The organism is uncultured Candidatus Thioglobus sp. (genome assembly GCF_963981275.1).
Lineage (GTDB): Bacteria > Pseudomonadota > Gammaproteobacteria > PS1 > Pseudothioglobaceae > Thioglobus_A.
On record NZ_CAXCCZ010000004.1, the window covers coordinates 1 to 57,155 of the forward strand.

Consider the following 57,155-nt stretch of genomic DNA (forward strand, 5'->3'; position numbering starts at 1 on the left):
CACTAATCTAATCACCAATGCCGTTAGATACGGAAACAATAAGCCGGTGAGCATTGTATTAAACTGTAGCAATACACACATAATTGTCAAAGTTAAAGACCGTGGTCCGGGTATACCAAAAGCGTTTAAAGAAAAAATATTCCAGCCTTTTTATAGACTGGAAACATCTAGAAATAGCGCCACTGGGGGTAGTGGACTAGGGCTTGCAATCGTGCAACAATTGGTAGATTCTCACAACTGGAGTGTTTCACTAAACCCAAGAAAAACTGGTGGCACTAGTGCAGTGCTAACCATTGATGTGTAATATGGTGCCGATGGCCAGAGTCGAACTGGCACGAGCGTAGCTCACTACCCCCTCAAGGTAGCGCGTCTACCAATTCCGCCACATCGGCAAAAAATGTTAACGACTTAGTTAGGAATGTCGCTGGTGTCAGACGGTGCTGGTGCAATCATTGGCACATCTGAAGGGGTGATTGAAGCTGCCTGCTCCATAATACTAACAGGTTCACTACTAGCACCATTTTCATTAGTTGCCAAGTAGGCCAATGTTAGGCTGGTTGCAAAAAAACCAAAGGCAACGCTGGCGGTTAACTTGTACATAAATGAATTTGCACCTCGAGCGCCAAATACAGAGCCTGATGCACCTGCACCGAAGGCAGCGCCAGCATCCGCACCCTTACCATGTTGCATCAACACAAGTGCAACTAAACCTAGTGCTAGCATTACATGAACAATTAAAATAATTTGAAATGACATAATTAACCCGCTTTACAAATTTGTAAGAAATCTTCTGATTTTAATGAAGCGCCGCCAATAAGGCCGCCGTCAATATCTTCACAACCAATTAACTCAGCAGCGTTGCCAGGATTCATGCTGCCGCCATATAAGATAGGTGTAGATTGTGCAATATTTGCATCACTCTGCGCTAACATTGAACGAATAAAGGCATGTGCATCCTGAGCTTGTTGAGGTGTCGCTGTAACGCCAGTTCCAATTGCCCAAACCGGCTCATAAGCAATAATAACATCTTTAAAAGCGCCAATACCAACACGATCAATCACCGCTTGGATTTGACGAGAAACAACCGCCTCCATATTGCCAGCTTCTCTTTCTTCTAGTGTTTCACCGATACAAAAAAGTGGCTTTAGATCATTATCAAGTGCAGCCTGCACTTTATCAGCCACAACTTCATCAGTCTCGCCATATAGGCTTCTACGCTCTGAATGGCCAACAATAACGTATTGAGCGCCAAAATCTTTGATCATATCTGCACTCACTTCACCAGTAAAAGCGCCCGATGCATTAACATTTAAGTCTTGAGCACCTAAATGAAGCTGCGAATGTGTGATCAACGCTTCAACCTGAGACATATAAGGAGAGGGTGCGCAAACGATAACCGTTGAATCAACTTCCGCCATGCCGGAAAGAATGCCCATAATTAACGTATTAACCGTTTCTTTCGAGGCGTTCATTTTCCAGTTGCCTGCAACAATAACTTGACGCATAATAACTCTCTTAATAAAAAAGGATTGAATGTTACGCTATTTAACAATAAAAATCAATGGTTAAAGCTTTAGTGTGAAGACTTCGAGCCAAAATAAAGTGCTAGCGATACCATTAAAATTCCAAGTGAAAAATAAACCAAATCCAAGGCACCTACAAATGTCATTGACAAGGACACTTCAAAAAAAGTAACCACCAAAATCATTAAGATTACTTTTGCAAGCTTGGCCTTAAGATCGTCTAGGGAATTAATCACTAACACCTTGGTTGACTGACCACTTTCTTTAGCTTCATCAATATCACTAATAAAAAGCTCGTACAAGCCCAATGCAAAGATTAGTAAAATCGTGGCTAATAAAAACCCATCAATTGATCCAACTGTGTGTGCCACCATTTCAATTTTTAGTGCTTTTTTTGCCTCAGCCGTAGCACCAATATAATCACCCGCATGTGCGATCAAACTGGCCACATCAACTGCAGTAATAATGAACAACATCAAGGAGAGTAATAATGATGAAACCACAGCGGCTAAAACCATTAACCTAGAGCTCCACAACAACTTTTCAAAATACTTTTCTAAACCATTCATCCACTTCTCTCTCAAAACAATATAATGCTTAAGTATATCATTACTTAATTTTAAATACTGCTTATGTCAAAAACTTGGGCTCAATGTTTGGACACACTAAAAGACACGGTACCTTTGTCTGAATATAGTGTTTGGATACAGCCTTTAAAGGCACTTGAAAATCAACACACTTTGTCGTTGCTAGCACCAAATGTCCAGGTTAAAAACTACGTTAGCAAAAACCTAAAGTCTCAAATTAAAAGCGCTGTTGCTCAGCACAACAAAAATCTAAAAATTTTTATTAGCCTAGCAGCGGACACAAACCCAGATAAACCAAGCTATAAAAAACACTCGACACCTTTATTTGAAGACTACACATTTGATAATTTAGTACTAGGAAATGCCAATCAAATGGCTTATGGTGCTACCAAACAAATTGCTGAAAATATTCATGGCTCGCCCTACAACCCTTTTATTATTTATGGTGGATCTGGTTTAGGGAAAACCCACCTTATGCAGGCTGCAGGTCACTTAGCAAAACTAAAAAACCCAAATACTAAAGTTTTGTATGTGCCTTTAATGGATTTTGTTAGAAATATTACCTCCAGTTTAAGGCACAACACCATTGAAAGCATCAAGGCTTTTTATCAGTCTGCAGATTTGTTACTAGTTGACGACATCCACCTGATTGCTGGCAAGGAAAAATCACAAGAAGAGTTTTTTCATATTTTCAATTTTTTATTTAATGGTAAAAAACAAATTATCTTTACTTGTGACCAGCCACCTAAGAGTATTAAATCACTTGAAGAGCGATTAAAAACAAGATTCTCTCAAGGCTTAAACCTACATCTAACGCCGCCAGAGCTTGAAATGCGCGCGGCTATTTTATTGAAAAAAGCGCAAAATGAAAAAATTAATATCAATTTAAATGAAGATTTAGCTCTGTACATTGCTGGCCATATTACCTCCAATGTCAGAGACTTAGAGGGTGCCTTATTAAAATTAAAAGCCTTTGTAGATTTTTCTAAAATTGATCAGCAATTCATTTCAAAAGAAACAGTTGACACCGCTTTAGGTGATTTAATCAAGCCTATCATTACAAATATCGATGTAAATGATGTTCAAAAAGAGGTGGCGAAACATTACGCTTTAACGGTTTCTGACCTCAGTTCAAAATCACGCAAACAGCACACAGTATTAGCTAGGCAAATGGCTATTTACATCTGCCATGAGTTAAGTGCTTTATCACTAAATAAGATTGGAAAACAATTCGGCAATAGGGATCACTCAACAGTTATACATGCTATAAAAAAAATCAAGGAAAAGCTTGAAAGTAGCGATATAAAAAATGATTACGAACTAATTAAACTCAAATTAGCTAACTTATAAACGATGGTTTTACACAGGCAGGTGGATAACAGTAATAACTTTGATGAAAAACAAATTTTATAACCATATGCACATTTTTTTACATAAAATACTAACAAACTATCAACAACTTAAACGATTAATTTTTAAAGAAAAATACTACTTATCAACCAAAAACAAGCCCTCTAATAATAACAATAACTTTTAATTAAAAGGATTTCCCAATGAATACACAACTAACTGTTAAAGAACTACTTGAACCACTGCAAACAGTTATCGGTGTGGTTGAAAAAAAACAAACTTTACCCATTCTTTCACATGTACTTATTCAACTAAAAGATAATCAGTTAACATTAACAACCACAGATATGGAAATTGAGATTAGAGCATCTCACCCTATCCAAACACAAGAAGAAATTTCTTTTACTATTTATGCAAAAGATCTTATTGATATTATTAGAAAGCTTCCTGAAACAACTATTATTGAATTTATTATTGAAGAATCAAAAATCTACATTAAAACCAATAAAAATTCTTTTGAATTAAACACCTTTAATCATCAAGATTTTCCTTCTCTACCAAAAATTGAGAATACAGATATCATTAAGGTTAATTGTCAGCAGCTTAAAGAACTTATTGAAAACACTAGTTTTTCAATGGGAAATCAAGATATCAGAGCTTATTTAAACGGTTTGTTCTTTGAAGTAGATCAAAATAAAATCACAGTTGTTGCTACTGATGGTCATCGATTATCTATAGGTGAAATTAAACAACTAAACAATTTATCTAATAAAAAAACTGTTATCTTGCCAAGAAAAGCAGTCTTAGAGCTGACTAAAATATTAAGTAAAAGTGAGCATAGTGAGGTTGATATTCATTTATCCAATAATTATTTTTATTTAATAAGTAATAATACAACAATTATTAGTCGGCTCATTGATGGTAATTTTCCTAATTATTCGCAGGTTTTACCAACAGATTTTGAAAACACCATTATTATCGATCGACTAGAATTTTTAAATTCATTACAACAAGCTTCTATTTTTGTTGAAGAGCGTACAAAAGGTGTTAAGTTAGTTTTTAAAAATTCACAATTAAACATTTTCTCGCATTCTGAAAGAGGACAAGCCAAAACTCAAATTAGTACTAAAAATTTCAATAAAGAAATTGAGATTGCTTTTAATATTCATTACTTAATTTCTATTTTAGAAAAACTACAAACTAATGAAATAAACATGGTGGTTCCTGGTGGAGAAAATCAATCTTGTATGTTAAGCAGCCCTAATGATGAAACTTATCAATACGTTGTAATGCCAATGCGTATTTAAACATTGTGGCAATTATTCGAAAACTGGCCATCACCCAGTTTCGTAATCTTAATCAACAATACATTGAACCAGGTGAGCGGTTAAATCTTTTTATTGCTAATAATGCACAAGGTAAAACTAGCTTAATTGAGGCAATTTATTATTTAGGTCATAATCGATCTTTTAAAACAAAATCTTTAAAAGAGTTAATTCAACTACAACACCAACAATTTCAATTAGATGCTAAGGTTGACGAATCCCGCATTAAATTAGAAAAATCCAAACAAAAGACTCAAATAAATATTGATCAAATTCGACTAAAAAATAGTAGTGAATTATCTAAAGTTCTACCTATTCAAATTATCACCCCTGATAAAGGATTTATTGTTAATGGCACCCCAAAAAACAAACGATCTTATTTAGATTGGGGAGTGTTTCACGTGGAACCAAGTTTTTTATTAAACTATAAAAACTATAATAAAGCGTTAAAAAATATTAATACTTTATTGTCACAACAAAAAAATCAAGAATTAGATTACTGGTTTTTAGAGATTTCGAAACTTTCGGCTGACATTAGTCAATCAAGAAATAAATATATTGAACAGTTAAAAAATACAAATTCAAATGAATTGATAGAGGGGTTATCAAGTTTATTTAATGCTATAGAGTTTTTTAACTATAAATTTAAATCTGGTTGGCCAAAAGAGGTTAATGAATTTGATCATAATAGTGTGTATCAATATTTGATCAAAAATAAGGATTTTTTATTAAAATCAAAATATTTAAATTACGGTTCCCATAAAGCCAGTCTTAATTTCTTTTTAAACAAAAAAGAGGAATGTTTTCTATCACGAGGAGAACAGAAAACCTTGTCAATTGTTTTTTGGTTAACACAAGTATCGTTGATGGTTAAAAATAACATTTTTCCTATTGTCTTAATTGATGACCTATCATCAGAATTAGATACAACCAAAATAAAAACAATTTTGCATTTTTTAAATCATTTAAAAATTCAAACTTTTATGACTGATATTGGTAAAGATTTGTCTTTTATTAAAGATGAAAATCCAGTTATTTTTATAATAAATAACGGTATTATTAAACGCCAATAAAACTGGTTGTTATTCTCTTGTATATTGCTTTAAAGGCCTTAATAACAATAAAACATAGACAGACAAAGGGGGTTTAAAAAAAGCTGTATGACAGCCTGTATTTCTATTGCTCATGGTATAATAATTTTATTTTTTTCAAGCACTTATGTCTGAAGAACAATCGCAAGAATATCAAGCTTCTAATATTAAAGTTTTAAAAGGTTTGGACGCTGTGAGAAAGCGACCAGGTATGTATATTGGTGATACTGATGATGGTACTGGATTACATCATATGGTATTTGAAGTGGTTGATAATGCTATTGATGAAGCGTTAGCAGGACACTGTTCTAAAATTAATATTATTATTCATGAAGATCAATCTGTCTCTGTTACAGATGATGGTCGTGGTGTTCCTGTTGATATTCACCCTGAAGAAGGGGTTTCTGCTGCTGAAGTTATTATGACCGTACTTCATGCTGGTGGTAAATTTGATGATAACTCTTATAAAGTCTCCGGTGGTTTGCACGGTGTTGGTGTATCTGTTGTTAATGCGCTAAGTGAATGGGTTAAATTAACCGTTTATCGTCATGGAGAAATTCATGAACAAAGCTATACATTGGGTGTGCCAGATGAGCCAATGAAGGTAACTGGAAAAACCGATGCTACTGGCACCAAGATTCATTTTAAACCCTCACACGACGTATTTGCTATTACTGAATTTAAGTATGAAACTTTAGCAAACAGAGTTCGTGAGCTATCTTTTTTAAATTCAGGCGTCCATATTGAAATTGAAGAATCGGCAACTGACAATAAAGATGTTTTTGAATTTGAGGGTGGTATAAGAGCTTTTGTTGAACATTTAAATAAAGCTAAGACACCAATTCATTCTGATATTATTTCAATTTCTGCTGAACGAGATGATATTACTATTGATGTCGCTTTACAGTGGTCAGATGCTTACCAAGAAAGTATTTATTGTTTTACTAATAATATTCCACAACGTGATGGCGGATCTCATTTAGCAGGTTTTAGAGGTGCGTTAACCAGAACACTTAATAATTATATTGATAATTCTGGCATGGCTAAAAAAGAAAAAGTCACTATTACTGGTGAGGACACACGCGAAGGTTTAACTGCGATTGTTTCTGTTAAAGTTCCAGATCCAAAATTCTCTTCCCAAACAAAAGATAAATTAGTTTCCTCAGAAGTTCGTGCACCAGTTGAGTCAGCACTTAATGAAAAGCTGGGAGATTACTTGTTGGAAAACCCCAATGAAGCGAAAATTATTGTTGGAAAAATTTTAGACGCTTCGAGAGCTCGTAATGCAGCGCGAAAAGCTAGAGAAATGACCAGACGTAAGGGTGTGCTTGATATCGCCGGTTTACCGGGAAAATTGAGCGATTGTCAAACTAAAGACCCTGCTGAAAGTGAAATTTTCCTTGTAGAGGGTGATTCTGCTGGTGGATCAGCTAAGCAAGGCCGTGATCGCCGCACCCAGGCTATCCTTCCTTTAAAAGGTAAAATTTTAAATGTTGAGAAAGCTCGTTTTGAAAAAATGCTATCTTCTGCTGAAGTTGGCACTTTAATTACTGCACTTGGGTGTGGTATCGGTAAAGAAGAGTACAACATTGAAAAACTTCGTTACCACAAAATTGTCATCATGACTGATGCTGATGTTGATGGCGCACATATTCGAACATTGTTACTTACCTTTTTTTATCGTTATTTGCCAGAGTTAATTGAAAAGGGATATTTATATATTGCTCAGCCACCACTTTATAAAATTAAAAAAGGCAAACAAGAACGCTACTTAAAAGATGATCAAGAATTAAATGATTATTTATTGCAAGAAGCGGTTAACGATGCTAACTTATTCTTTAGTGCTGAGGCACCAGCAATATCTGGAATTGCACTTGAATTAGCTGTTAAAGACTACTACAAAATAATTACAATTATTGGTAAGTTATCCAAGCATTATCATCCTGATTTGTTAAAAGCGATTGCCAGCTCTACGGCAGTTGAAAATTTATCAGATGAGCAGTCAATGAATAGTTGGTGTGAATTGGTTACCAATAAGTTAAATCAAGATTTGACACCCGCTCAAAAACACAACGTTGTTTATGTTCAGGGCGAAGTTAAACATACTTTGTGTGTTTATGGTGTCGATACAGACCAAACAACACTTGGTCAGGCATTTTTCGATTCAGTAGATTATCAAACAATCAAGGTGTTTTCTAATAAAATTGAAAGCGCTATTGATACACAATCTTATGTAGAAAAGAAAACTAAACAAATCCAAGTTAATAACTTTGGTGAAGTGGTTAATTTTTTAATCGAAGATGCTAAAAAAGGACAAAGCTTCCAACGCTATAAAGGTTTGGGAGAAATGAATCCAGAACAGCTCTGGGAAACCACGATGGATCCAGAGCAAAGAACCCTTCTCAAAGTTAAGATCGAAGATGCGATTGTAGCCGATGAAGTATTCTCTACCCTAATGGGTGATGAGGTTGAGCCTCGTAGAAACTTTATTGAAGACAACGCACTATCGGTAGACAACTTAGATTTTTAATATAAATAAATAAGGAGACAATATGTCTAAAAAACATCCTGTTGTTGTTGTAACTGGATCATCTGGTGCAGGAACAACATTCGTAAAACGTGCATTTGAGCACATCTTTTCACGTGAAAAAATCAACTCATTAATTGTTGAAGGTGATAGCTTTCATATGTATGACCGTGCAGCGATGAAAGAAAATGTTCAAAAACAAGAATCTCTAGGAAATAACTTCTTTTCTCATTTTGGTCCAGATGCTAACTTATTTGACAAAATTGAGGAAACGTTTAAAGATTATGGCGAGACTGGTCAATGTGACCGTCGTTATTATTTGCATTCCAATGAAGAGGCTGCTGAGCACAACGCTCGCTTAAACACCGATTTAAACCCTGGTGAATTTACACCTTGGGAGAAAGTTGGCTCTGATACAGATGTGTTATTTTATGAAGGTCTACATGGTGCTGTTGTAACTGATGATATTGATATGGCCCAATATGCTGATCTAAAAATTGGTGTTGTGCCAAGTGTAAATCTAGAGTGGATTCAAAAAATACACCGTGATAATGCAGAAAGAGGATACTCGGCAGAGGAAACAGTAGATACAATTTTGCGTAGAATGCCAGATTATATTAATTACATCACACCGCAATTTTCACAAACAGATATTAACTTTCAGCGTGTTGCAACGGTTGATACTTCTAACCCTTTTATTGCTCGAGACATTCCAACACCTGATGAGAGTTTTGTGGTTATTCGCTTTAAAGACCTGGACAAAACACCGGTTGATTTTACTTACTTGACTAGTATGATTACCGGTTCGTTCATGTCTAGACGCAACAGTATTGTTGTTCCAGGTGGAAAAATGAGTTTAGCAATGGATATTATTTTATATCCAATTATTAAGCAAATGATTAACAAGTAAAGTTTTTTCTTGATCTTGAAAAACCCTTGCCACTTTATAGTGGTTAGGGTTTTTTAACATTTAGACCTTAGATAATATATATTTTATGAATACAACAAACTCTCCCGCAACACCAACATTTTATCAATTTTTTATTTATTGGTTAAGGTTGGGTTTTGTAAGTTTTGGTGGCCCTGCGGGCCAAATATCAATGATGCATTACGAGTTGGTTGAAAAGCGGCGCTGGATTTCAGAACATCGATTTTTGCATGCGCTTAACTATACAATGGTATTGCCCGGCCCTGAAGCTCAGCAATTGGCAACCTATATTGGTTGGTTAATGTTTGGTGTTAGAGGAGGTGTTGTTGCAGGTGTTTTATTTGTATTACCTTCATTGTTTATCTTAACCGCCTTAACCTGGATTTATTTAACCTATGGATCGGTTAGTGAAGTAGAGGGTGTTTTGTACGGTATTAAACCAGCAGTTACTGCAATTGTATTGTTTGCCGCTTATCGTATTGGCTCAAAAGCATTATCTAATTCTGTTTTAAAGGTTTTAGCTGTTCTTGCGTTTGTTGCAATATTTGCGCTTAATATTCCCTTCCCTTATATTGTTTTAATGGCAGCTGGTATTGGATATGTTGGCGCTAAATTAACACCCGATACTTTTGTTATGGGTGTTCATCATGGTGATAGTGCAACAGCCTATGGACCTGCATTGATCGATGACAACACCCCCATTCCAGAGCATGCAAAGTTTAAATGGTCAAGAGTAGTTGGTTTTGCAGTGATTGGTGTTGTATTGGGTTTTGCAGTAATGAGCCTGTTAGATAACAAAACATTGCAAGACATGGCTGAGTTTTTCACCAAAGCGGCGTTGGTTACATTTGGTGGTGCTTATGCGGTTTTGCCTTATATTTATCAAGGTGGTGTTGATCAATATCAATGGTTAACAGCAACACAGATGATGGACGGTTTGGCATTGGGTGAATCCACACCCGGACCTCTGATTATGGTGGTGGCTTTTGTTGGTTTTGTTGGTGCAACAGTTAAAGAGGTTTTTGGTCCAGACGCTATATTGATGTCAGGTTTTGTTGGTGCTTCAGTGGCTACATTTTTTACTTTCTTACCTTCATTTTTATTTATATTTTTAGGCGGTCCTGGTGTTGAAGCTACTAGAGGCGATCTGAAGTTTAGCGCGCCCCTTTCCGCAGTTACAGCTGCAGTGGTCGGTGTAATTGTTAATCTGGCTGTATTTTTTGCTTTAGCAACTTGGGTTCAAAATAGCCAGATTGATTGGATATCTGTTGCTATTACTATCGCTGCCTTCATAGCACTGTTTCGCTTCAAAATTGGCATCATGAGTGTTATAACTGCTAGTGCAACTGTAGGTCTGGCTTTGTCATTTGTTTAGTATAAATAGACTATTTGACAACGATATTGACTAGTTTATTTGGCACAACGATGACTTTTACCACGTTTTTGTCTGTGGTAAATTTAGCAACATTTTCATCTGCCAAAGCTTGAGTTTCGACAGTTGCTTTGTCTGTGTTAGCAGTAAGCATCAGTTTAGCACGCAATTTACCATTTACTTGAACAATTATTTGCACTTCATCTTGTTCCAGAGCTGATTCATCAACAGTGGGCCAGGGTTCGTTAATAATTGCCTCAGTATTGCCCAATTCCTGCCAAAGGTAATGACAAAGATGGGGTGCAATTGGGCTTAGTGTCTTAAGTAGGATGTTGATGGACTCTTGACGAGCGGCCATCGAGCTTTCACTGATATCTTTAAATTTTGACAGCGTGTTACTAAGTTCCATTAATGCAGCAATAACCGTATTAAACAAATGTCTACGATCCATGTCATCAGTAATCTTGCTCAGAGTTTGATGAGTTTTATAACGCAAATCTTTTTGTTCTTTGTTTAGATTGTCTAATGAGCCAATTGTGTTGTTTTTACAATCCTCAATAAAACTATTAACCAAACGATAAACTTTATTAATAAAACGGTGTGAACCCTCAAGACCAGAATCACTCCACTCTAAGTCCTGAGTAGGCGGTGCGGCAAATAGAATAAATAAGCGTACTGTGTCAGCACCATATTTTTCAATCATTTCAGCAGGGTCAACTGTATTGCCTTTTGACTTACTCATTTTGGCACCATCTTTAAGCACCATGCCTTGAGTTAATAGATTGTTAAATGGCTCATCATTGGTTACTAGACCTTCATCACGTAATAACTTATTGAAAAATCTAGCATAAAGTAAATGCAGGATTGCATGCTCAATGCCGCCAATATATTGGTCTACACCACCTTTTAGCCAGTAGTCTGCACGCTCATCAAGCATAGCGTTATCATTGTCTTTACAAGCGTAGCGTGCAAAATACCATGATGATTCAAAGAAGGTGTCAAAGGTGTCAGTTTCTCGCTCAGCTTTGCCACCACAGGAAGGGCAAGTGGTTTCATAAAATTCTGGCATTTTTTTAATGGGCGACCCTACACCATCAAAGGCTACTTCTTCTGGTAGGGTAACTGGTAAATCTTGCTCTGGTACAGCCACCGAGCCACAACTTTTACAATTAACAATAGGGATTGGACAACCCCAGTAGCGTTGCCTAGACACACCCCAATCACGCAAACGATAGTTTGTTTGTTTTTCGCCTAGATTTGAAGATTGTAATTTCGCTGCAATTGCCTCAAAAGCTTGTTCAAAATTAAGGTCGTTGAATTCTGCTGAATTACATAAAACACCTTTATCAGTAAAAGCATTTTGTGAAATATCGTGCCCACCCTGTGTGGGCTTTATTACCTCTAGCATGGGTATAGAGTATTTTTTTGCAAATTCATAATCACGCTGATCATGAGCAGGAACACTCATTACAGCACCTGTGCCGTAGCCCATTAACACAAAGTTTGCAATCCAGATTTGAACTTCTTTACCGGTAATTGGATGGATGCAGGTTAACCCTGAATCAACCCCTTTTTTCTCCATAGTTTCCATGGCCGCTTCTGAAGTTTCCATGGTTTTGCATTCGTCAATAAAAGCCTGTACTTCGCCGTTATCTTTACCTGCTTCTAAAGCTAGGGGATGTTCACTAGCAATAGCAAGATAAGTGACACCCATTAATGTATCAGGTCTTGTGGTATAGACTTTTAAAGTATCAGCATCTTGCCTATCAAAGTTTATTTCTAAACCGACAGACTTTCCAATCCAGTTTTTTTGCATGGTCTTAACTGCATCTGGCCAGCCTTTAAGCGTGTCTAGGGATTCTAGTAATTCATCAGCATAATCAGTGATACGCATAAACCATTGGGAGATTTCTTTTTTCTCAATAAGTGCATCTGAACGCCAACCGCGTCCATCAATAACTTGCTCATTGGCCAACACTGTTTGATCAACCGGATCCCAATTTACAACAGCATTTTTCTTATAAACCAAACCCTTTTCAAATAATTTAACAAATAGCCATTGCTCCCATTTGTAATATTTTGGATGACAAGTTGCCACTTCACGCGACCAGTCATAACCAAAGCCAAGCTGAGAAAGCTGGTCACGCATGTAGTCGATATTTTCGTAAGTCCATTTGGCGGGTGGAACTTTATTTTTGAGTGCGGCGTTTTCAGCGGGCAAACCAAATGCATCCCAGCCAATTGGCTGCATAACGTTTTTTCCCTGCATTTTTTGAAAGCGAGAAATAACATCACCGATTGAATAATTACGCACATGTCCCATATGTAGTCGTCCTGACGGATAAGGGAACATGCTTAAACAGTAGTATTTTTCCTTTGAAGCATCTTCAACCACCTCAAAAGATTTATGCTTTTTCCAATATTGCTGAGCTTCAAGCTCAATCTCCTGAGCGTTATATTCTGAATTTATCATTTTGTTTTTATTGACTGCCGATGTCACATTGTGAGATGGCTGAATTAAGCTGTAACGTACCAATAAGATCGTTAATGCTGTTGAGGTTATGATCGATTAGATACTGACTAATGCCATCGTTGATTTTGTGGCACACAAGAGGATCGTAAAATAACGCCGTTCCTATGCCAACAGTGGCAGCACCAGCAATAATAAATTCGATCGCATCGTTAGCAGTCATAATACCGCCCTGGCCAATAATTGGAACATTGTGGTGCTTACTAACTTGATACACTTGATGCACTTTTAGTAAGGCCACAGGCTTGATAGCAGGACCCGATAGTCCGCCTTGGTTGTTACCAATAATGGGGCGCCTGGTGCTTGTATCAATTGACATACCCATTAGGGTGTTAATAACCGCTAAGCCGTCTGTACCACCATCAATACAGCGCTGCGCACTAAGAGCAATGTCAGTTTGATTAGGGGATAGTTTGGTGATTAGGGGTTTGGAGGTGTTTTTACGACAAATTTCAACCACTCGGTAGGACATGTCTGGGTCATTACCAAAGGCAACACCACCCTCTTTTACATTAGGGCATGAGATGTTAATTTCGATGGCATCAATATCAGAATCATCGAAACGTTTGGCAATTTCCCCGTATTCTTCAACAGAAGACCCTGAGATATTAATAATAAATCGGGTTTGTGTTTTATCTAGAGTCGGCATAATGTCATTAATCACAACATCAGTGCCCGGATTTTGCAATCCTATGGCGTTAATCATGCCTTCAGGGGTTTCGGTGACACGACTAGGGATGTTGCCAAGACGAGGCTCTAGTGTTGTTCCTTTAAGGCAAATAGCACCAACATCTGCATTGGAAAAGCCTTCGATTCGAGTGTATTCCTCGCCAAAGCCGACACAGCCAGATAGAAGGACAATTGGGGAGTCTAGTTCTAGAGAGCAGAACTGAGTTTTTAAGTTATTATGCATACGCAGTATTATACATTTTTGCTGTTAAAATTAGGGATTATGAAAGGCTTGTTTATTAGTGGTAGTGGGACCGATGTTGGCAAAACGTTTATTGCTCAACGTCTCGTACGTTTATTGGCTAAATCAAAATCAGTTTCTGTTAGAAAGCCTGTTGAAAGTGATTGTCATATTGTTAATGGTGAGTTGGTTACCAAGGATGCACTTAAATTATTAAAGGCGAGCAATGTTGATGATCATATTGACACAGTATGTCCTTTTAAGTTTTATCATTGTAGCAGTGCTGAGAGCGCTAGTAAAGCGGAAAACACCCCGCTATCTCTTGACCATTTAATAGATGCATGCTCAAGTGAAACATTTGTTGTGATTGAAGGTGCGGGTGGTTTGCTATCGCCACTGGCAGAAAATACTTTGAATATTGATTTAGCTAAATCATTAAATTTGCCGCTGGTTATTGTAGTTAAAGACGAACTAGGGGCGGTTAACCAGGCGTTATTAACAATTAAAGTGGCCAGGCAGTACCAGTTGGAGATTGGCTGTCTAATCTTAAATCAAATTGAGGCTAATACGCTTGATAATGCAAACGCTATTAGACATTATGGTGATTGCGAAGTTGTACTTTATAATGGCGTCATGAATGACAAATTTGAGCAACAATTGGAAAAAATATTAGATCTGGTTTAAGCTAATCAAGTAGTGTTAACCCGGGCTTTTGTTTGTCTTCAGACTCTGGATCTTGAGGTTCAAACTGCATGCCTTCACCATTCTCACCAGCATAAATGCTGAGAATGGCATGACTTGGTATATAAACATCCATTGACTGACCTGAGAATCGAGCCTTAAAGCTTATATGATTGTCACCCAAAACAAGAGACTGAGTTGCTGAGCTGGTGATGTTCAAAACAATTTTATCCTGTTGAATAAATTGCTTGGGTACAACAACAGCTGAATGCCTGCAGTCAACTAAAATATGGGCAGTTAAGCCTGAGTCTTCCATCCATTGATAGTAGGCCCTAATTAAATAAGGCGTGACAGGAGTCATGAAAAGGCTTTTAGTTGTACTCTTTTTCGCAATCTGTTAGGCATTCTTTAAAAGAATCTCTTGCAAATAGTCTCTTGGCGTAGTCTGTAACAGCCTTGCCAGGTGCGCCTAAATCGATATCTAGTTTTTTTAGTCGCCATAATAGCGCCGCTAAACAAGCGTCAACAATTGTCATTTCGTCACTTTTAAAGTATGGCTTGTAGGCAAATAAAGGTACCAATTCAATTAAGTTGCTTTTTAGAATTTTGCGCGCTTCGTCTGCTTCTTTTTTGCTACCTGTTTCGATAGTTTCAGCTAGTTCAAACCAACAACCTGCAGAGCGTGTAAACCTAAAGATCATTAATCTTTTTTCTGATTTTTCAATTGGATCAACTGGCAATAATGGTGGGAACGGGAACCTTTCATCTAGGTATTCCATAATAACAGATAGGTCATATAGAACAATGCCACGGTCAAATAGCGTAGGTAGAGACTGACAAGGGTTTAGCTCTAAGATTTCTTCCGGCATTTCGTCAATTTTAAGGTTGAACACATCTCTTTCAATGTTTTTTTCAGCCATAATAAAGCGCACTACATGTGATTCAATCTCTTGCGGAGAAGAGTATAGCGTCGTTGAAGATGGGTTAGGTTTTGTTAACATGGGTTTCTACCTCTTTAAAATCAAAAAAACAGCAGCCCTTATTTTAAGGGATGCTGTTGTATATTATAAGTGCGGACGATTTAGCTAGTCTTTTGCACGCCATTTGCCATACTTAACATCTTTCCAGTATTCTTTTTTCAGTAGGTAAGAAAGAATAAATAAGATGAATAAGAAGCCTAAGACTTTTACACCAATCTCGTATCTAATTAGTTTTACGGGTTCTGATACATAATCCAAGAAGTTAGTAATATCTCTTACTTCTTGATTGAAGTCTTGTTCTGACTTGTCTTGTTTAGATTGCCACAAAACATCAGGCATAGATGCGTTTTCTAATACGTGGTTATTCACACCATATGGGCGTGTATCGTCCGCATAAAATCCTTTTAAGTAGGTATAAATCCAGTCTGTGCCTCTTGCTCTAGCGGTAAGGGATAAGTCAGGTGGTGTCGTACCAAACCATTCTTTCGCACCTTTGTCAGGCATGGATGAAAATATTGTACTACCTGTTTTTTCAGCATTAAACATTAGATTTTTAGCCATATCAGCCTCATCAATGTTAAGGTCTTTAGCAATACGATTGTAGCGCATTAACTCAATTGAATGACAGCCAGAGCAGTAATTCATAAATGATTGTGCGCCACGTTGTAGCGAGGCTTCATCAGTAATATCAGTATTAGCATGATCCAAATGAACACCAGCACCAGAGGCAGCAGCATTGAAAGAGATAACCATTGCTGCCACAGCTGACAGTGTTGTATTAAGTAATGTTTTCATATTAATGCTCCGTCGTTCTTTCGGGTACTGGCTTAGTCTTTCCTACTGAGGTAAACCAAGGCATTAGAATAAAAAATGCAAAGTAAAGCGCTGTAAAGACTTGAGCCATTAAGCTGTATAGCGGTGTTACTGCTTGCATGCCCAACCAACCCAATACGATAAACGTAATTACAAAGATAGTTAATGCAACTTTATAAGGCCATGAACGGTATCTAATTGACTTAACTTTAGAACGATCTAACCACGGTAGAGCAATTAAGATTAATAGCGCTGCAAACATAGCTAGCACACCTGGTAATTGCGACCCAAACATTGGTGGAATGGCTCTCAATACTGAATAGAACGGTGTTAAGTACCATAGTGGCGCAATGTGGTCAGGGGTTTTAAGTGGGTTGGCTTCAACAAAGTTTGGAGCCTCCAAAAAGTAGCCGCCTAACGCAGGTGCAAAAAATACAATTGAAGTAAAAATCATTAAAAAGACAACCACGCCTACAATGTCTTTAACACTATAGTATGGGTGGAACGGGATGCCGTCTTTAGGAATTCCATTTTTATCTTTGTTTTGTTTGATTTCCACACCATCTGGATTGTTAGAGCCAACTGTGTGTAATGCAACAATGTGTAAAAATACCAAAATAACCAGAATAAGTGGAATGGCAATAACATGTAATGAGAAGAAGCGGTTTAATACTGGATCGCCTACAGCGTAGTCACCTAAGATAAACTCTAAGATTAGCTCGCCTACAATTGGGAATGAGCCAAATAGGTTGATAATAACCTTAGCGCCCCAGTAAGACATTTGACCCCATGGTAGTACGTAACCCATGAATGCTTCAGCCATTAGCGCAATGTAGAGCACCATACCAAGAATCCAAATCAGCTCTCGTGGTGCTTTGTATGAGCCGTAAAGTAGTCCTCGATACATGTGCAGGTATATGACCACAAAGAACGCAGAAGCGCCTGTTGAATGGATGTAGCGAATCAGCCAGCCCCAGTCAACATCACGCATGATGTACTCAACTGAGTTAAATGCTAAAGCTGCATCTGGTTTAAAGTGCATGGTTAAAAAGATACCGGTCAGAATTTGAATGACCAAAACCAATATTGCTAAAGAGCCGAAAAAATACCAGAAATTAAAATTTCTAGGGGTGTAGTACTCTGCTAAATGTTCATTCCAAACTTTAGTCAGTGGAAATCTTTGATCGATCCAGTTTTTATTGTTATCCATCCTGTGCTCCTATTATGCTTTTGGGTCAATGCCGATTCTGATTAATGAATCGTTGACAAAATGATATGGCGGAATAACCAAGTTGGTTGGTGCTGGAACGCCTTTAAATACTCTACCAGACAGATCGAACTTAGAGCCATGACAAGGACAGTAGAAGCCACCTTTCCATTCGTCACCACCTAGATCAGCTGCACCCACTTCAGGGCGGTATGTTGGTGAACAGCCTAAGTGGGTACAAATACCAATAATAACAGCAACTTCAGGATTGATTGAACGATGAGCATTTTTAGCATAAACAGGCTGTTGATCTTCTGAATTATCTGGATCAACTAGGACGTCATCTTGAGCTGAAAGGTTGGCCAATGCTGTTTTATCACGTTTGAAAATCCAAACAGGTTTTTTACGCCACAAGACGCGAACAAGCTGACCTTCTTCTAGTTTTGTAATGTCAACATCAACGGGCGCTCCAGCTGCCTTTGCACGTGCTGAAGGCATCCATGATGATAAAAATGGTACCAATACAAAACCAACGCCAACAGCGCCAACAACGCTTGTGGCGCCAGTCAAAAAGCGTCTTTTCTTTAAGTCTATTTCTTGTTCTGACATAAGATTACAGTCCTTTGTTCTTTATTTTAAATGTGTATAGATTAAATCTACACTGAAAAGCTTGATAATTATACTGCAATATTAACATTGCATGATAAACAATTGGCGCGTTATTGACTGTTGGAGACTTTTATGCTGATGCAATCTATTTTCTCCGTTAATGGGATGGACTGTAATAGTAAAATTAATTCGTTAAGTTGTTGTTTTGCCCTAAAGGCAACGGCTGGATTGCTGGTGATCAGGGTTGCTGTGCTTTCTTTAATTAGGCAAAGTTGTAAAGTTTTTAAGGTGTCTGGTAGCATTGGATTAAGTTGCGCATTAATCTCGTTATAAGTTTTGGCCTGATTGAATAGTCGACCAAGCGCCCCGCGGGGAGAGAAGGTTGAAATATTAGTTGTTGGTTTATGCGGACACATTTAATGCAATGGCTGGTTTATCTATGAGAAAATAGGATTTTTTAAAAAATAGTTCTTTATATTCTAATGAGTATTATAAATAAAATCTTATCTAAAATTGTCGGCTCTAGAAATGAGCGACTGGTTAAACAATTAAGAAAGACGGTTGACAGTATTAATGGATTAGAAGGCGATATGCAAGCTTTGAGTGACGATGAGTTGCGTGCAAAAACTCAAGAATTTAAAGATCGTTATACCGCCCAAGAATCGTTAGATGAATTATTAATTGAAGCATTTGCAGTGATGCGCGAAGCTAGTACGCGAGTATTGGGATTAAGACACCACGATGTGCAGCTTATTGGCGGCATGGTGTTAAATGATGGAAATATTGCGGAAATGGGTACAGGTGAGGGTAAGACCTTGGTTGCTACACTACCCGCCTATCTTAATGCGCTAAGTGGAAAAGGTGTTCATGTTGTGACTGTGAATGACTATCTGGCCGAACGCGACGCCCAATGGATGGGAAAAGTACTGGAGTTTTTAGGCTTAAGTGTTGGTATTGTTGCATCCAATAAGCCCCCAGAAGACAAGCAGGCGGCTTATGCATGTGACGTGGTATATGCTACTAACAACGAATTGGGCTTTGACTATTTACGTGACAACATGGCTTTTACCACTGATCAGAAAGTGCAGCGAGAGCTAAATTTTGCCATTGTTGACGAGGTGGATTCAATTTTAATTGATGAGGCTAGAACACCATTGATTATTTCCGGCCCTGCAGCAGACTATGCTGAAGTGTACAAAGCTATTAACCACATGATTCCTAATTTCTCCAAACAGACTGAGAGTGGTGAAGGCAAGGAAATTGTTGTGGAGGTAGCGGGAGACTACACAGTTGACGAGAAACACAAGCAGGTATTTTTAACTGACGATGGCCATTCAAAAGCAGAAAACTTATTGATTGATGCAGGCGCACTTCCCGAAGGTGCAAGCCTTTATGATGCGAGCAACATCTTATTAATGCAGCATATCAACTCTGCCCTTAGGGCGCACATCTTATTTCAAAAAGATGACCATTATATTATTGATGGCGATGAGATCGTTATTGTAGATGAATTTACTGGCAGAACAATGCCAGGTCGTCGCTGGAGTGAGGGCTTGCATCAAGCTATTGAGGCCAAAGAAGGTGTGAGTATTAAGAAGGAGAACCAGACGCTCGCTTCAATCACTTTTCAGAATTATTTTAGACTGTACGGTAAGCTATCTGGCATGACGGGTACGGCAGATACCGAGGCGGTTGAGTTCCAAGATATTTACGGTTTGGAGACGGTGGTAATCCCGCCTAACAAAATTTCAGAAAGAAATGACAAGACAGATCAGATTTACCTAACGCTGGAAGAGAAGTTGGAGGCTATCGCGAATGATGTTAGCAGTTGTCAGCAAACAGGACAGCCTGTATTAGTAGGTACAAGTAGTATTGAAAATTCAGAAGCAATTTCAACTTTACTGACTAATAAAAAAATCAAGCACGAAGTGTTAAATGCAAAACAACACGAGAGAGAGGCGATTATTATTGCTAATGCAGGTGCAATGGGCGCAGTCACTATTGCAACCAATATGGCGGGCCGTGGTACTGATATTGTACTAGGTGGCAAGTTGGTGGAGGATGCAACCGAGCAACAAAGACAAAGCTGGCAGATCGAGCATGATAAGGTGATTTCTGCAGGTGGATTGCATATTGTTGGTACCGAGCGCAACGAATCTCGTCGAGTAGATAATCAGTTGCGTGGTCGATCTGGTCGTCAAGGCGACGTGGGCTCAACACGTTTTTATTTATCACTAGAAGACAACTTGATGCGTATTTTTGCTAGTGAGAAAATGGCAACAATGATGCAAAGGCTGGGTATGGAAAAAGGCGAAGCTATCGAGCATAAGATGGTTAATCGAGCTATTGAAAATGCACAGCGTAAAGTTGAGGGCATGAACTATGATGCACGTAAGAATCTGCTTGAATATGATGATGTAGCCAACGATCAGCGTAAGGTTATCTATACATTGCGTGATGAGTTAATGGATACAAGCAATGTCCAGGATCGCTTTATTGACATCAGGAAGCAGGTGATTAAAGAATTATTTGCAGGCTATATTACAGTAGAACAAGCCGAAGAAGATTGGGATGTTGAGGGTTTGCATAGCGCCTTGAAAGCTGACTATAAAGCAGATTTTCCTTTACAGCAATGGCTGGATGAGGGTGTTGATGTTGACGAGTTGGAGAGCAGGATTGTTGAAGGCTTAGGTGCAATTTGTGACTACAAAGAAGGCATAGTTGGTGCTGAATCTATGCGTGGGTTTGAAAAAGCCGTTATGCTACAGACGTTGGACCATTATTGGAAAGAGCACCTGGCCGCCATGGACTATTTGCGACAAAGTGTTAATTTGCGAGGCTATGCTCAAAAAAATCCAACGCAAGAATATAAGCGCGAGTCTTTCGCTATGTTTACTGAGCTTTTAGAGACAATTGATATTGAAGTGGTTAAGTCCTTGTCAAGTGTTACTATCAACGAAAATACCGATGCTTCTGATGTTGAGCAGCAGGATAACGAGGCGGCTGAACCTCAGCATGAGGAGCTTGGTACAACAGGTGTTGATGATCATGAGGTAGAGGAGGCAGAGCAGCAAACTTATCAACGAGAAGATGAAAAAGTTGGGCGCAACGATCCTTGCCCTTGCGGATCGGGAAAAAAATATAAAAACTGTCATGGCTGACATAAAAACTGCCCAGTATTATATTGGGCTAATGTCTGGCACCAGTCTTGATGGGGTTGATGGCGTTATTGTTGATAGTGAAACTCAGAAAATAGTTAACCAGGCCTATCTGCCCTATCCAAAGCCGCTTAAGGACAGCTTGCACCGGTTAACCCAGAGTGGGCAAACCACCCTGCAAAATTTAGCTGAGATAGATATCCAAATAGCAGAAGTTTTTGCTAACACCGCCTCTAGTTTGATGGCCAGTGCAAAGTTCAATTCTGATCAGATTATTGCTATTGGGTCTCATGGTCAAACAATCTATCACCAGGGTGGTAAATATTCGATGCAAATTGCGCATGGTGCGTTAATTGCAGAAAAAACCAATATTACTACTGTGGCAGATTTTCGCATGCAAGATGTGGCTGCCGGCGGCCAGGGTGCGCCGCTTACCCCGATGTATCACCAGCATTTGCTCAATGGAAAGTCTGGTACCGTGGTTAATTTGGGTGGCATTGCAAACTTAACCCAGCTAACAATTAGCGCAGTAGCCGGCTTTGACACTGGACCGGCAAATACGCTATTGGATAATTGGATTAAACGAAATAAATCGTTAGATTATGACCGAGATGGCCTTTGGGCGAGAAGTGGATTTATTGATCAGAATTTGCTAGAAAAAATGCTGACAGACGCCTATTTTCAAAAAAATACACCTAAAAGCACAGGGCCAGAATATTTTAATCTTGAGTGGCTGGATAAGTACCTGACTGGTAATGAAGCCGCAGAAGATGTTCAAAGAACTTTATTAGAGCTAACAGCGCTGAGTATTTCCCACTATATTGAGGTGGGTGTTGATGTGTATTTGTGTGGAGGTGGGGCGCACAATACGTTTTTGGTTGAGCGCTTAATGTATTTAAACCCAGAGAGTGATATTACAGATACAGGTTTGTTGGGTGTTCACGTGGATTATGTTGAGGCTGCGGCCTTTGCTTTTTTTGCGCAACGCACAATAGCAGGACAGACTTCAAATTTAACCGAAGTAACGGGCGCAAAACAAACGAGAATATTAGGAGCAATTTATGCAATTTAAACTACTTCAGCCAGATGACTGGCATCTGCACGTACGCTCAGGCGAGGCATTAAAATCAGTTATAGGCATGAGCGCAAAACAAATGGCTAGAGCAATCATTATGCCAAATCTAACCCCGCCAGTGACCAGCGCAGAGCAGGCACAAGCCTACCGAAATGAAATCCTTTCAGCATTGCCAGCTGATACTGAGTTTGACCCTTTAATGGTTTTGTATTTAACTAATAACACCAGCGCAAAAGACATTGAGAGTGCGTCAAAAAGCCCTTTTGTTAAAGCGGCCAAGCTCTATCCTGCAGGTGCTACAACCAACTCTGATAGTGGAGTGACTGATATTAAAAATATTTACCCAGCATTGGAAATGATGAGCAAAACAGGTATGTTGCTCCTTGTGCACGGTGAAGTGACGCACGCTAATATTGATATTTTTGATCGTGAGTCAGTATTTATTGATCAAGTCTTAGCTCAAATTGTTAAAGATTTTCCAGAGCTTAAAATTGTTTTTGAGCACATCACCACGAAAGATGCGGTGGACTTTGTTTTGCAAGGTGATAAAAATATAGCGGCCACCATTACTCCTCATCACCTACTGGCAAATCGTAATGATATGCTGGTTGGCGGTATTCGTCCGCATTATTTCTGCTTACCCATTCTTAAACGTGAGAATCCTCATCAACTAGCTTTGCTCGATGCTGCCACTAGTGGAAATCCTAAGTTTTTTTTAGGAACAGATTCAGCGCCTCATGCTAAAGATGCCAAAGAGTCTGCTTGTGGTTGTGCGGGTATTTTAAGTGCGCATTGTGCAATTGAGCTCTATGCAACGGCATTTGAGTCTCAGAACGCATTAGACAAGTTAGAGGGGTTTGCCTCAATGTATGGTCCAGATTTTTATGGACTCCCAAGAAATACACGAACAATCACACTGTCTAAGCAAGACTGGGCGGTGCCAGAAAGCTATGAGTATGCAGACTCAACAATTGTACCGTTTATGGCAGGGCAAACACTAACCTGGAAGTTGATCTAGTCTCTGATTAAAGAAATCTTCAGCTATTTTAACATCGAGTTTGATTTGTTCTTTCAACTGATCAAAAGAGTCAAATTTCTGTTCCTCTCTGATTCTTTGCCTAAAGATGACACTGGCAAATTCTCCATAAACTGTCTGGTTAAAATTAAACAAAAACACTTCCAATAAGGTATTTTCCCCGTTGACGGTAGGCCTTTTTCCAATATTGCAAACGCCGTTAAAGGTTTTACCAGACAGAAGCACCTGTACGGAAAATACACCTAATACTGGGCTAATATTGCGTTTAATGGGGATATTAATAGTTGGAAAATTAATGGTTCTACCCAGCTGCTTGCCACGGGTTATTTTCCCAGAAATAGAGAATTCTCGTCCCAACATAGCTGAGGCCAATTTAAACTGCCCTTGTGATAGAAATTCTCTAATTTTTGAGCTGCTTGCTCGATGGCCATGGCACAGGACGCTTTGAGTGTTCTCAACATTGAATGTATGTTGTTGAGCAAAGGTTTGCAGTAGCTTAAAATCCCCTGTTCGTCCTGCGCCAAATCGAAAGTCATCGCCAATTAAGCAAAATTTCATGCCAAGCTGATCGAGCAAAATTTTTTGTATAAAGTCCGCGCCACTTAATCTAGAAAATTTTTGATCAAAGGCGATAATTAGGTGAGTATCCAGACCCAGTTTTTTTAGCAGTAGCTGCTTTTGTTTAAAGCTGGTCAATGTAGCCTGCTCTCGACCGAAAAAACTTTGTGGTGTTGGCGAGAATGAAATAAGTATAGAAGGCACGTTTAAGGCTTTTGCTTTTTTAACTAAATGTGAAATAATGTGCTGATGACCAACATGAACGCCATCAAAATTACCTATAGTAATCGCACTACTTGAGAGTTTTTTGAGGTTGTGTAGTCCGCGAATAATGTTCATATGGCTATTTTAATCTATTTATTCTCTCAAACTACTATGCGTTAAAGCTGTAATCTGAGAAAGGATCTTAGACACTGGTTTTGGCATGCCTAGCGTAATTTGATTAATAGGGTAAAACTGAGCACTACTAGAAGAGCATTGAACAGCAATAGGGCGTATGTGTAGGTGATAGTGAGTGAACGTATGTTTAAAAACTGGAAGCTGTTTAATAATAATGCCGGTGCGGTCAAACTCAAGCATAGACTGATTGATAGTGTGTGGCGTGTCTTCACACTCTGTCAAACTCCACAGCCCACCCCAAATCCCTTGGCTTGGTCTTTTTTGCAAATAAACCGAGCCTTTGTTGATGAACGCCAGCATAGCAATAGAGCGAGTAGGTTTAGATTTTTTTGGCTTTGGATTGGGGTATTCTCCCTGTGTTTGCTCTATGTTTGATTTACAGAGGTTGTGAAGTGGGCAGTGTTCACAATGGGGCTTTGAGCGTTTACACATTGTAGCGCCCAAGTCCATGATTGCTTGAGTGTAGTGATCAATACGGGCATCTGGTGTGTGATATTCGGCCAAGCTCCATAACTCTTTGAGTGTTGTATGTTGAGCGTAATGACCTTTGACTTGGTGCACTCTTGATAAAACTCGCTTTACATTGCCATCTAAAATAGCATGCTTTTGCTTGAACCCAAGCGCCAATATTGCGCCTGCAGTAGATTTGCCAATACCAGGCAGAGCAAGTGCCTGCTCGAAATTTTGAGGAAACAGCCCTTGATAGTCGTGACTAATAATTTTGGCAGCTTTATGCAGGTTTCTAGCTCTTGCATAATAGCCTAACCCAGCCCATTGGGCTAAAACTGCATCTTCTGATGCATTGGCCAAGCTATTAAGTGTGGGAAAGTGGTGAGTAAAACGGTTGAAATAATCAATGACAGTATTTACCTGGGTTTGCTGAAGCATAACCTCACTAAGCCAGATATGGTAGACATTAACTTGACTTTTTCGCCCTATCTGCCAGGGTAGGTTGGTACGTCCGTGAACATCAAACCAAGTCAGTAGCTGATCAGCAAGTGGTGACAATTTCTAACAGATTGCTTTAAAACAAAACCTGACCGGTTAACACCCATTTATTGGCATAATACAAAATAAAAATTAATACCAAGCCAAAGAAATAAGTGGAGATACACTGTTTAATGGTTTTAAAATCACACTGTTTTTGGCAGTTAGATTGTAGGTTAAATAAAATAAATAACGTCCAGGCTGTTGTTAGGGCGAGCACGAGGTAATTAATAATTGAAAGTGTTTCCATACTTTTATAGGCTGTGTTTGTCTGTAGATAATGAATGAACAAAAATCATACAGAAGGGTTAATTTTTAATGGGTTTTTAGGGTCAATGCCATCCATGAAGGGTTTGTTTACATCCTCATGAGTGGTTTGGTATACGCAACCAATCCAGTTGCTAATAATTTGTCGAGTGGCATCGTGCCAGGTGTTGTCTAAGGTTTGACTAATAAGACGTTCAGGGAAATCATTAATGCCAAATTCATTTGTCAGTAGCTTAGATTTGTACTCATTCAAGATGGCTTTATTTTGTTCGCCTAGGTAGTGTGCGGGAAAAATTGGATAGTCAGCACGAGAGCCTGACAGGTATAACATAATTTCACGCTTATACTCTTTAAGTAGGCTAATAGTGTCATATTCAGGGTGCCCCTGAAAAAACACAATACGCAGCAGGTCTTCACTTACACACAAATGCGCGCCAATATCACTATCAACCAAGATTTTAACGCCAGCAGCAGTAAACTGCTGTTTGGTGATCTCATTAAAACGTGAATGTGGCACATTAAAATTGGTATTAACACCGCTCACTAGCGGGTGGCTTCGATCTGCAATTTGATGTTTAAAAACGCCCCAGCATTTTTTGCCAATTGCTTGACGTTTTTGCTGATATCTAAACTCCATCACTGCATGAGTGGCCAAACAAGAGCACAAGGTTGAGGTAACTTTATTATATGACCAGTCAATAACCGTTTTTAGCTCCTCATAAAAAGGTGCTTTTTGCAAGTCGGCTTGCTCAACATGCGCGCCAGTGATAATAAGCGCATCTAGACCCTGAGACTTTATTTCATCAAAGCTTTGATAGTGCTCACTGATGTGTTGAGTGGCTTTATCACCACGTTCAATAGAGGGTAGAGTAAATGGGTGTAGGTAGAATTGTGCAATTTGATTAGAGTGGCCAATCAGGCGGAAAAACTGGCGCTCAGTTGCTTCTAGAGCGGCATCCGGCATCATATTAAGGAGCCCAATATGTAGTTCTCGAATCACCTGGTGGTTTGCCCGGTCTTTGCTTAAGACCGTCTCCCCTTCAGATTTTAATCGTGCAAAAGAAGGGAGTGTTGAGTGGGCAATTAAAGGCATTAGGACATGGCTCCTGCAATCAACTCAAGCACTTCGCTCGCCTGGCGACACTGGTACAGGTCTTCGCTATCAATCGTATAGCCATATTGCTGAGCAATATGCTCATACTTTGGCTTACGATGTTCTAAGAGTAGCGGAAATATCCAGCGCACAAAGTCATCTGGATTAATTTGTGCGACATAAGTTAGCTGATTCTCAGCCAAGTAAACGCCTAGCTGTTCTTGTAAAAACTCAGCCTGATAGTACAAAGGCTTGGGATGTGTTTGCGCGCGCTCTATAAGGGTACCTTCATTTTTGTCACTAGCGCGAATGTAGAGAATGATAGTGCGCTCTGCCAAAGCTTGATAAACTTTTTCATCATCTAGTTCGCACAAGGAGCCACCGGCATCGTTAATAAAATTGCCCACCCCTTGTTGCTCAGCTTTAGCGATAAAATCAGGCACATCTAGCATGGTACTAGCCTCTGCTTTGTTGAACAGGGCCTGCCTATGTGTAAATTCATCAATTGGTAGTCCGCCCAGTTCAGGGTTTCCAACTTTGCCTAAAAAGGCAGAGGCGGAAGATAGATTGTCAAAAGTAATATTATTTTTAATGCTAATTGATTCGTTATCTAGCAGGGATTTTAGCCATTCATCTTGTTTGACGCGATTGATGACGTTTTCCAGGATTGGATTATTTAGATACTCAGCGCCGATACGATAGTCGCCGGAATAATGAAAATACTGATCTTCTTTGGACAGGAGTTTTGCTAAATGCGTTTTGCCCACACCAGACATGCCTAGCAAGGTTAAGCGTTTTTGTTTGCTGTTTATAAATTCGTTAGCAGAGAGTTTCATGGGTTTGATTTTAACGCCAAACTTTTAACTATAGCAAGCCATCTGCTTTAAACATTTCACGAATGCCACGAATAGCTTGACGGGTTCGATGCTCATTCTCGATTAGACCAAAACGTACATATTGATCGCCATAGTCACCAAATCCAACGCCTGGAGAGACGCCAACCTTGGCTATTTTTAGCAGTTTTTTAGTAAACTCTAATGAGCCCATAGCTTGATAAGACTCAGGAATTTTGGCCCAAACAAACATGGTGGCTTTGGGCGGCGTTACTTCCCAGCCAATACTATTTAGGCCGCCACATAGTACGTCGCGACGATCTTGGTACATGTCTGATATTTCCTGAACACAGGTTTGATCACCCTCTAGTGCTTCAATAGCAGCCACCTGGATCGGGGTAAACATACCATAATCTAGGTAAGATTTTATTTTTGCTAAAGCGCCTACTAGCGTAGGATTGCCCACCATAAACCCGACACGCCAGCCCGGCATATTATAACTTTTTGAAAGTGAGAAAAACTCCACGGCAATATCTTTAGCGCCTTTGACTTGCATAATGCTAGGCGCAACATAGCCGTCAAAGGCGATATCGGCGTAGGCTAAATCTTGTACCACCCAAATCTCATGTTCTTTAGCAATTTTTATAACCTTTTCAAAAAACTCTAGCTCAACGCACTCGGTGGTTGGGTTAGATGGATAGTTAAGTACCAACATTTTTGGCTTTGGCCAGGTGTTTTTGATGGATCTTTCGAGCTCGGTTAGAAAGTCATCGTCTGGACCACAGGGTACATGTTGAATATCAGCACCCGCAATGACAAAGCCATATGGATGGATTGGATATGCCGGATTAGGTACCAATACGGTGTCACCTGCACCTACTACTGCCTGAGCTAAATTGGCCAGACCTTCTTTAGAACCGATAGTGACAATTGCCTCTGTTTCCGGATCGATGGTGACATCAAAACGGGTTTTATACCAGTTTGAGATCGCCTTACGTAAGCGCGGAATTCCGCGTGATGTGGAATATCTGTGCGTGTCTTTACGACGCGCCGCTTCAACTAGTTTTTCAACGATGTGATCAGGCGTTGGCTGGTCTGGATTACCCATACCAAAGTCGATAATATCTTCCCCACGCGCCCTAGCCTTTGATTTTAGCTCGTTGGTAACAGCAAAAACATAAGCAGGAAGTCGTTTAATTCTAGGAAAGTCGTCGTTCATGGTTTTTATTAATTAATTGCTAAAAGTTCAACATCGAAGACCAGAGTTGCATTTGGCGGAATAATGCCGCCTGCGCCCATTTCTCCGTAGGCCAACTGAGATGGAATGGTTAGCTTGCGTTTACCACCTACTTGCATGCCGTCAACACCCTGATCCCATCCAGGAATTACTTGGCCGACACCTAATTGAAAATTAAAAGGATCATTACGATCAACGCTTGAGTCAAACTTTTTTCCGTTTGTCAGCCATCCGGTATAGTGCATAGAAACGTGATCGCCCGCTTTACAAGCACTGCCTTCGCCTAATGTTAATTCTTCTATGATTAAGTCTGCCATAATTTTTCCTAATAAGTTAATGTAATATTGTAAGCGCTAAATTTTCTAATATTAAGCACGCCGCAATCTAGTATTAAATACTGACCCTTGATGCCTTTTAATGTACCTGAAATAACCGGTGTTTTATCAAAATTTAGGGAGCTAATTTTGCTGGGATATTCTACCACAGGGTAGTTTATCTCCAAAGCTTGATTGTCTAAAATCTGAGCGCCTGTGACTTTAATGGTATCTTGAATATGCTTAAGAAGCTCATCTTTTATTGGAATTAGATTAATGGCGCTAACCTCATTTTTGAGCATTTTTCGCCAATTAGTCTTGTCATTAACAAATTCTTTTAAAGACATCTCAAGCTCGCCAGATTTTAGTCGTGTATCTACCTCTAAAATTGGCACAGCGCTAATAGCGCCTTGATCTATCCATCTGCTGGGTATGTTGCTTTTGCGAGTAATGCCAACCTTAACACCGGAAGAATTAGCCAAATAAACAACATGAGGTGAGAAGCAATTGTTCAGGCCCCACTCTGGTTCTCGACAGCTGCCGAGATGGTAATGGCAAGTCTCGGGTTTCATAATGCATAGATCGCAGCAGGCTAGTTTTTGAGAGCAAGGGTAGCAATAGCCTTGAGAGTAGCTTTTGTTGGTTTTTTTGCCACAGTGGCCACAGTGGATAACATGGTTAAAACTTAGTGTGATTTCTTCACCCACCAAGTCATTCATATTTAACAGCCTTTGTCCAATAGGCAGTTGATATTGAGCAACCCCCTTATTAAGGTGGGCGTGCATCTTTTGGATTGAGCCGCTTAACTGCATGAGTGTTATTGCGTTAACAAATGCTGGACCTGTTGATATTTGTTGGCTGTTTTTTCAATAATATTTTGCGGCAGTTTTGGCGCTGGCGGAGTCTTATCCCAGTCTAGCGTTTCCAAATAATCACGAATAATTTGCTTGTCAAAGCTTTTTGGACTAGTGCCAACTTGATAATCTTGTGCTGACCAAAAGCGTGAAGAATCTGGCGTTAACACTTCATCCATCAGGGTTAGAGTGTTGTTTTCATCTAGACCGAATTCAAATTTAGTATCTGCAATAATAATGCCTCGTTCAAGTGCAAACTCCGCTGCAAATTGGTACAGTGCAAGGCTGGCTTGTTGGACCTGTTGTGCCATCTCTGTACCCAGGATGCTGATAGTGGTTTCAAAATCAATATTCTCATCGTGTTCGCCAACAGCAGCTTTGCTGGAGGGAGTGTAAAGAACATCTGGAAGTTTTTCTGCTAATTTAAGATTAGAAGGTAAGGCTATGCCACATATGCCACCGGTGTGTTGATAATCTTTCCAGCCTGAGCCAATGATGTAGCCACGAACAATTGCCTCAACCGCCAAAGGTTTTAGTTTTTTAACAATAATAGCGCGACCTTCAACTTGTTTAGCTTCTTGGTCACTTAGCACGCTGTTTAAGGGTTCGTGAGTTAAGTGGTTTGGAATGATGTGATTTGTTTTATCAAACCAAAAATTGGCTACAGACGTCAATACAGCGCCTTTTTTGGCAATGCCATCATCAAAAACCACATCAAAAGCACTTAAACGATCTGTGGTAACAATAAGCATTCTTTTGTCATCGATATCGTAAATATCCCTCACCTTGCCTTTTTGAATAAGAGGCAGGCTTAAATTGGTTTCAAATAGAGTTTCCACAGTAGTTTCCTTTGACGGTTGTTGCAATAAATATTAGACATATTTTAATCGATTGTCTGACTAGAAATTATGATAACTTTTGTCGTGGTAAAATAGATTATAAATTGCCATGCTGAAAAAAATACCTATTCTTATTGTGTTACTGAGCTTGAATGCGACTGCATCTCCACTCTCAGATGGCGCCCTACGTCTAATACAAATCGGCAATGAGATTGGTTCGCGTGATGTGGTACTCAGAGGGCAGTCATTGCTGTTAAAAGGCGCCTTTGACCTGAATGATTTTGACGCTATGTACGCGGCTTCAAAGCAGCTCAGACAGGGTAATGAGCTAATGGGATACAACCCCCAAGAGCAAGAGGCTAACAAAATTTTGATCAAATTGGTTCGCAGAAGTTATGATACGGCACTCTACGAGTATGCTTTGTATTTGCTTGATGGCGATCACGGCTTTATTAAAAATGAGTTTTTGGCGCTAAACCTGTTCGAAGAATCTTTCAAGACGCACGGAAATGCACAATCAGCCATGATGGCGGCCATTATTCGTAACGAGTCATTAGTGCCAGGCACTAAGAAAATAAGCCGAATTGATGAGCTTATTACTTTTGCAATCTTGAACAAGGTGGCGGGCGCCAAAGCTTACCAAGATCGTTATATTAAAAATGACTATTTGACAGACCTGACGCCTGAAAGTTGGCGCCGTTGGGTTAAGATGCAATCGTTATAGAGCAGCTAGAATTGTATTAACTTGCGCACGAAAGCTCCACAACTCTGAACGAGAAACTTTCAAGCGCTTAGGCAGCTTATAACTTAATGGGTTTTTACGCTCACCCTTAAAGCGCAACTCGTAGTGTAGATGTGCACCTGTAGATCGACCGGTTGAGCCAACATAGCCGATGACTTGCCCTTTTTTCACCGAGCCGCCTTTACGAAGATGACGAGCATATTTAGATAGATGTGCATAAACCGTGGTGTAATTGGCACCGTGTTTAATGATAATAGCCTTTCCAAGGGCGCCCTTCCAGCCTTTAAGCTTAACAACACCATCCGCAGTTGAAACAACAGGCGTTCCATGGTCAGCGGCATAATCTACAGCCCTATGTGGGCGGTAGGTTTTTAGAATAGGATGATAGCGTTTTAACTGAAACTTAGAGCTAATGCGTTTGTATTTCAGAGGTGCACTCAAAAAAGAAGAGTTGAGCGTGTAGCCATAGCGATTGTAATAACGGGTTTTGCCGCTCTTATCGGTGTGAGCAAAAGCCTCAATACGTTTATTACTCCCCTTGTAAATAATGCCAACGGGTTTTTTGGCGCCATTGGTAATAATAAAAAAACGATCGCCCTTATGCAAATCAGTGTCAAAGTCTAAATGCCACGATAGCGCCTCAACAACTGTATTGACCAGACTTAGCCCAAGCCCTGCTTTTTGCGCATCATAACCAAATGAATTGTTAATAACAATAGTGCTTACTAAAAGGGGGTCTAGGTTTTTTTTGCTCAGTTTGGGTGGATTGACAAAGCGAGTGCCAACTAACAACACCTCAAGTGATTTTTTGCTATGCGGGTAATAACTTAGCGATTTGAAGCGGCGATTGTTGTGCAAACGGAGAACAATTTTTTCGCCAATATTAAGCTGATTAAGCTGTTGATTTTTTTGATTAGCCGATAGCAAATTGACCAATAATCGGTTTGATAGACCGAGCTTTGAAAAGTATTTGCTTAGGGAGTCCCCCTGTTTAACGGTAAAGCGGTATTCACTATCCTGAGCAAAAGCAACTCTTATATTGAGTAGTAGAAAAAGCAATAGTGCACTGATTAGTAATCTACGCATAAGACTTGATAATTTTATCGGCAATGGCTCTCGCGCTTTGGTCATTATGTATTACTTCACTAAGCGTGCTTGGGTAGAAGTGTTCCGCTTCATTCAAGGTTTTTTCGATAACGGTTGAAATATCTAAAAAACTTATTCGACCTTTTAGAAAGCTGTCTACAGCAACTTCATTGGCCGCATTCATTGTGCCCATCGAGCTTCCGGACTGTTTTAGCGCCTCAAAGGCTAGGCGCAAGCAAGAGAATTTCTCAAAATCTGGCGTATAAAACTCTAGTGGGGAATTTTGTGTCAAATCTAATGACGGCACGCCTGATGCTATCCGGTTAGGATAACTCATGGCGTACGAGATGACTGAGCGCATATCGGGATTGCCAAGCTGTGATAAGGTTGAGCCGTCCTCAAAATAGACCGACGAGTGAATAATGCTTTGAGGGTGCATTACAACATCAATTTTTTCAGAGGACAAATTAAAGAGGTAGTGTGCCTCGATTACTTCTAGACCCTTGTTCATCATGGTGGCAGAATCTATTGATATTTTGCGACCCATTGACCAATTAGGATGGGCGCAAGCTTGATCTGGAGTAACGTTTACAAGTTTTTCAAGAGGTGTGTGCAAAAAAGGCCCACCACTAGCGGTGAGCTGGATTTTTTTCAAACCTGATCGACCGCCTTGCAGGCACTGAAAAATCGCACTATGCTCTGAATCAACAGGTACGAGTTCAGCCTGGTTATCTTTAACTGCCTGCATGAAAATATTACCAGCCAGTACCAAGGATTCTTTATTGGCAAGCATGATTCGTTTGCCCGCTTGGGCGGCGGCCAATGCTGAAGACATGCCGGCGGCGCCCACGATTGCTGCCATAACGTAGTCGGTTTGCGTATGAGAGGCGATTTCATCTAATGCTTTAGCACCTACCAAAACAACCGTCTTATCTTGAATTTGTTGAGTTAATTGAGCGGCAGCATTTTCATCGGTCATGACTACAAAGCTGGGTTGATATTTTTTACAAAGCTCCAGCATCTGTTGCCAGTTGGTGTGAGCGCTAATCGCAAATACATTAAATTGATCTGGATGCAGGTCAACAACTGCCAAGGTGCTTTTCCCAATTGATCCGGTGGCACCTAGTAGAGTAAGGTTTATCATATTAAGCCAAGACCCAGTAGAAAGAAGGGTGCAGCAGCCGTTAATGAATCGATACGGTCAAGAATACCGCCATGTCCTGGCAAAATATTGCCACTGTCTTTGATACCCGATGTACGTTTAAATAGACTTTCATAAAGGTCGCCTAAGACAGAAACGCTAGAAACCACTACAGCAAGTAGCAGATAGCCAGTATAAGCGTCAGAGGCAATATTCTGGTATTGTAAAAAAGCCAACATAATAATAACCGCAAGTACAATACCGCCAACAACACCCTCAATAGACTTCCCAGGGCTAACGTTTGGCGCTAGTTTGTGTTTGCCAAATGCTTTTCCAGCAAAATAAGCACCAGAATCTGCACCCCAGATTAGCAACATCAACAGGAGGAAATAGTCCCTGCTATAATCTGCGTGCAGATTTGTTAAAGCTACCCACATTGGCACTAATAGCATTACTCCGCCCATAACCCTAACAATGCCCGAGCCATACCAAGATTGAACATTATTAGGGTAGCTAATAACCCAATATAAATTTAACCCCCACCATGCAACAGATACCATTAAAACAATCTGTAAGTTTTGGGTATGCTCAGAGGCAACAACCGCGCAACCGACAATGCCAGCAGACACCAAGAGACGATAAAGTGGTTTTTCAATTTTGATAAGCTGTGCAAATTCCCAACCGCCAAGTGCAACAAACAATAAAAGTAGGTAGGAAAAATAATCAGTAGGCAGAGAGAAAATTGCCCAAATAAATAAAGGTGCCAGGATGAGTGCGGTCAAAATTCTTGGTAATAGCATTATTTTTCCTTGCGTGCGCCAAAACGGCGATCACGATGATTAAAGCTTACAATAGCTTTGTTAAGCTCAGTTTCGTCAAAATCTGGCCAGAGTGTATCGGTAAAGTAAAACTCACTGTAAGCAACGTCCCATAACAAGAAGTTGCTAATTCTAAGTTCGCCACTACTGCGAATTAGCAAGTCCACCATGGGTTCGTTTGCTAGTGACAAATAGTTTGAAAAGCTGTCAATGGTAATATCTTCAGGTTTAATGTCGCCATTGAGGGCCGCTTGGGCCGCTTGTCTGGCTGCTTGAACAATATCCCACTGGCCGCCATAGTTAGCAGCAATTACCAGTGTTAGTCCATTATTATTATCGAGCAGAGTTTGAGCTTCAGCAGCTGTTTTTTGCACATCTTCTGGGAATAGCGACAAGTCCCCAATGATTTTTAAGCGCACATTATGTTTGTTGAGTTTTTTAACTTCTTGCTTGAGAACGGTTAGAAATAATTTGAATAATAGTGACACTTCTTCAGTTGAGCGATTTTTGTTCTCACTACTAAACGCAAACAAAGTAAGGGTTTTAACACCCATGGCGCCACAAGCTTTGACCACAGTTCGTACAGCTTTAACACCTTGTTGATGACCAACAATACGCGGAAGACTGCGCCCAGATGCCCAGCGTCCGTTACCGTCCATGATGATTGCAATGTGCTTTGGGATATTCATAATAAGTCAGAATTATACCTATAGAGTCATATTTGGCCACATAACAAACTTTGAGAGGTAAAATTCATTTTTATGAGTTTAGCAAAAAGAATTATTCCTTGTTTGGATGTGCGCGATGGTCGCGTGGTTAAGGGTGTGCAGTTTGTAGACATTAAGGATGCCGGAGACCCTGTTGAGGTGGCCAAGGGCTACGATGAACAAGGCGCAGATGAAATTACCTTTTTAGATATTACCGCCTCACATGAAGGAAGAGACACCACCATTCACATGGTGGAGAGTATCGCTGAACAAGTGTTCATTCCACTAACTGTCGGTGGCGGTATTCGTAAGGCACAAGATGTACGCGCCATGTTAAATGCGGGCGCTGATAAAGTTGCAGTTAATTCGGCGGCTATTTTTGATCCAAAGCTAATTAACGAGCTTAGCAAACAATTTGGCTCACAATGTATTGTGATTGCTATTGATGCTAAAAAAGTCTCAAGCACGCCTAATAAATGGGAAATTTTTACTCATGGAGGGCGCAATCCAACCGGTATTGATGTGGTTGAGTGGGCGGTTAAAATGACTGAGGGTGAGCATGGTGCTGGAGAGGTGTTACTGACCTCTATGGATTGCGACGGTGTTAAAACTGGCTTTGACCTTGATCTTACAAAAGCGGTATCAGATGCGGTGGGCGTGCCTGTTATCGCTTCAGGTGGCGTGGGCAATTTAGAGCATCTATGCGAAGGCGTCTTAAAAGGCGGTGCCGATGCGGTTTTGGCAGCCAGTATTTTTCATTTTGGCGAATATACGGTAGAACAAGCAAAGCTAGCCATGCAAGAAAAAGGCATAGAGGTTCGACTTTAAAAGTTTAAATTCACCCCTGTAAGACATCTAAGTGTATTATTGGTTAAATTTTAAAAAAAAGGTTTTTATGAATTCCAAAAAAGAGCTGTGGGTTTTGTTAGCCTCTTTTGTGTTGCCAATTGTTTTTGGCACCGCTTTCTTCTATTTGAGCCCTGGGTCTTTCACTAAAAGCACGGTTAATTATGGCGAATTCGTTAACCCTGTTATTAGTACAGAAAATCAAGACATTGTCTTTAATGATGCCAAAAATGGAAGTCTTCAAGGGATTTGGACACTCACTTATGTGACCGATCGTTGTGAGCAGTCCTGTCAAAAAACACTTGAAGATATGAACACCATACGCATACTTACGAATGAAAATATGCGCCGAATCCAGAACCTGCTGCTAACCAGTGAGAATGTGAAAGGCATTAATCCAAAAGTGGCACTAGCTCGTGGTGGCGCTGATCTCATGCAAAAGTTAAAAAAATTCCCTAATAACCATCTATTTTTAATTGATCCCCTGGGAAATATCATGCTGCACTATAACCCTGAAGAGTTAAATATTAAGCTTGTAATCAAGGATCTACATCGTCTTTTTAAATATTCTCGTATTGGCTAATGGCTAAAAAATCTATGGTTTCAATTTCCAACTTGCTAGATCTTTGCAAACTTAAAGTGGTTGCGTTAATTCTTCTAACGGCAATTGTGGGTATGTTTTTGGCAGTTCCTGCGCCTTACTTTCCGGAATGGACGCTGGTTTTGAACGCGTCAGCCGGCATTGGTATGGCTGCCGCTTCGGCCGCTGTATTTAATCACGTGGTTGATGAAAAAATTGATATGCAAATGTCACGAACTGACCAAAGACCCTTGCCACAAGGAAAGGTTAGTCGTCATCAAGCGTTAATTTGGGGTGTGTTGTTAGGAGTGGCTGGCCTCGGTATATTGCAATTATTCGTCAACACCTTGACCATGATCTTAACCTTTGCATCATTAATTGGTTACGCAGTAATTTACACTTTGTATTTAAAACGTGCCACGCCACAAAATATTGTAATAGGAGGTGCGGCGGGTGCGGCACCTCCTGTATTAGGGTGGACGTCTATAACCGGTGGACAAAATATTGAGTTTGCACTACTCTTATTTTTGATTGTTTTTATTTGGACGCCACCGCACTTTTGGGCGCTGGCAATACACAGAGTTAAGGAGTATGAGAAGGTTAACATCCCAATGTTGCCGGTTACTCATGGTCTAGCCTACACCAGAATGCAAATTCTACTGTATACAATTTTGCTGGTGGTGGTCACAATTTTGCCTTATCTTACAGGTATGTCAGGACTGATTTATTTAGCTGCCGCTTTGATTTTAGGGGTTATTTTTCTATGGTATGCCATTAGTATTAATAGCCGGCCTAAGGATGTAAAAATTGCCTGGAATACATTCACTTACTCGATTAATTACCTAATGCTGATCTTTCTTGCTCTACTGGTAGATCATTATTGGCTTATTACTTTATAGGCTAAAAAGGGAATATTTTGAAAGGGTTGGGTCAAGTATTTAAGGCAGTAGCCTCAGCCATGATTGGTGTTGGCAAAAAAGAAAATTTAGCCAAAGACTTTGAGCGAACAGAAAAACAAGGCCCGTGGCCGTATATTGTTGTTGGTTTGGTGATGACAGCTGTTTTTATTGCAGTGGTTGTTGCCGCTGTTAAGCTTGCAATAGCTGCCTAAACATTTTAATCTAAAATTTCAATAATTAGATTTGGTGTAAAAGGTAAATCGGATGCAAGAGATGTCTAGTAAGTAGAGTAGCTGAACTCGAGATTAAAACTGATAGACTCTAAATTTTATTGTGGTCAAAAGGATTCTTTTTTGAATACTCTATGAATTAGAATAACAATGCTTAATAGTAACAATAGGGCAACCGCATTGTGCAGTACAGCTATCGTCATTGGCAGTGATAGCATGACATTTAAAATGCCCAATAATACTTGGGCGATCAACAATCCCCATACTAGCATCAGATTGTCTTTTAGGCGCGCATAGCGTCCCAATAAAACTAACAACAGGGGTATTAAAATAGTGACTACCAAGGCGCCCATGCGGTGCATCATCTGAATGGCAGCGCGCGCTTGATTCTCTAATACGCCGTACTCGTAGTTGTATTCTGAACCAATAGGACCGAAATAGAATGCTTTGGAGAAATCCATATTTGGCCACCAGGCATCTAAACAGGTTGGAAATTGGTCTCCACAAGAAAGTGCTGCGTAATTAGTGCTGGTCCAACCACCAAGGATAACTTGCACACTAAGTGCAAACAAGACAAGCAAAAGCAGATATTTGTGTCGTTTTAGAATGTGACGATCGATAAGGGTACGCCTATTTTGATTGAGATATAGCCAGACGAGTAAGGCGCTGGTAATAAAGCCACCAACAAGGTGTGTGGTGACAATACCGGGGTGAACCATTAAAGTGACTGTCCACATTCCAAAGGCGCCTTGCAGCATTACGAATAACGCGGTAAAGCTTGGGAGCACCATAGATTGAGCGTGTGGCGTTTTGCCTTTTAAAGCCAGGAGCCACAGTATAAGGATAAATAGCCCCAAAGTAGAGGCGGCGTATCGGTGGAGCATTTCTTTCCAACCTTTAGCCACCTCAAGTGGGCGCTCATAGCCTTCAATCTGAGTGCCATCAGCCATGTCAGGGACAATAATTTTCCCATAACAACCAGGCCAGTCTGGACATCCCAGGCCAGCATCGCTTAATCTGGTATAGGCGCCAAGCACAACCACTATCAAGGCGAGAATAATTGAAGATACTAGTAATTTATTGTACATAGGCTAGTTTTTTTTTGCGAAAAAAAACATCAGACCGACAACCAACCGGACTGATGTTTAGAAAGAAAGTCTGGATTAATCTATACTGCCAATCATTTCCTCATAGGCGTGCCATGTAGCATGAGCCAATACAGGAATAATAATTATAAGGCCAGAAAAGTAAGGGGTTAGCAAGCCAGCAGTTACAGCGGCACCTACGAAAACAATCCAAGGAATCATTACTAGGGCATTTTTTGAAGTCGCACTTAAGCTAGTGCTGATTGCTGTAAATGGGTCTACATCTTGATCGTGAACCATTGGGAATGCAAACCAACTAATCATAAATGTAACTAATGCTAATGATAAAGTGAAAACTGAATAGGCAATCACAAAGCCCATGTTAGTGCCATTGGCAAAGTCAGCCATAATATTTTGAATTATGCTTTGATCGGTGTTAACAATATTTAGCGCGCCAGCAGTAAATACCGTATAAATCAACGGAGAAAACACCATCCAGGCAACAGCTACTAGCATCAGCACAATTGACAAGAAGATTGAAGGGCATGACCCGTTTGATTTAATTGACGCTCCTAATACGTTACTAATAGTGGGTTTTTCCCCGTTAGAAATTTTTCTAGATACATCATAAAGGCTGATAGCAGAAATAGGTCCCAGTACTAAAATAATCATAGCAACTAGTGGTACGGCAACGTCATGTAGCGAGCTAGATTGCGCCAGGAATGTCCATAAGTTGTAAACTACCAAGGTAAACAAGCCCCCGTAAAAAACAGCCAACTTAGGGCAAGTCATAATGTCAGTAAAAGCCTTACTAATCCAGATGACTGGAGATCCTAGCCCAATACGATTGATGGTTGCCTTTTTCCCTGTGTTCTTTTGCATTCTAACTGTTTGGACTAATGCCATTTTTTCTCCCCCGTGAAATTAATACTAGCTCATTAAAACATTCATTTTCCGGCTTGTCAAGAATATTATAAAACCTTGATCTAAATAATGGATTTTTTTCTAAAAATATGTTAGAAAGTTAAAAAAATATAGTATGATTGCTTTAAATTTTTTGATCAGTTTGGCATTTTATGCAAATGATTGCTTTTATCTGGGGGGATATATGAGCAAATTATCAAGAGTTGTGGCCTCGTCTACAGCACTAATTTCTACAGCAGTATTTTCAGAATACGGCTTAAATATGACTGAAGGTGTTACGTCAGTCAGTCGAGATATTTACGGATTACACATGATGGTTTTTTGGATCTGTGTTGCAATCGCAATCATCGTATTTGGTGTCATGGCATACTCTTTGTATACGCATCGAAAATCTAAAGGATTTAAGGCCGCAAACTTTCATGAAAGCACCAAGGCTGAATTTTTATGGACCGCCATCCCAGTTATTATCTTAATAGTTATGGCGATACCAGCTTCTAAGGTATTGATTGATTTGGAGGACACCTCTAAGGCGCAGATGACCATCAAGATTACTGGCCATCAGTGGAAGTGGCAATATGACTACCCAAAAGAAGGTATTAGCTTTATTTCTAATTTGGCTAAAAGCTCAAAAAACTCGTTGAAAAGTGATACAAAACCTCAACATTATTTACTGGAAGTAGATAAGCGCTTAGTATTGCCAGTTGACACCTCTATTCGTTTTTTAATTACATCAAACGATGTCATTCATAACTGGTGGGTTGCAGAGTTTGGTGTTAAACAAGATGCCAATCCTGGTTTTATCAATGATGCTTGGGCTCAAGTTGACAAAATTGGCGTTTATCGTGGTCAGTGTGCAGAGTTGTGTGGCAAAGATCATGGCTTTATGCCTATTGTTGTTGAGGTGGTGTCCAAGGCGGATTATGCTGCATGGGTTGCCAAAGAGCAGGCGAGCGCTGCCGCCGCTGTTGCTAGTGCTACCAAAACCTGGTCTAAAGCAGAATTAATGACCAAAGGCAAGAGTGTTTATGAGGCTAATTGCGCAGGCTGTCACAAGATAGATGGCTCTGGTATACCACCAATCTTCCCAGCTATGAAGGACTCTGTTATTGCAAATGGACCGGCATTAGAACATATGAAAATTGTATTACATGGCAAGGGTGGCATGCCAACATTCAAAATGTTGGGTGATTCAGACCTAGCCTCGGTAATTACTTATGAGAGAAACGCTTTTGGTAATACTGGCAGCGTGGTTCAACCTTCAGATGTTAAGTCTGTACGTTAATTAAAGGAGAAATATTATGACAACAGTAACAGCCTCTCATGACGAACATCATCACGGACCCGAAAAAGGTTTAATGCGATGGGTTAAAACCACAAACCATAAAGACATAGGTACGCTTTACTTGTGGTTTGCCTTTGTTATGCTACTTATTGGTGGCGCCCTAGCAATGGGTATTCGTATGGAACTTCTACAGCCTGGACTACAGCTAATGGAGCCACAGTTTTTTAATCAATTGACCACCATGCACGGTTTGATTATGGTGTTTGGCGCAATTATGCCGGCATTCGTTGGTCTAGGTAATTGGCTAATTCCAATGATGGTTGGTGCACCTGATATGGCACTACCGCGTATGAACAACTGGTCTTTTTGGATTCTACCGTTCGCAGGCGGTATTTTGTTAAGCACATTCTTTATGGAAGGTGGCGCGCCAGCATTTGGCTGGACATTCTACGCACCTTTGTCAACAACATTTGCGCCCGATAGCACAGACTTCTTTATTTTTGCAGTGCACTTACTGGGATTTTCATCCATCATGGGTGCAATTAATATTATTGCCACGGTGCTTAATATGCGAGCGCCTGACATGAAGTTGATGGATATGCCGTTGTTTGTTTGGACGTGGTTAATTACTTCATTCTTACTGATTGGTGCAATGCCAGTTTTAGCCGGCGCAGTAACAATGATGCTAACGGATCGCAACTTTGGTACCGCATTTTTTGATGCAACAGGTGGCGGAGATCCGGTTATGTTCCAACATATTTTCTGGTTCTTTGGCCATCCAGAAGTATATATTATGATTCTGCCAGCGTTTGGCGTGGTGTCGCACATTATTCCAACTTTCGCGCGCAAGCCGTTATTCGGTTACTCTTCTATGGTGTACGCAACAGCGTCGATTGCTTTCTTGTCGTACATTGTATGGGCTCACCATATGTTTTTAACGGGTATGCCAGTCGCTGGTGAGTTGTACTTTATGTACGCCACCATGCTCATTGCGGTGCCCACAGGCGTTAAGGTTTTTAACTGGGTCTCAACCATGTGGCGAGGCTCAATGACATTTGAAACTCCGATGTTATGGGCGATATCATTTGTATTTTTATTCACAATTGGTGGCTTCTCAGGACTGATGCTGGGTATTGCGCCAGCCGATATTCAATATCATGATACTTATTTTGTAGTTGCACATTTTCACTATGTACTTGTAACAGGTGCATTGTGGGCAATTATTGCAGCAACATTCTACTGGTTGCCTAAATGGACTGGAAAAATGTATAACGAAGGTTTGGCGAAAGTGCACTTTTGGTGGGCGGTTATTTCAGTAAACGTTCTGTTTTTCCCTCAACATTTCTTAGGTCTTGCTGGCATGCCAAGACGAATTCCAGATTACGCACTACAATTTGCAGACTTTAACTTTATCTCGTCAATTGGTGGTTTTGCGTTTGGCGCGTCATTTATATTGTTCACCTACATTATTGTTGATTGTATTCGTAACGGTAAGCCAGCAACTGCAAGACCGTGGGAAGGCGCTAAAGGTTTGGAATGGACGTTGGCAGCTAAAGCTGAATACCATAGCTTTAACACACCACCTTCAAAAGAGCTAATTAAATCGGAGTCTCAACACTCTTAATGGATGATCGAAATAAGAATGTTATGATCACAGCAGTGGTTGTTGGCGCAATAGCAATAGGAGTGTTTGTGGCGACCATTATGTTTTATGGCTGACGACTTTCGAGCAAAAAGAAGGATAAAAACATCGTTTTGGGTGAAGTTAGTATCGACACCTATCTTAATGTTTGTTTTTGCGATGTTTGTCATGCCGCCAATTTACGATGTTTTTTGTGAAATAACGGGGTTTAATGGCACAACTGGACGAGTAGACAGTGATCAACAATACAAGGTTGAAAAAGATAGAAAGATCGAAGTTAGTTTTTTTGCGATGACCATGGGCGGTTTTCCTGTTCAATTTAGCCCCAAGGTTCATTCAATGGAGGTGATACCTGGGAAATTTTATACAACCAGTTATCTTGCAAAAAATAACACCGATCAAGTGGTTATTGGTCAAGCGGTTCCAAGTGTTGCGCCGACAGATGCTGCACTACATTTTAAGAAATTAGAATGTTTTTGCTTTAATAGACAGGTGTTTAAGCCACACGAAGAGCTTGAAATGACACTAAGATTTGTCGTGGAGCCAGAATTAGATGAGCGAATACAAGATATAAGCTTGTCATACAACTTTTTTAAACTTGATAGTTAAAAAATGAGGGAGAGAAAATGAGTGAAAAAGAATACTATATCCCAAATGGGACATATTGGCCGATTATTGGGTCTGTCGGAATTTCAACTTTACTGGTAGGCTTTGCTAACCAAATGCATGGGGCTAGCTGGGGAGCTTCAGTTATGGCGCTGGGCTTTGCAATCACTGTTTTTATGTTATTTGGATGGCTTGGCCAAGTGGTTAGTGAAAGTGTTAATGGTCAATATAATCAGCAAGTAGACAGGTCTTTTCGTTGGGGCATGAGCTGGTTTATTTTCTCAGAGGTAATGTTCTTCGCGGCCTTTTTTGGCGCCTTGTTCTATGCACGAGCATTAAGTGTTCCTTGGCTGGGTGGTGCAGATAACAATCTCTTTACACCTGAATTGTGGAATGGTTTTAGCGCAACCTGGCAGCAAATTGCCTTTACTACGCCAGGCACAACACTGCAATCAGGCACAGCCATTTCAATTCCTACCAAACTTGTCGATGCAACAGGATTGCCGGCACTAAACACAATTTTGCTGCTACTTTCAGGTGTGACACTTACCTTTTCCCATCACGCATTACGAAGCAGTAAGCGTAATCAAGTAATTGGGTGGTTAATAGCAACAATTGCACTAGGATCTGCTTTTTTAGGTTTTCAAGTTGCAGAATATGGACATGCGTATGCAGACGGACTTAAGCTAACCTCAGGTATTTACGGCTCTACTTTTTATATGCTCACCGGTTTTCACGGATTTCATGTAACACTCGGCGCCATTATGTTGACTGTTATCTTGTTTAGAGTGCAAAAAGGCCATTTTACCGCTGACAATCACTTTGCTTTTGAAGGAGTTGCGTGGTATTGGCATTTTGTGGATGTTGTTTGGCTCGGGCTATTCGTATTTGTATACTGGGTTTGAATAAGTTTATTGTTATAAGGAGTTAATATGTCAAGTGTTATTATTATTGTTATTATTGTTGGAATTTTGTTAGCACTAGGTTCTGGCTTACTAGGTCTGTTGCGTGGTGGATCTGCCGGTTCCGATAAAATGTTCCGTTCTTTAGTGATACGAGTGGCTTTATCCTTATTCTTATTTGGTGTCCTAATGTTGTCGGGCTATATGGGATGGATTGAGCCTAATGTCGTTGTCATGGATGCCACTATTGCCAAGTGATTGGAAGGATTTTCTCCCTTCCAGGTATTCTAATAGGTGTTGTTATATATGGCCTAATATCACTAGGCTTGTGGCAACTAGATCGTGCCGATGAAAAGCTGGCTATTACCAAGCAAATAGAAATAGCACAAAGCTCTCCAGCTAAGCAAACTTCCACCTCTATTGGCCTGATAAAAAAGGAATATCATAATGTTCTGTTAGCTGGACATTATGAAAAAAACCGCCAATTTATTTATGATAATCAGATAGTCAATGGCAATGCAGGCTACTACATCCTCACGCCTTTTATACTATCTGATCAGCAAGCTATTTTAATAAATCGTGGGTTTGTTCCATGGCATGGAAGACGAGATAGAATTGCTGATATCGAAATAAATCCCCAGCCTAGAGTTATTAAGGTGTCTTTAATTAAGCCGGTAGAACGAATCGAACTAGAGAAGCACGTGAAGCTCCCAGAGTTCCCTTTGCTAATTCAGTCGATTAATATGAGTCAGCTTGAAGCATTATCAGAACTTAGCTTTGTACCAATTATTGGCAGACTTGATAAGATGTCTACAGATGGATTTTTCAGACAATGGAAGCCTTTTTATGGAAGCTCAGACAAGCACCTTGGTTATGCGTTGCAGTGGTTCTTGATGGCGTTTGTTTTATTTATTATCGCTCTTAAGCTCTTAAGAAGAGGCTAGGATGTGGCTGAACATAAGGTCAACCGACTATTTAAATTTAAAAAATTGATTTATATCAAGAAACAATCGCATAATTGACGGTATCATAGCGTCTAGTGTGGAATCGCATTATAATTCCTTGCGATTTGTAAAGAAATTAAGAGTATTAACTAAAGAAAAGAGGACTATTCATGAATTTAGCAGAAAAGTATGATTTAGGCGTCGTCAAGTGGTTTACGATTATGTCGTCCATTTACTTGGTGGTGGGAACATTACTAGGTGTGTACATCGCTTCAGAGCTGGCGTTTCCGTATCTTAACGATTTGGGCACCGACCTTCCATATTTCCAATTTGGTCGTTTAAGACCGTTGCATACAAACGCGGTAGTTTTCGCATTTGGTGGATCGGCATTGATGGCTGCAGCCTTTTATATCGTACAAAGAACTAACCAGGTGCGTTTGTGGTCAAACAAGATGGCTTGGTTTACATTCTGGTCGTGGAATACGGTGATTGTACTTGCTGTTGTGACACTGCCTTTAGGCTTAACTCAGTCTAAAGAATATGCAGAACTTGAATGGCCAATTGATATTTTGATTACGTTGTCATGGGCTTCATATTTATACAACTTTATTATGACTATCCATATTCGTGATAGAAACAAAGTGCCACATGTGTATGTTGCAAACTGGTTCTTCATGGGCATGATGGTAATGGTTACTTACTTACACGTGGTTAACAATCTATCCATTCCAGTGGACTGGTTTAAGTCTTATTCAATTTTCTCTGGTGTTCAAGATGCAATGATTCAGTGGTGGTGGGGGCATAATGCAGTTGGATTCTTCTTAACAGCAGGCTTCTTGGGCATTATGTACTACTTTGTACCTAAGCAAGCAGAGCGTCCAATTTACTCATACCGTTTATCAGTAATTCACTTCTGGGCGTTAATGTTTGGTTATGTATGGTTAGGTGCTCACCATCTACAGTACACGGCGTTACCAGACTGGGCGGGCTCATTGGGTGCAACCATTTCATTGGCAATGATCATTCCATCATGGGGTGGCGCACTAAACGGAATCCTAACACTATCGGGTGCTTGGGATCGTTTACGTGAAGACTACATTTTGCGTTTCTTAATTATGTCATTAGCATTCTACGCAATGAGTACTTTCGAAGGCCCAGTAATGGCAGCGAAGAATGTGAATGCATTGTCTCACTATACTGACTGGACTGTTGGCCATGTGCACTCTGGTGCGCTAGGTTGGAATATTATGGTAGCAGCTGGTGCGTTATATCACATGATTGAAAGAATGTATAACGTCAAGCTAAACCAGAAGCTATTGGCAACACACTTCTGGATTCATACAATTGGCACAGTGACATACATTGTGGCAATGTGGGTATCTGGCATTATGCAAGGTTTGATGTGGAGAGCGTATGATGAGTACGGCACGTTGGCGTACACGTTTGCAGAGTCTGTATCTGCAATGCACCCATATTATGTAATGAGAGCATCAGGCGGTGTCTTGATCTTTATTGGTGCAATTATTATGTTAGTTAACATTGTTAGCACTATTCGCAAGTCAAGTTCAGTGCAAAGCGCTCACGCATAAAGGAGAGAGATAATGTCAAATCATAATAAAAAAGAGAGTTTACAATCAAAGCTTGAAAAGAATATTTTTGCTATGTACTTGTTTATGGCCCTAGCGGTGTCATTAGCAGGTATCGTGCAAATTGTGCCTTTGTTCACCAATCCGGAAGCGGTTAAGGATGAGGTGACACTGGCTGACGGAACAACCCAAAGCTTATTATGGCAAAGAGCTGAAGGCCAGTCATTAGACGATTGGAAGCCTGGTGATGGTGTTCGTCCTAATACCCCATTAGAGGTTGCAGGTCGTGATATCTATCAACGCGAAGGTTGTTTCTTATGCCACTCGCAAATGATTCGTCCATTTAGAGATGAAAATGAGCGTTATGGTCACTTCTCTCTAGCAGTAGAGTCTAAGTATGATCACCCATTCCAGTGGGGCTCTAAAAGAACAGGTCCTGATTTGGCACGTCTAGGTGGTAAGTATTCAGATGAATGGCATATTCTTCACTTGCGTCATCCGCAAGCGCTGGTGCCAGAATCAGTTATGCCTAAGTATAAGTTCTTAGATAAAGCTATGGTAGATGGTGACGAGATCGCCTCTCACATGAAAGGCTTATCTAAAGTAGGTGTGCCGTATACAGAGGCTGATATTGCAAGCGCTGCTAAAGCAGTTGCGGGCAAGACCGAAATGGATGCTATGGTTGCCTATTTGCAATCACTAGGCAATATGATTAAGTTTGAAGACGGTGTTACTTACCGCGAATAATGACTTTAGTCGATAAAATTGGCACTGTTACCGCAGTAATAGTATTTGTTTTATTAGCGATTGCTTATTTTTACTCTTTTAGACCTAAGAATAAGCAACAATTTGAAGACTTACGAAATTTCGTCAATGATGATGACGAACGTTAAGAGGAGAAGAAAATGAGCAAACATGAAAACCCATACCCAGGTGAGAACAATACAGGACACTTTTGGGATGATGAACAAGATTTAAGAGAGTTGAATAATCGCCCACCAAGATGGTATATGCAAGCCATGATGGTTGGTGTTGTGGCTGTTGTCATTTATTCATTCTACTACCCGAGCATCCCTTGGTTTGGTGATCACTACAAAGGGTCAGCGGGCTGGACTCAGATTACTGAAATGAATGAAAGCGTTGCAGAGCTTGAGGCTTATCGTGAAAAGAAATTTGCAGCGACTGAAAAAGCTATTGCAGAGTCCTCTTTAGAAGACATTATTCGCGATGATGAGCTTAGAACTTACGCGGTTAAAACTGCTAAAACCTTATTTGGTGATAATTGTGCAGCTTGTCATGGTGCGGCCGGACAAGGTAATGCCGGATTCCCGATTTTGGCAGATGATGATTGGCTATATGGCGGTTCACTAGCGAAAATTGAGCAGACTATTGCTAATGGCCGTAAAGGTAATATGCCAGCACGTATGCTTGGCATTACCGATGCACAAGCTGACGAACTAGCAACTTTTCTGATTGAAACTGGCAAGGGTGCCCAAGGTAATCCAAATTCTGCTTCAAAAGCGCTTTACATGAGTAAAGGTTGTATTGGTTGTCATGGCCCAACATTGGCGGGCAATCAGATGCTGGGCTCGGCAAACTTAAGTGATAGTATTTATCGCTTTAAAGCAGAAGATCAGCATGCCTCAGTTGTTCGCACTATTATTCACGGTGTTAATCAAGGGCATGATCCTCAAACACAAGATGCAGTGATGCCAGCATTTGGACACTCTAGCGTGATTGACGCAGTACAGCTTAAAAAACTGGTTGTATATGTACACCAGTTAGGTGGTGGTGTTCCTGTCGCACCGGCACCTAAAAAGGCTAGCGTGTCAAAAGATCCAAAATACACACCCGTAGCAGCAAAGAGCGATTCTTTTGCTGATGTGGTTGTGGCGGCTGAAGCTAACTATAAGAAAAACTTAGCTCAAAATGCGGCTTGGAGAGATACAGGAAAGATGATTAAAGAAGCTAAAAAAAGCAAGAATGTGGCGTTGGCAAAAAAAGCCAATGCACAAGCAGTGAATGCACTAAGACAAGCGTCTGTTGCGTTAACGGCGGGTCCAACCTTCTAAAGCAAATTTAGCGTTTTATAAATGCCTCGTTATGAGGCATTTTTTTTGTTAAATTAAAAGCTAAAATTCATCGATTTTTATTAAATAATACTAATAATAATTTGGTATAATTTGCGCTATTGCCGAAGTAGCACAGTTGGTAGTGCAACTGATTTGTAATCAGTAGGTCGCCAGTTCGAGTCCGGCCTTCGGCACCATATCTAAAACCCATAGTCTTGACTATGGGTTTTTTTCGTTTTGGATCTTAATTATTGGCTATATATTAAGTTATTAACTTAATTTAGAATAATTATTTCAATCTCTTGATCTGCGTCAATTTTTTTATTGGAGCACTTATATAAACTTGACACTGGAACTCGGGTAATAACCATAATACATTTATGGCTATTATCTATTGACCATATTTGTTTAATAAAAAGGAGGCTAGTATGTCACAAGCATTTACAAAGTCCATGGCCCGTAATATCTTTTACGGTGGATCCATGTTCTTTTTCTTATTGCTTTTGGTGTTAACGTTCGATACGGTGGAGTCATTGCCAAAAACGGACAACAGGGAAAATTTGACTGAACAAGTCGCTAAAGGAAAGCATGTTTGGGAAAACAATAACTGTATTGGTTGTCACACCCTAATGGGTGAAGGCGCTTACTTTGCACCAGAGCTTGGTAATGTTTATAAGCGCATGGGAAACAGCAAAGAAGCAATTATTGCATTTATCAAGTATAGGCCAAAGAACGGCATACCTGGAAGACGCAGCATGCCACAATTTAACTTAACAGATGATGAGCTTGATGCAGTTGCAGAATTCTTGAAATACGTTTCAGAAATTAACAACCAAAATTGGCCACCTAACATACAAGGATAAGGAGATTTAATATGAAATATACTTCTCAAATGGTTGCAAAGCCATACTTCATTGCCGCAATTGCACTGTTCGTAGGGCAGATTTTGTTTGGCGTTATTATGGGCATGCAGTATGTCGTTGGTGACTTCCTTTTTCCGGAAATCCCTTTTAATGTAGCACGTATGGTGCATACCAATCTTCTGATTGTATGGTTACTATTCGGCTTTATGGGCGCCGCTTACTATATGGTGCCTGACGAAGCTGAAACAGAATTACACAGTCCGCTATTGGCTAAAGTGATGTTTTGGATTTTCTTAGCAGCTGGCGTTGTAACAATTTTAGGATACCTATTGGTACCTTATGCAACTCTTGCAGAGATCACCATGAACGACCTTCTGCCAACAATGGGACGTGAGTTCCTAGAGCAGCCTACCATTATTAAAATTGGTATTGTGGTTGTTGCCTTGGCATTCTTGTTTAATATTGGTATGACAATTCTCAAGGGTAGAAAGACGGTGATCAATCTAGTACTAATGATTGGATTGGTAGGCCTGGCAGTGTTCTTCCTTTTTGCTTTTTATAATCCTGACAACATCGTGCTTGATAAAATGTTCTGGTGGTTTGTTGTTCACTTGTGGGTTGAAGGTGTTTGGGAGCTTATCCTAGGTTCGTTGTTGGCTTACGTGCTAATTAAGACAACAGGCGTAGATCGTGAAGTTATCGAGAAATGGCTGTATGTAATTATTGCCATGGCGTTAATTACTGGGCTAATCGGCACAGGACACCACTTCTTCTGGATCGGTACACCGGGCTACTGGCAGTGGTGGGGTTCAATCTTCTCAGCACTAGAGCCTATTCCATTCTTCATGATGACAATTTTCGCTTTCAATATGGTGAACAAGCGTCGTCGTCAGCATCCTAATAAGGCTGCTGTATTATGGGCATTAGGTTGTTCTGTAATGGCATTCTTAGGTGCCGGTGTTTGGGGCTTTATGCACACGCTATCATTTGTGAATTACTATACACACGGTTCTCAAATTACCGCAGCACACGGACACATGGCGTTTTATGGTGCTTACGTGATGATTGTATTAGCAATTATCTCATACGCTATGCCGATGCTTAATGGTCGTAAGGCTGCTAATAGCATGAAGGCACAAATAGTAGAGATGTGGTCTTTCTGGTTAATGACCATCTCTATGGTGTTTATTACTTTATTCTTAACGGCTGCCGGTATTTTGCAGGTTTATTTACAAAGAATGAATGGAGACGCGTCACTGCCATTTATGGTGGTTCAGGATAAGATTGAGATCTTCTACTGGATGCGTGAAGGCGCAGGCATCATATTCTTAATTGGATTGATTGTTTATATAGCAAGCTTCTTTGTTGGCAGAGACCAGCCTGAAGCAGAAATGCCTAAATAAACTTTTTAATTAGGATAAGAGGCCGTCTGTTTAACCTCAGACGGCCTTTTTTTTGAATGAATATAAGTACAACAATGACTAAAGTAACAAGATATCCGCCCGGTGAGATTATCATTTGGCTGTTTATTATGGCCGAGCTACTAGTGTTTGGTTTATTTTTTGCAGCCTATGCAATAACCCGTATTGATAATATTGAACTGTTTGAGTTGTATCAGCAAAATCTAGATACAACAGCAGCACTATACAATACGATAGCGCTATTGAGCAGCAGTTATTTTGTGATTAGATCAGTTATAGCCATCAAGGCAGATGAGCAAAAAAATGCTTATCGATGGATGATTTTGGCGGTTGTTGCAGGCCTGGTGTTCATTGTGATTAAAACTGGTGAGTTCTCTCACCATATTGATAATGACATCACCTTAAGTACTAATACGTTTTATATGTTTTATTTATCATTGGCATTTTTTCATTATTTGCACGTGATTTTAGGCTTGGTTATTTTGAGCGTATTAGCATACAATCTGAACAAAGGCACTTACTCTTCTAAGAATTGCAGTAGTGTGGAAACGGGTGCAAGTTATTGGCACATGGTTGATCTAGTTTGGCTAATCTTATTTCCTTTAGTGTATGTAATGTAATGAATATAAAAAAACAATCAACAATCGTAGAGACAGTGGTTTTTTTGCTATTGATAATGCTAACCTTGGTGACTTATCAGGTTGGAAAAATGGGGTTATCTGGCGTTAACATATCCTTAGGCGTGTTTGCTATTGCTCTTTTTAAGGGCGCGCTAATTAGCGAGCATTTTATGCAACTAAAACATGCTAGCGGCCTTTGGCGCTGGATGATTTTAATTTGGCTTATACTGTTAGGTATTGTTATTTACCTAGCGTTCACAGCATAGAGAAAATATTATGAATAAACAAAAACAAGACAAAATTCCTTTTTACAAGCCGCAAGGCAATGAAGTAGAGCTGTTTGAACACGCTTATAACAATCAGCTGCCACTGCTGATTAAGGGTCCAACAGGTTGCGGAAAAACTCGATTTATTCGCCACATGGCCGCCAAGCTAGATCGCCCACTTTATACAGTTGCTTGTCATGATGACTTAACCGCAGCTGATTTAGTGGGCAGACACTTAATTAACGACAAAGGTACTTATTGGTGTGATGGCCCATTAACAAAAGCAGTGAGAGAAGGTGCAATTTGCTATTTGGATGAAGTGGTTGAAGCGCGCAAAGACACAACGGTTGTACTGCACCCCTTAACAGATGACAGGCGTATCTTGCCAATTGAGCGCACCGGTGAGACACTCAGTGCGCCTGAAGAGTTCATGCTGGTTACCTCTTACAATCCAGGCTATCAAAACTTGCTCAAAGGCATGAAACCCAGTACAAGACAGCGTTTTGTTGCTATGAGTTTTGATTTTCCAGATGTGCAAACAGAGATTTTTGTACTCTTGGCAGAAACCGATATCGACAAAGCCACGGCAGAAAAACTGGTTGGCTTGGCTACTTCTATGCGCGCACTTAAGGATCATGATCTTGAAGAGGCTGCCTCTACTCGACTGTTGATCTATACGGCTACCTTAATTGCCAGCGGCATGCCAATATTGGAAGCCTGTAGAGCAGCGTTGGTTGAGCCGTTAACTGATGACCAGGAAACCATCGACGCTTTAATGGAAGTTGTTAATGCCACACTCGGATAATAAAAGCACCGCTTTAGCAATTCGCTTTGAGGTGCTATATTTGCTTAACTTATTGCTATTGCCCGGCATTGCTTTTTTAATACTCGCCTGGTTTTATCTTAAATATAAAAATCATTCGTCTAGTTTGGTTAGATCACACTTGCAGCAAACTTTCTTTACCAGTCTAATTGGTGGTGCGCTTATTGTTCTAGTTATTGCCTTGCTATTTGTATTTGGCGGTTTTTCTAGCTCTTATATATGGATGTGGATTATTTTGTATTTCACTTTGGCGCACTCAACGCTAGTGGTATTTGGCGCCCTGGGATTAGCAAAGGCCATGTCATCGCAATCATGGCGTTATCCAATCATTGGCTTGCCTTTGCCCAAGGATAATTAAATGGAAGAACGGGTTGGTGAAATTTGGCATAACTTTATTACGCGTATGGCGGATAAAAATTATCCGGATGCTGAGGTTGAGCTGGTTAATATTAAAAAAACCATTGGCATTTTCTTTCGCGCCTTGGGTGGAGATGGCTCGCTCAGCGTGGCACAAACAGATGAAAGTGAATACACCTCAGAGCGTAGTTTTTTAAAACGTATTGCTCGTAGTAGTGAGAAATACGAGTTTGCTTGGATAGATGAAAACTCACTGCGCCTTCCTAAGGTGATTGATTATTTCCCAACCAAAGCGCTTAATAAAGATTTATATCTTTGGTTGGCGGCACTCGCCTCAATTTCTAAACAATCCGATAGCTGGATAGTGGACAACCAACAACGCACTAAGCTTGCACTAGGTGCATTTCCTGGCTTGAACAGGCTATATCAAAGACTATTAGATGCTCATTTAAAGCAACGCCCAGCGCTTGATAAAATATCCAAAGCTGAGCAAAAAACAGAAAATATGATTTTGCAGGCGCTCAAAGATCCTGGCAGTATTACTACCTTACCTAATAGCAAGTACATGCCTAGGCCGGTGACACTTTGGTTGCACCCCAATCCACCCAATGCCGAGCAACAAGGTGATCAGCCAAATTTAGAAGACAGCGATAACCAGAGAACGGATAAGCAAAAAGACGCCACTGATATCGGCAAAAAACAGGCCAAACGTGTGGACAGTCCAGACGAGGTTCGAGGTCTAATCACTGTGCGCATGGAAAACCTGTTTACTTGGGGTGAGTTTGCCAATATGGACAGATCCACCGATGATGACGAAGACCCTGAAAACGCTAAAGATGTTGCTAAAGATTTAGATGAGTTGGCCATTGCCAGAAATCAGCGCGCCTCTAAAGTGCAAATGAAATTTGATCTTGATTTGCCTTCAGAAGCCATGGATGATGAAGTGCTGGAAGAGGGTATTCTATTACCAGAATGGGATTGGAAAAAACAAGCCCTAATTCAAGACAAGTGTCACGTAGTGAGTATGGTGTCGACCCAACAGCAAGACACAAGCCTGCCAGATCATTTAAAGGCTACTGCTAAAAATTTACGTAACCAATTTCAAGCTATTACACCAGCACGTACTTGGCATTACGCACAAAGCGATGGCCAAGAAGTAGACTTGGATGCTTATTTGAAATTTAAGTCAGATTTGATGGCTGGCCAACATGATGGAAAGTCAAATCTGTATAAAGAGCTGAGCAGTGGCGCTAGAGATTTGTCTTGTTTGTTGTTGGCCGATTTATCCTTGTCCACGGACACTTGGGTTAATAACGAATCTCGCGTGATTGATGTAATTCAAGACAGCCTGTATTTATTTGCTGAAAGTTTAAATGCCACGGGAGATCGATTTGGCATGTACGGGTTTTCGTCTAGGAAAACCAATCCGATTCGCATCCACACGTTAAAATCTTTTGATGAGAAATATAATGGAAAAATTAGATCACGCATTGCTGAAATTAAGCCAGGCTATTACACGCGCATGGGTGCAGGTATTCGCCACGCGGCCAATCTTTTAAAGGATCAAGTCGCCACTCAGCAGTTGCTATTAATCTTAACAGATGGCAAGCCAAACGACTTGGACATGTATGAAGGTCGCTACGGCATTGAGGATACCAAACAAGCCATTTTGACAGCGCGCACGATGGGGCTTAAAGTATTTTGTGTTACCATTGACGAGAAAGGTAATGATTATTTGCCAAATTTATTCGGCACGAATGGCTATGCACTGGTGAGAAAAGTAACAGACCTGCCTAAAACACTGCCCATGTTATATGCACGATTAACGCTCTAGATTGATACGCACAGGGATCTTGCCTGCGTTTTTAAAATGAAGCACAATATCTATTGTTTTAAGCTCGTGAACTGGCTGCTTCAGCCCCATAAACATAACATGATAAGACATTGGCTTTAAGATAAGCGTCTCTTTAGCGGTAAACGCTCTATTAGGCCGGTGAACCATTTTTGCAAACCCGTCTATGATTTGTGTTTCGTGTAGTTCGGTCCTTTTTGCAATCGTACTTGAGATGCTTAAAAGTATGTCATCAGTGTCTGCAAGATTAGTAATCTCACCATAAGCAGCAGTTGATCTAGCATTGCTAGCACCCTGTTTCATTCTAAATTTATCCGTTTTGATCGGTACATTCATCAGGGATAAAATATGAGCACTAAATTCCGCCTTAGGTGTTCCAGTGTAGCCAATATGACGAACCTCTCCATCTTGGTCAATTAGATATAAGGTGACACTGTGGTTGTATAGGCGCACCTTTGACTTGTCAGTTGTCTGTTTTTGTACCACTCTGCGGATATTTTCAACATCTACATTGCCACCAATTTGAGTGTAGCGCGCTTTAAATAGCTGAACAATATTGTCAATTTGAGCTCTTGTGCCTGTAATACCAACAAATTTTTGATTAAAGTGTGAAATGAAATTTTTTAGATGTGCAGGAGTGTCATATTCAGGATCAACAGTAACAAACATAATTTGTAATTGCTTTTGAGCATAGTCTGGAAGTTGTTCGTATAGTTGTTTTAAATAGCCTAAAGTAAAGGGGCAAATATCCGCACAATTAGTATAGCCAAATCCGAGTATAACCACCTTGCCCTTGTAATCATTCATCTGCATTGGATTATTATGCATGTCCACAGCAGAAAAATTACCGCCGACGCCACTCAGAACAGGCAGCTCACTACTGGCGTTAGAGAGGTTAAAAATGCCGATATTTAAGCACAATAGAAGCAAGATTTTTTTTAGCATAGTATTTTCTCCCAGGGGGCAATATCTGGCAGCAGATGTTGCTCGTTAATATTAATTATTTTATAAATTCCTTGTTCGGTGGGCTCAATATTAATTGTTTGTTTTATTTTCGCAATGCGCCATTTGTGATTACTAGAAATACCTTTCCAGTCAATAATGAGCGTAATCTGCAAGACATTTTTAGCAGTTTTTTTAACATCAATACTACGGAGTAAATGCCCGCCCTGGCCCAGCCATTTTCTGCGTTTTTTTAAGGATTTTTGAACATCTCCAAAGAAAATATTATTCCCAATGGTGAGATGGTATGTGGCGTAAGAATGGGGGAATTCGGAAGGATTTATCGGGTGAAGATTATCTAGTAATAAAAGCCATGCGTAGGCAAATTGTCGATTAAGATAATACAGCTGATTGAATTCAACAGCTATATTGCCCGACTTAAGTGGATGCTGATAGAGCCTATTAATATCAACAATATCAGAAGTTTTGGTTAAATTAAAAACAAAGGATTCTTTGATTTTCTCAAACTTAGTAATTTGATCCTCCAAATAACCAAGCTGAATAGTAACCGTGAAAGTTGTTTGGTTTGGTGGCCCTGAGTCGGTTTCTAGTTGTGCTTTGATAATTTGAATGGTATTGATATTTTGCGGATATTTATCAGAAGATTGAGAGCTAAACAAGGCGGCGTAATGCCCCATCACCTGAGTGGCAACTTGATTAAGTGTTTGAGCATACTGTTTGGCTTGCTGAGCCTTTAGCTGGGTCGGATTGTATTCCACAAGAGCATTAACGCTTGTGGAATACAATCCAAGCAGACACAACACTAAATACAGATG

Annotated in this window: 59 protein-coding genes and 2 tRNA genes; 33 read left to right on the top strand and 28 right to left on the bottom strand. The window is 40.1% G+C overall.

Annotated elements, in window-relative coordinates:
- On the top strand, window positions 1-304 hold a 304-nt coding region (locus ABNR88_RS01125), incomplete at its 5' end, for a sensor histidine kinase (protein WP_291925508.1).
- Between the two features lie 2 nt (window positions 305-306).
- On the opposite strand, the gene ABNR88_RS01130 is transcribed toward ABNR88_RS01125, so the two are convergent.
- From ABNR88_RS01130 to ABNR88_RS01145, 4 genes are all read right to left on the bottom strand, one after another.
- Window positions 307-392, bottom strand: a tRNA-Leu gene (locus tag ABNR88_RS01130).
- 16 nt (window positions 393-408) lie between these two features.
- Window positions 409-756 (bottom strand): preprotein translocase subunit SecG, encoded by a 348-nt coding sequence (gene secG / locus ABNR88_RS01135; RefSeq protein ID WP_291925511.1) that lies wholly within the window; start codon window positions 754-756, stop codon window positions 409-411.
- A 2-nt stretch (window positions 757-758) separates the two neighbouring features.
- Window positions 759-1,505, bottom strand: a complete 747-nt coding sequence (tpiA, locus tag ABNR88_RS01140) for a triose-phosphate isomerase (protein ID WP_291925513.1) — start codon at window positions 1,503-1,505, stop codon at window positions 759-761.
- A 68-nt stretch (window positions 1,506-1,573) separates the two neighbouring features.
- Window positions 1,574-2,092, bottom strand: a complete 519-nt coding sequence (locus ABNR88_RS01145) for a YqhA family protein (RefSeq protein ID WP_291925515.1) — start codon at window positions 2,090-2,092, stop codon at window positions 1,574-1,576.
- A gap of 63 nt (window positions 2,093-2,155) precedes the next feature.
- On the opposite strand from ABNR88_RS01145, the gene dnaA reads away from it, so the two are divergent.
- The 6 genes from dnaA (at window position 2,156) to chrA (ending at window position 10,706) form a co-directional block, all read left to right on the top strand.
- Complete coding sequence (gene dnaA / locus ABNR88_RS01150) at window positions 2,156-3,460, top strand: chromosomal replication initiator protein DnaA (RefSeq protein WP_291925518.1); 1,305 nt, start codon at window positions 2,156-2,158, stop codon at window positions 3,458-3,460.
- 203 nt (window positions 3,461-3,663) lie between these two features.
- A complete protein-coding gene (dnaN, locus tag ABNR88_RS01155; RefSeq protein ID WP_291925520.1) occupies window positions 3,664-4,767 on the top strand; it encodes a DNA polymerase III subunit beta in 1,104 nt (367 codons plus the stop codon).
- A 5-nt stretch (window positions 4,768-4,772) separates the two neighbouring features.
- Window positions 4,773-5,858, top strand: coding sequence for a DNA replication and repair protein RecF (gene recF, locus ABNR88_RS01160; RefSeq protein WP_291925522.1), 1,086 nt, complete (start codon window positions 4,773-4,775; stop codon window positions 5,856-5,858).
- A gap of 145 nt (window positions 5,859-6,003) precedes the next feature.
- Complete coding sequence (gene gyrB / locus ABNR88_RS01165; protein ID WP_291925524.1) at window positions 6,004-8,406, top strand: DNA topoisomerase (ATP-hydrolyzing) subunit B; 2,403 nt, start codon at window positions 6,004-6,006, stop codon at window positions 8,404-8,406.
- A 22-nt stretch (window positions 8,407-8,428) separates the two neighbouring features.
- Window positions 8,429-9,313, top strand: a complete 885-nt coding sequence (locus ABNR88_RS01170) for a phosphoribulokinase (RefSeq protein WP_291925526.1) — start codon at window positions 8,429-8,431, stop codon at window positions 9,311-9,313.
- Between the two features lie 85 nt (window positions 9,314-9,398).
- Window positions 9,399-10,706 carry a chromate efflux transporter gene (gene chrA, locus ABNR88_RS01175; RefSeq protein ID WP_291925529.1) on the top strand — a complete coding sequence of 436 codons (1,308 nt, stop codon included), beginning with the start codon at window positions 9,399-9,401 and terminating at the stop codon, window positions 10,704-10,706.
- Window positions 10,707-10,716: 10 nt separating this feature from the next.
- Here chrA and leuS read toward each other — a convergent pair whose 3' ends face one another.
- Window positions 10,717-13,176 (bottom strand): leucine--tRNA ligase, encoded by a 2,460-nt coding sequence (gene leuS / locus ABNR88_RS01180; RefSeq protein ID WP_348669817.1) that lies wholly within the window; start codon window positions 13,174-13,176, stop codon window positions 10,717-10,719.
- 7 nt (window positions 13,177-13,183) lie between these two features.
- Window positions 13,184-14,146 (bottom strand): dihydroorotate dehydrogenase, encoded by a 963-nt coding sequence (locus ABNR88_RS01185; protein ID WP_291925533.1) that lies wholly within the window; start codon window positions 14,144-14,146, stop codon window positions 13,184-13,186.
- A gap of 39 nt (window positions 14,147-14,185) precedes the next feature.
- On the opposite strand from ABNR88_RS01185, the gene bioD reads away from it, so the two are divergent.
- Window positions 14,186-14,827, top strand: a complete 642-nt coding sequence (bioD, locus tag ABNR88_RS01190) for a dethiobiotin synthase (protein WP_291925536.1) — start codon at window positions 14,186-14,188, stop codon at window positions 14,825-14,827.
- 1 nt (window position 14,828) lies between these two features.
- On the opposite strand, the gene ABNR88_RS01195 is transcribed toward bioD, so the two are convergent.
- The 6 genes from ABNR88_RS01195 to ABNR88_RS01220 all read right to left on the bottom strand — a co-directional run bounded on the left by ABNR88_RS01195 (window position 14,829) and on the right by ABNR88_RS01220 (window position 18,849).
- The gene (locus tag ABNR88_RS01195; protein WP_291925539.1) at window positions 14,829-15,185 is read right to left on the bottom strand and encodes a ClpXP protease specificity-enhancing factor; all 357 of its coding nucleotides are present in this window, start codon (window positions 15,183-15,185) and stop codon (window positions 14,829-14,831) included.
- Window positions 15,186-15,195: 10 nt separating this feature from the next.
- A complete protein-coding gene (locus ABNR88_RS01200) occupies window positions 15,196-15,825 on the bottom strand; it encodes a glutathione binding-like protein (RefSeq protein WP_291925542.1) in 630 nt (209 codons plus the stop codon).
- Window positions 15,826-15,909: 84 nt separating this feature from the next.
- Window positions 15,910-16,557, bottom strand: a complete 648-nt coding sequence (locus ABNR88_RS01205; protein ID WP_291925669.1) for a cytochrome c1 — start codon at window positions 16,555-16,557, stop codon at window positions 15,910-15,912.
- A 43-nt stretch (window positions 16,558-16,600) separates the two neighbouring features.
- Window positions 16,601-17,827, bottom strand: coding sequence for a cytochrome b N-terminal domain-containing protein (locus ABNR88_RS01210; RefSeq protein ID WP_291925546.1), 1,227 nt, complete (start codon window positions 17,825-17,827; stop codon window positions 16,601-16,603).
- Window positions 17,828-17,839: 12 nt separating this feature from the next.
- A complete protein-coding gene (gene petA / locus ABNR88_RS01215) occupies window positions 17,840-18,433 on the bottom strand; it encodes a ubiquinol-cytochrome c reductase iron-sulfur subunit (protein WP_291925549.1) in 594 nt (197 codons plus the stop codon).
- Between the two features lie 110 nt (window positions 18,434-18,543).
- Window positions 18,544-18,849, bottom strand: coding sequence for a hypothetical protein (locus tag ABNR88_RS01220; protein WP_291925551.1), 306 nt, complete (start codon window positions 18,847-18,849; stop codon window positions 18,544-18,546).
- A 66-nt stretch (window positions 18,850-18,915) separates the two neighbouring features.
- Here ABNR88_RS01220 and secA point away from each other — a divergent pair, with 66 nt between their 5' ends.
- The 3 genes from secA to pyrC are packed head-to-tail and all read left to right on the top strand — an operon-like array spanning window position 18,916 to window position 23,684.
- Window positions 18,916-21,594, top strand: a complete 2,679-nt coding sequence (secA, locus tag ABNR88_RS01225) for a preprotein translocase subunit SecA (RefSeq protein WP_291925554.1) — start codon at window positions 18,916-18,918, stop codon at window positions 21,592-21,594.
- Window positions 21,587-22,663 carry an anhydro-N-acetylmuramic acid kinase gene (locus tag ABNR88_RS01230; protein WP_291925556.1) on the top strand — a complete coding sequence of 359 codons (1,077 nt, stop codon included), beginning with the start codon at window positions 21,587-21,589 and terminating at the stop codon, window positions 22,661-22,663. The genes secA and ABNR88_RS01230 overlap by 8 nt, the downstream gene beginning before the upstream one ends.
- The gene (gene pyrC / locus ABNR88_RS01235; protein ID WP_291925558.1) at window positions 22,653-23,684 is read left to right on the top strand and encodes a dihydroorotase; all 1,032 of its coding nucleotides are present in this window, start codon (window positions 22,653-22,655) and stop codon (window positions 23,682-23,684) included. Before ABNR88_RS01230 ends, pyrC begins: the two co-directional genes overlap by 11 nt.
- On the opposite strand, the gene ribF is transcribed toward pyrC, so the two are convergent.
- The 8 genes from ribF to ABNR88_RS01275 form a co-directional block, all read right to left on the bottom strand.
- The gene (ribF, locus tag ABNR88_RS01240) at window positions 23,664-24,599 is read right to left on the bottom strand and encodes a bifunctional riboflavin kinase/FAD synthetase (protein WP_291925562.1); all 936 of its coding nucleotides are present in this window, start codon (window positions 24,597-24,599) and stop codon (window positions 23,664-23,666) included. The two genes, pyrC and ribF, sit on opposite strands and share 21 nt — an antisense overlap.
- 18 nt (window positions 24,600-24,617) lie before the next feature.
- Window positions 24,618-25,667 carry an A/G-specific adenine glycosylase gene (gene mutY, locus ABNR88_RS01245; protein WP_291925564.1) on the bottom strand — a complete coding sequence of 350 codons (1,050 nt, stop codon included), beginning with the start codon at window positions 25,665-25,667 and terminating at the stop codon, window positions 24,618-24,620.
- A gap of 274 nt (window positions 25,668-25,941) precedes the next feature.
- Window positions 25,942-27,006, bottom strand: coding sequence for a homoserine O-succinyltransferase (locus ABNR88_RS01250; RefSeq protein WP_291925567.1), 1,065 nt, complete (start codon window positions 27,004-27,006; stop codon window positions 25,942-25,944).
- Window positions 27,006-27,842, bottom strand: coding sequence for an ATPase (locus ABNR88_RS01255; RefSeq protein WP_291925568.1), 837 nt, complete (start codon window positions 27,840-27,842; stop codon window positions 27,006-27,008). The genes ABNR88_RS01250 and ABNR88_RS01255 overlap by 1 nt, the downstream gene beginning before the upstream one ends.
- Window positions 27,843-27,870: 28 nt before the next feature.
- Entirely contained in the window at window positions 27,871-29,058 is a 1,188-nt protein-coding gene (gene alaC, locus ABNR88_RS01260) for an alanine transaminase (RefSeq protein ID WP_348669822.1), read from the bottom strand.
- Window positions 29,059-29,066: 8 nt separating this feature from the next.
- A complete protein-coding gene (locus ABNR88_RS01265; protein ID WP_291925574.1) occupies window positions 29,067-29,393 on the bottom strand; it encodes an FKBP-type peptidyl-prolyl cis-trans isomerase in 327 nt (108 codons plus the stop codon).
- 8 nt (window positions 29,394-29,401) lie between these two features.
- Window positions 29,402-30,202, bottom strand: coding sequence for a DUF2797 domain-containing protein (locus ABNR88_RS01270; protein WP_291925577.1), 801 nt, complete (start codon window positions 30,200-30,202; stop codon window positions 29,402-29,404).
- Window positions 30,203-30,207: 5 nt separating this feature from the next.
- Window positions 30,208-31,083, bottom strand: coding sequence for a phosphoribosylaminoimidazolesuccinocarboxamide synthase (locus ABNR88_RS01275; RefSeq protein ID WP_291925580.1), 876 nt, complete (start codon window positions 31,081-31,083; stop codon window positions 30,208-30,210).
- Window positions 31,084-31,192: 109 nt separating this feature from the next.
- On the opposite strand from ABNR88_RS01275, the gene ABNR88_RS01280 reads away from it, so the two are divergent.
- Entirely contained in the window at window positions 31,193-31,807 is a 615-nt protein-coding gene (locus ABNR88_RS01280; protein ID WP_291925583.1) for a hypothetical protein, read from the top strand.
- Here the strand turns inward: ABNR88_RS01280 and ABNR88_RS01285 are convergent.
- The 4 genes from ABNR88_RS01285 to uppS are packed head-to-tail and all read right to left on the bottom strand — an operon-like array spanning window position 31,802 to window position 35,559.
- Entirely contained in the window at window positions 31,802-32,911 is a 1,110-nt protein-coding gene (locus tag ABNR88_RS01285; RefSeq protein WP_348669824.1) for a peptidoglycan DD-metalloendopeptidase family protein, read from the bottom strand. The genes ABNR88_RS01280 and ABNR88_RS01285 overlap by 6 nt on opposite strands.
- Entirely contained in the window at window positions 32,904-34,055 is a 1,152-nt protein-coding gene (gene dxr, locus ABNR88_RS01290; RefSeq protein ID WP_348669825.1) for a 1-deoxy-D-xylulose-5-phosphate reductoisomerase, read from the bottom strand. The genes ABNR88_RS01285 and dxr overlap by 8 nt, the downstream gene beginning before the upstream one ends.
- Window positions 34,052-34,852 carry a phosphatidate cytidylyltransferase gene (locus ABNR88_RS01295; RefSeq protein ID WP_291925592.1) on the bottom strand — a complete coding sequence of 267 codons (801 nt, stop codon included), beginning with the start codon at window positions 34,850-34,852 and terminating at the stop codon, window positions 34,052-34,054. The genes dxr and ABNR88_RS01295 overlap by 4 nt, the downstream gene beginning before the upstream one ends.
- Window positions 34,852-35,559: a polyprenyl diphosphate synthase gene (gene uppS, locus ABNR88_RS01300; protein WP_291925593.1), complete on the bottom strand. Its 708-nt coding sequence runs from the start codon at window positions 35,557-35,559 to the stop codon at window positions 34,852-34,854. Before uppS ends, ABNR88_RS01295 begins: the two co-directional genes overlap by 1 nt.
- 72 nt (window positions 35,560-35,631) lie before the next feature.
- Between uppS and hisF the strand changes: the two genes are divergently transcribed.
- The 4 genes from hisF to ABNR88_RS01320 all read left to right on the top strand — a co-directional run bounded on the left by hisF (window position 35,632) and on the right by ABNR88_RS01320 (window position 38,114).
- Entirely contained in the window at window positions 35,632-36,405 is a 774-nt protein-coding gene (hisF, locus tag ABNR88_RS01305; RefSeq protein ID WP_291925595.1) for an imidazole glycerol phosphate synthase subunit HisF, read from the top strand.
- Window positions 36,406-36,472: 67 nt separating this feature from the next.
- Window positions 36,473-37,006, top strand: a complete 534-nt coding sequence (locus tag ABNR88_RS01310; protein WP_291925598.1) for a hypothetical protein — start codon at window positions 36,473-36,475, stop codon at window positions 37,004-37,006.
- The gene (cyoE, locus tag ABNR88_RS01315; protein ID WP_291925600.1) at window positions 37,006-37,902 is read left to right on the top strand and encodes a heme o synthase; all 897 of its coding nucleotides are present in this window, start codon (window positions 37,006-37,008) and stop codon (window positions 37,900-37,902) included. The genes ABNR88_RS01310 and cyoE overlap by 1 nt, the downstream gene beginning before the upstream one ends.
- Before the next feature lie 17 nt (window positions 37,903-37,919).
- Window positions 37,920-38,114, top strand: a complete 195-nt coding sequence (locus tag ABNR88_RS01320; RefSeq protein ID WP_291925602.1) for a DUF2970 domain-containing protein — start codon at window positions 37,920-37,922, stop codon at window positions 38,112-38,114.
- A gap of 125 nt (window positions 38,115-38,239) precedes the next feature.
- On the opposite strand, the gene ABNR88_RS01325 is transcribed toward ABNR88_RS01320, so the two are convergent.
- Window positions 38,240-39,220: a COX15/CtaA family protein gene (locus ABNR88_RS01325; protein ID WP_291925603.1), complete on the bottom strand. Its 981-nt coding sequence runs from the start codon at window positions 39,218-39,220 to the stop codon at window positions 38,240-38,242.
- A gap of 75 nt (window positions 39,221-39,295) precedes the next feature.
- Window positions 39,296-40,123 carry a DUF2189 domain-containing protein gene (locus ABNR88_RS01330; RefSeq protein WP_291925605.1) on the bottom strand — a complete coding sequence of 276 codons (828 nt, stop codon included), beginning with the start codon at window positions 40,121-40,123 and terminating at the stop codon, window positions 39,296-39,298.
- Window positions 40,124-40,325: 202 nt separating this feature from the next.
- Between ABNR88_RS01330 and coxB the strand changes: the two genes are divergently transcribed.
- The 17 genes from coxB to ABNR88_RS01415 all read left to right on the top strand — a co-directional run bounded on the left by coxB (window position 40,326) and on the right by ABNR88_RS01415 (window position 55,359).
- A complete protein-coding gene (coxB, locus tag ABNR88_RS01335; protein ID WP_291925607.1) occupies window positions 40,326-41,423 on the top strand; it encodes a cytochrome c oxidase subunit II in 1,098 nt (365 codons plus the stop codon).
- A 16-nt stretch (window positions 41,424-41,439) separates the two neighbouring features.
- Window positions 41,440-43,047 carry a cytochrome c oxidase subunit I gene (gene ctaD, locus ABNR88_RS01340; protein WP_291925609.1) on the top strand — a complete coding sequence of 536 codons (1,608 nt, stop codon included), beginning with the start codon at window positions 41,440-41,442 and terminating at the stop codon, window positions 43,045-43,047.
- Between the two features lie 87 nt (window positions 43,048-43,134).
- Window positions 43,135-43,674, top strand: coding sequence for a cytochrome c oxidase assembly protein (locus tag ABNR88_RS01345; protein WP_291925611.1), 540 nt, complete (start codon window positions 43,135-43,137; stop codon window positions 43,672-43,674).
- 17 nt (window positions 43,675-43,691) lie between these two features.
- Window positions 43,692-44,576: a cytochrome c oxidase subunit 3 gene (locus ABNR88_RS01350; protein ID WP_291925613.1), complete on the top strand. Its 885-nt coding sequence runs from the start codon at window positions 43,692-43,694 to the stop codon at window positions 44,574-44,576.
- Between the two features lie 27 nt (window positions 44,577-44,603).
- Window positions 44,604-44,831, top strand: coding sequence for a DUF2909 family protein (locus ABNR88_RS01355; protein WP_291925615.1), 228 nt, complete (start codon window positions 44,604-44,606; stop codon window positions 44,829-44,831).
- A complete protein-coding gene (locus ABNR88_RS01360; protein WP_291925617.1) occupies window positions 44,828-45,517 on the top strand; it encodes an SURF1 family protein in 690 nt (229 codons plus the stop codon). Before ABNR88_RS01355 ends, ABNR88_RS01360 begins: the two co-directional genes overlap by 4 nt.
- A 170-nt stretch (window positions 45,518-45,687) precedes the next feature.
- Window positions 45,688-47,106, top strand: a complete 1,419-nt coding sequence (ccoN, locus tag ABNR88_RS01365) for a cytochrome-c oxidase, cbb3-type subunit I (RefSeq protein WP_291925619.1) — start codon at window positions 45,688-45,690, stop codon at window positions 47,104-47,106.
- 12 nt (window positions 47,107-47,118) lie between these two features.
- Complete coding sequence (gene ccoO, locus ABNR88_RS01370) at window positions 47,119-47,850, top strand: cytochrome-c oxidase, cbb3-type subunit II (RefSeq protein WP_291925621.1); 732 nt, start codon at window positions 47,119-47,121, stop codon at window positions 47,848-47,850.
- A 158-nt stretch (window positions 47,851-48,008) separates the two neighbouring features.
- Complete coding sequence (gene ccoP, locus ABNR88_RS01375; RefSeq protein WP_291925625.1) at window positions 48,009-49,175, top strand: cytochrome-c oxidase, cbb3-type subunit III; 1,167 nt, start codon at window positions 48,009-48,011, stop codon at window positions 49,173-49,175.
- A 121-nt stretch (window positions 49,176-49,296) separates the two neighbouring features.
- A tRNA-Thr gene (locus ABNR88_RS01380) sits at window positions 49,297-49,372 on the top strand.
- 231 nt (window positions 49,373-49,603) lie between these two features.
- Window positions 49,604-50,038, top strand: a complete 435-nt coding sequence (locus tag ABNR88_RS01385; protein WP_291925628.1) for a cytochrome c — start codon at window positions 49,604-49,606, stop codon at window positions 50,036-50,038.
- An 11-nt stretch (window positions 50,039-50,049) separates the two neighbouring features.
- The gene (locus tag ABNR88_RS01390; protein ID WP_291925631.1) at window positions 50,050-51,441 is read left to right on the top strand and encodes a cbb3-type cytochrome c oxidase subunit I; all 1,392 of its coding nucleotides are present in this window, start codon (window positions 50,050-50,052) and stop codon (window positions 51,439-51,441) included.
- 74 nt (window positions 51,442-51,515) lie between these two features.
- Window positions 51,516-52,079, top strand: coding sequence for a cytochrome c oxidase subunit 3 family protein (locus ABNR88_RS01395; RefSeq protein ID WP_348669831.1), 564 nt, complete (start codon window positions 51,516-51,518; stop codon window positions 52,077-52,079).
- Window positions 52,079-52,345 (top strand): cytochrome C oxidase subunit IV family protein, encoded by a 267-nt coding sequence (locus ABNR88_RS01400; RefSeq protein ID WP_348669833.1) that lies wholly within the window; start codon window positions 52,079-52,081, stop codon window positions 52,343-52,345. The genes ABNR88_RS01395 and ABNR88_RS01400 overlap by 1 nt, the downstream gene beginning before the upstream one ends.
- A 10-nt stretch (window positions 52,346-52,355) precedes the next feature.
- Window positions 52,356-53,150 carry a CbbQ/NirQ/NorQ/GpvN family protein gene (locus tag ABNR88_RS01405; RefSeq protein WP_291925636.1) on the top strand — a complete coding sequence of 265 codons (795 nt, stop codon included), beginning with the start codon at window positions 52,356-52,358 and terminating at the stop codon, window positions 53,148-53,150.
- Entirely contained in the window at window positions 53,134-53,526 is a 393-nt protein-coding gene (locus ABNR88_RS01410; RefSeq protein WP_291925639.1) for a hypothetical protein, read from the top strand. The genes ABNR88_RS01405 and ABNR88_RS01410 overlap by 17 nt, the downstream gene beginning before the upstream one ends.
- Complete coding sequence (locus tag ABNR88_RS01415) at window positions 53,527-55,359, top strand: VWA domain-containing protein (protein WP_291925642.1); 1,833 nt, start codon at window positions 53,527-53,529, stop codon at window positions 55,357-55,359.
- Here the strand turns inward: ABNR88_RS01415 and ABNR88_RS01420 are convergent.
- Both ABNR88_RS01420 and ABNR88_RS01425 read right to left on the bottom strand, forming a co-directional pair.
- Window positions 55,348-56,322 carry an SCO family protein gene (locus tag ABNR88_RS01420; protein ID WP_348669835.1) on the bottom strand — a complete coding sequence of 325 codons (975 nt, stop codon included), beginning with the start codon at window positions 56,320-56,322 and terminating at the stop codon, window positions 55,348-55,350. The two genes, ABNR88_RS01415 and ABNR88_RS01420, sit on opposite strands and share 12 nt — an antisense overlap.
- On the bottom strand, window positions 56,316-57,098 hold the full coding sequence (locus ABNR88_RS01425; RefSeq protein WP_348669836.1) for a hypothetical protein: 783 nt from the start codon (window positions 57,096-57,098) through the stop codon (window positions 56,316-56,318). The genes ABNR88_RS01420 and ABNR88_RS01425 overlap by 7 nt, the downstream gene beginning before the upstream one ends.
- Between the last annotated feature and the right edge of the window lie 57 nt (window positions 57,099-57,155).

What these genes read in the sequence shown, in the direction of transcription:
- ABNR88_RS01295 (WP_291925592.1), bottom strand. Translation starts at nt 34,852, where the DNA reads ATGCTATTACCAAGAATTTTGACCGCACTCATCCTGGCACCTTTATTT.
- ABNR88_RS01355 (WP_291925615.1), top strand. Translation starts at nt 44,604, where the DNA reads ATGTCAAGTGTTATTATTATTGTTATTATTGTTGGAATTTTGTTAGCA.
- ABNR88_RS01210 (WP_291925546.1), bottom strand. Translation starts at nt 17,827, where the DNA reads ATGGATAACAATAAAAACTGGATCGATCAAAGATTTCCACTGACTAAA.
- bioD (WP_291925536.1), top strand. Translation starts at nt 14,186, where the DNA reads ATGAAAGGCTTGTTTATTAGTGGTAGTGGGACCGATGTTGGCAAAACG.
- ABNR88_RS01205 (WP_291925669.1), bottom strand. Translation starts at nt 16,557, where the DNA reads ATGGTTATCTCTTTCAATGCTGCTGCCTCTGGTGCTGGTGTTCATTTG.
- alaC (WP_348669822.1), bottom strand. Translation starts at nt 29,058, where the DNA reads ATGAACGACGACTTTCCTAGAATTAAACGACTTCCTGCTTATGTTTTT.
- dnaN (WP_291925520.1), top strand. Translation starts at nt 3,664, where the DNA reads ATGAATACACAACTAACTGTTAAAGAACTACTTGAACCACTGCAAACA.
- ABNR88_RS01220 (WP_291925551.1), bottom strand. Translation starts at nt 18,849, where the DNA reads ATGTGTCCGCATAAACCAACAACTAATATTTCAACCTTCTCTCCCCGC.
- ABNR88_RS01405 (WP_291925636.1), top strand. Translation starts at nt 52,356, where the DNA reads ATGAATAAACAAAAACAAGACAAAATTCCTTTTTACAAGCCGCAAGGC.
- ABNR88_RS01250 (WP_291925567.1), bottom strand. Translation starts at nt 27,006, where the DNA reads ATGCCTTTAATTGCCCACTCAACACTCCCTTCTTTTGCACGATTAAAA.
- tpiA (WP_291925513.1), bottom strand. Translation starts at nt 1,505, where the DNA reads ATGCGTCAAGTTATTGTTGCAGGCAACTGGAAAATGAACGCCTCGAAA.
- ABNR88_RS01415 (WP_291925642.1), top strand. Translation starts at nt 53,527, where the DNA reads ATGGAAGAACGGGTTGGTGAAATTTGGCATAACTTTATTACGCGTATG.
- secG (WP_291925511.1), bottom strand. Translation starts at nt 756, where the DNA reads ATGTCATTTCAAATTATTTTAATTGTTCATGTAATGCTAGCACTAGGT.
- ABNR88_RS01420 (WP_348669835.1), bottom strand. Translation starts at nt 56,322, where the DNA reads ATGCTAAAAAAAATCTTGCTTCTATTGTGCTTAAATATCGGCATTTTT.
- ABNR88_RS01195 (WP_291925539.1), bottom strand. Translation starts at nt 15,185, where the DNA reads ATGACTCCTGTCACGCCTTATTTAATTAGGGCCTACTATCAATGGATG.
- ABNR88_RS01170 (WP_291925526.1), top strand. Translation starts at nt 8,429, where the DNA reads ATGTCTAAAAAACATCCTGTTGTTGTTGTAACTGGATCATCTGGTGCA.
- cyoE (WP_291925600.1), top strand. Translation starts at nt 37,006, where the DNA reads ATGGCTAAAAAATCTATGGTTTCAATTTCCAACTTGCTAGATCTTTGC.
- ABNR88_RS01145 (WP_291925515.1), bottom strand. Translation starts at nt 2,092, where the DNA reads ATGAATGGTTTAGAAAAGTATTTTGAAAAGTTGTTGTGGAGCTCTAGG.
- ABNR88_RS01270 (WP_291925577.1), bottom strand. Translation starts at nt 30,202, where the DNA reads ATGCAGTTAAGCGGCTCAATCCAAAAGATGCACGCCCACCTTAATAAG.
- leuS (WP_348669817.1), bottom strand. Translation starts at nt 13,176, where the DNA reads ATGATAAATTCAGAATATAACGCTCAGGAGATTGAGCTTGAAGCTCAG.
- ABNR88_RS01185 (WP_291925533.1), bottom strand. Translation starts at nt 14,146, where the DNA reads ATGCATAATAACTTAAAAACTCAGTTCTGCTCTCTAGAACTAGACTCC.
- ABNR88_RS01255 (WP_291925568.1), bottom strand. Translation starts at nt 27,842, where the DNA reads ATGAAACTCTCTGCTAACGAATTTATAAACAGCAAACAAAAACGCTTA.
- ABNR88_RS01230 (WP_291925556.1), top strand. Translation starts at nt 21,587, where the DNA reads ATGGCTGACATAAAAACTGCCCAGTATTATATTGGGCTAATGTCTGGC.
- gyrB (WP_291925524.1), top strand. Translation starts at nt 6,004, where the DNA reads ATGTCTGAAGAACAATCGCAAGAATATCAAGCTTCTAATATTAAAGTT.
- secA (WP_291925554.1), top strand. Translation starts at nt 18,916, where the DNA reads ATGAGTATTATAAATAAAATCTTATCTAAAATTGTCGGCTCTAGAAAT.
- coxB (WP_291925607.1), top strand. Translation starts at nt 40,326, where the DNA reads ATGAGCAAATTATCAAGAGTTGTGGCCTCGTCTACAGCACTAATTTCT.
- ctaD (WP_291925609.1), top strand. Translation starts at nt 41,440, where the DNA reads ATGACAACAGTAACAGCCTCTCATGACGAACATCATCACGGACCCGAA.
- ccoO (WP_291925621.1), top strand. Translation starts at nt 47,119, where the DNA reads ATGTCAAATCATAATAAAAAAGAGAGTTTACAATCAAAGCTTGAAAAG.
- hisF (WP_291925595.1), top strand. Translation starts at nt 35,632, where the DNA reads ATGAGTTTAGCAAAAAGAATTATTCCTTGTTTGGATGTGCGCGATGGT.
- ribF (WP_291925562.1), bottom strand. Translation starts at nt 24,599, where the DNA reads ATGAACATTATTCGCGGACTACACAACCTCAAAAAACTCTCAAGTAGT.
- ABNR88_RS01285 (WP_348669824.1), bottom strand. Translation starts at nt 32,911, where the DNA reads ATGCGTAGATTACTAATCAGTGCACTATTGCTTTTTCTACTACTCAAT.
- ABNR88_RS01350 (WP_291925613.1), top strand. Translation starts at nt 43,692, where the DNA reads ATGAGTGAAAAAGAATACTATATCCCAAATGGGACATATTGGCCGATT.
- ABNR88_RS01345 (WP_291925611.1), top strand. Translation starts at nt 43,135, where the DNA reads ATGGCTGACGACTTTCGAGCAAAAAGAAGGATAAAAACATCGTTTTGG.
- petA (WP_291925549.1), bottom strand. Translation starts at nt 18,433, where the DNA reads ATGTCAGAACAAGAAATAGACTTAAAGAAAAGACGCTTTTTGACTGGC.
- uppS (WP_291925593.1), bottom strand. Translation starts at nt 35,559, where the DNA reads ATGAATATCCCAAAGCACATTGCAATCATCATGGACGGTAACGGACGC.
- ABNR88_RS01410 (WP_291925639.1), top strand. Translation starts at nt 53,134, where the DNA reads ATGCCACACTCGGATAATAAAAGCACCGCTTTAGCAATTCGCTTTGAG.
- dxr (WP_348669825.1), bottom strand. Translation starts at nt 34,055, where the DNA reads ATGATAAACCTTACTCTACTAGGTGCCACCGGATCAATTGGGAAAAGC.
- ABNR88_RS01395 (WP_348669831.1), top strand. Translation starts at nt 51,516, where the DNA reads ATGACTAAAGTAACAAGATATCCGCCCGGTGAGATTATCATTTGGCTG.
- dnaA (WP_291925518.1), top strand. Translation starts at nt 2,156, where the DNA reads ATGTCAAAAACTTGGGCTCAATGTTTGGACACACTAAAAGACACGGTA.
- pyrC (WP_291925558.1), top strand. Translation starts at nt 22,653, where the DNA reads ATGCAATTTAAACTACTTCAGCCAGATGACTGGCATCTGCACGTACGC.
- chrA (WP_291925529.1), top strand. Translation starts at nt 9,399, where the DNA reads ATGAATACAACAAACTCTCCCGCAACACCAACATTTTATCAATTTTTT.
- ABNR88_RS01200 (WP_291925542.1), bottom strand. Translation starts at nt 15,825, where the DNA reads ATGTTAACAAAACCTAACCCATCTTCAACGACGCTATACTCTTCTCCG.
- ABNR88_RS01330 (WP_291925605.1), bottom strand. Translation starts at nt 40,123, where the DNA reads ATGGCATTAGTCCAAACAGTTAGAATGCAAAAGAACACAGGGAAAAAG.
- ccoP (WP_291925625.1), top strand. Translation starts at nt 48,009, where the DNA reads ATGAGCAAACATGAAAACCCATACCCAGGTGAGAACAATACAGGACAC.
- ABNR88_RS01325 (WP_291925603.1), bottom strand. Translation starts at nt 39,220, where the DNA reads ATGTACAATAAATTACTAGTATCTTCAATTATTCTCGCCTTGATAGTG.
- ABNR88_RS01400 (WP_348669833.1), top strand. Translation starts at nt 52,079, where the DNA reads ATGAATATAAAAAAACAATCAACAATCGTAGAGACAGTGGTTTTTTTG.
- ABNR88_RS01385 (WP_291925628.1), top strand. Translation starts at nt 49,604, where the DNA reads ATGTCACAAGCATTTACAAAGTCCATGGCCCGTAATATCTTTTACGGT.
- ABNR88_RS01280 (WP_291925583.1), top strand. Translation starts at nt 31,193, where the DNA reads ATGCTGAAAAAAATACCTATTCTTATTGTGTTACTGAGCTTGAATGCG.
- ABNR88_RS01390 (WP_291925631.1), top strand. Translation starts at nt 50,050, where the DNA reads ATGAAATATACTTCTCAAATGGTTGCAAAGCCATACTTCATTGCCGCA.
- ABNR88_RS01310 (WP_291925598.1), top strand. Translation starts at nt 36,473, where the DNA reads ATGAATTCCAAAAAAGAGCTGTGGGTTTTGTTAGCCTCTTTTGTGTTG.
- ccoN (WP_291925619.1), top strand. Translation starts at nt 45,688, where the DNA reads ATGAATTTAGCAGAAAAGTATGATTTAGGCGTCGTCAAGTGGTTTACG.
- ABNR88_RS01265 (WP_291925574.1), bottom strand. Translation starts at nt 29,393, where the DNA reads ATGGCAGACTTAATCATAGAAGAATTAACATTAGGCGAAGGCAGTGCT.